51 protein-coding genes (2 of these 51 cut by a window edge) are annotated in these 56,656 nt (G+C 61.9%); 29 read left to right on the plus strand and 22 right to left on the minus strand.

Annotated features, from left to right (window positions below):
- Both AC07R0_RS05655 and AC07R0_RS05660 read right to left on the minus strand, forming a co-directional pair.
- A protein-coding gene (locus AC07R0_RS05655; RefSeq protein ID WP_495075906.1) for a LysE family translocator crosses the window boundary here: on the minus strand, positions 1-526 show its 5' portion. Its footprint begins 71 nt before the window's first position; only the first 526 of its 597 coding nucleotides appear in the window; the start codon lies at positions 524-526; its stop codon lies beyond the left edge, outside the window.
- A gap of 162 nt (positions 527-688) precedes the next feature.
- Positions 689-1,138 carry a CHRD domain-containing protein gene (locus tag AC07R0_RS05660; protein ID WP_495104120.1) on the minus strand — a complete coding sequence of 150 codons (450 nt, stop codon included), beginning with the start codon at positions 1,136-1,138 and terminating at the stop codon, positions 689-691.
- Between the two features lie 246 nt (positions 1,139-1,384).
- Here AC07R0_RS05660 and AC07R0_RS05665 point away from each other — a divergent pair, with 246 nt between their 5' ends.
- From AC07R0_RS05665 to AC07R0_RS05680, 4 genes are all read left to right on the plus strand, one after another.
- Positions 1,385-2,719: a S1 family peptidase gene (locus tag AC07R0_RS05665; protein ID WP_495104121.1), complete on the plus strand. Its 1,335-nt coding sequence runs from the start codon at positions 1,385-1,387 to the stop codon at positions 2,717-2,719.
- Complete coding sequence (locus tag AC07R0_RS05670; protein WP_495104122.1) at positions 2,716-3,762, plus strand: FHA domain-containing protein; 1,047 nt, start codon at positions 2,716-2,718, stop codon at positions 3,760-3,762. Before AC07R0_RS05665 ends, AC07R0_RS05670 begins: the two co-directional genes overlap by 4 nt.
- 166 nt (positions 3,763-3,928) lie before the next feature.
- Entirely contained in the window at positions 3,929-4,438 is a 510-nt protein-coding gene (locus AC07R0_RS05675; RefSeq protein WP_495104123.1) for a DUF1993 domain-containing protein, read from the plus strand.
- A gap of 151 nt (positions 4,439-4,589) precedes the next feature.
- Positions 4,590-5,561, plus strand: coding sequence for a tRNA dihydrouridine synthase (locus tag AC07R0_RS05680; RefSeq protein WP_495104124.1), 972 nt, complete (start codon positions 4,590-4,592; stop codon positions 5,559-5,561).
- 36 nt (positions 5,562-5,597) lie between these two features.
- On the opposite strand, the gene AC07R0_RS05685 is transcribed toward AC07R0_RS05680, so the two are convergent.
- Complete coding sequence (locus AC07R0_RS05685) at positions 5,598-8,465, minus strand: putative bifunctional diguanylate cyclase/phosphodiesterase (RefSeq protein ID WP_495104125.1); 2,868 nt, start codon at positions 8,463-8,465, stop codon at positions 5,598-5,600.
- Positions 8,466-8,563: 98 nt separating this feature from the next.
- Here AC07R0_RS05685 and AC07R0_RS05690 point away from each other — a divergent pair, with 98 nt between their 5' ends.
- The 9 genes from AC07R0_RS05690 to AC07R0_RS05730 all read left to right on the plus strand — a co-directional run bounded on the left by AC07R0_RS05690 (position 8,564) and on the right by AC07R0_RS05730 (position 18,719).
- Complete coding sequence (locus tag AC07R0_RS05690) at positions 8,564-8,821, plus strand: hypothetical protein (protein WP_495104126.1); 258 nt, start codon at positions 8,564-8,566, stop codon at positions 8,819-8,821.
- A 224-nt stretch (positions 8,822-9,045) separates the two neighbouring features.
- A complete protein-coding gene (locus AC07R0_RS05695) occupies positions 9,046-9,561 on the plus strand; it encodes a chemotaxis protein CheW (protein ID WP_495104127.1) in 516 nt (171 codons plus the stop codon).
- A 26-nt stretch (positions 9,562-9,587) separates the two neighbouring features.
- Entirely contained in the window at positions 9,588-11,126 is a 1,539-nt protein-coding gene (locus AC07R0_RS05700) for a methyl-accepting chemotaxis protein (protein ID WP_495104128.1), read from the plus strand.
- A 179-nt stretch (positions 11,127-11,305) separates the two neighbouring features.
- Positions 11,306-11,788: a Spy/CpxP family protein refolding chaperone gene (locus AC07R0_RS05705; RefSeq protein ID WP_495104129.1), complete on the plus strand. Its 483-nt coding sequence runs from the start codon at positions 11,306-11,308 to the stop codon at positions 11,786-11,788.
- Between the two features lie 146 nt (positions 11,789-11,934).
- The gene (locus tag AC07R0_RS05710) at positions 11,935-12,606 is read left to right on the plus strand and encodes a response regulator transcription factor (protein WP_495104130.1); all 672 of its coding nucleotides are present in this window, start codon (positions 11,935-11,937) and stop codon (positions 12,604-12,606) included.
- Positions 12,599-13,909, plus strand: coding sequence for an ATP-binding protein (locus tag AC07R0_RS05715; protein WP_495104131.1), 1,311 nt, complete (start codon positions 12,599-12,601; stop codon positions 13,907-13,909). Before AC07R0_RS05710 ends, AC07R0_RS05715 begins: the two co-directional genes overlap by 8 nt.
- 112 nt (positions 13,910-14,021) lie before the next feature.
- Positions 14,022-16,142: a putative bifunctional diguanylate cyclase/phosphodiesterase gene (locus tag AC07R0_RS05720; protein ID WP_495104132.1), complete on the plus strand. Its 2,121-nt coding sequence runs from the start codon at positions 14,022-14,024 to the stop codon at positions 16,140-16,142.
- Between the two features lie 41 nt (positions 16,143-16,183).
- Entirely contained in the window at positions 16,184-16,498 is a 315-nt protein-coding gene (locus AC07R0_RS05725) for a c-type cytochrome (protein ID WP_495104133.1), read from the plus strand.
- Between the two features lie 151 nt (positions 16,499-16,649).
- Positions 16,650-18,719: a laminin G domain-containing metallophosphoesterase family protein gene (locus tag AC07R0_RS05730; protein ID WP_495104134.1), complete on the plus strand. Its 2,070-nt coding sequence runs from the start codon at positions 16,650-16,652 to the stop codon at positions 18,717-18,719.
- A 21-nt stretch (positions 18,720-18,740) separates the two neighbouring features.
- Here AC07R0_RS05730 and pip read toward each other — a convergent pair whose 3' ends face one another.
- From pip to AC07R0_RS05755, 5 genes are all read right to left on the minus strand, one after another.
- Complete coding sequence (gene pip, locus AC07R0_RS05735) at positions 18,741-19,709, minus strand: prolyl aminopeptidase (protein WP_495104135.1); 969 nt, start codon at positions 19,707-19,709, stop codon at positions 18,741-18,743.
- 202 nt (positions 19,710-19,911) lie between these two features.
- On the minus strand, positions 19,912-20,463 hold the full coding sequence (locus AC07R0_RS05740) for a YbhB/YbcL family Raf kinase inhibitor-like protein (RefSeq protein WP_495097969.1): 552 nt from the start codon (positions 20,461-20,463) through the stop codon (positions 19,912-19,914).
- Positions 20,464-20,602: 139 nt separating this feature from the next.
- Positions 20,603-21,475: a helix-turn-helix transcriptional regulator gene (locus AC07R0_RS05745; RefSeq protein WP_495104136.1), complete on the minus strand. Its 873-nt coding sequence runs from the start codon at positions 21,473-21,475 to the stop codon at positions 20,603-20,605.
- Positions 21,476-21,601: 126 nt separating this feature from the next.
- Positions 21,602-22,105, minus strand: a complete 504-nt coding sequence (locus AC07R0_RS05750; RefSeq protein ID WP_495097971.1) for a hemerythrin domain-containing protein — start codon at positions 22,103-22,105, stop codon at positions 21,602-21,604.
- A 97-nt stretch (positions 22,106-22,202) separates the two neighbouring features.
- Entirely contained in the window at positions 22,203-23,123 is a 921-nt protein-coding gene (locus AC07R0_RS05755; protein ID WP_495075887.1) for a LysR family transcriptional regulator, read from the minus strand.
- A 170-nt stretch (positions 23,124-23,293) separates the two neighbouring features.
- On the opposite strand from AC07R0_RS05755, the gene AC07R0_RS05760 reads away from it, so the two are divergent.
- Positions 23,294-24,649: an MFS transporter gene (locus AC07R0_RS05760; RefSeq protein ID WP_495104137.1), complete on the plus strand. Its 1,356-nt coding sequence runs from the start codon at positions 23,294-23,296 to the stop codon at positions 24,647-24,649.
- Between the two features lie 26 nt (positions 24,650-24,675).
- A complete protein-coding gene (locus tag AC07R0_RS05765) occupies positions 24,676-25,968 on the plus strand; it encodes a gallate dioxygenase (RefSeq protein WP_495097973.1) in 1,293 nt (430 codons plus the stop codon).
- On the opposite strand, the gene AC07R0_RS05770 is transcribed toward AC07R0_RS05765, so the two are convergent.
- Genes AC07R0_RS05770 through AC07R0_RS05780 form a run of 3 tightly spaced genes read right to left on the minus strand, consistent with a single transcriptional unit; the run spans position 25,961 to position 28,822 of the window.
- Positions 25,961-27,547 carry an FAD-dependent oxidoreductase gene (locus AC07R0_RS05770; RefSeq protein ID WP_495104138.1) on the minus strand — a complete coding sequence of 529 codons (1,587 nt, stop codon included), beginning with the start codon at positions 27,545-27,547 and terminating at the stop codon, positions 25,961-25,963. The two genes, AC07R0_RS05765 and AC07R0_RS05770, sit on opposite strands and share 8 nt — an antisense overlap.
- 29 nt (positions 27,548-27,576) lie before the next feature.
- Positions 27,577-28,038: a tetratricopeptide repeat protein gene (locus AC07R0_RS05775; RefSeq protein WP_495097975.1), complete on the minus strand. Its 462-nt coding sequence runs from the start codon at positions 28,036-28,038 to the stop codon at positions 27,577-27,579.
- Between the two features lie 43 nt (positions 28,039-28,081).
- Complete coding sequence (locus AC07R0_RS05780) at positions 28,082-28,822, minus strand: FadR/GntR family transcriptional regulator (RefSeq protein WP_495104139.1); 741 nt, start codon at positions 28,820-28,822, stop codon at positions 28,082-28,084.
- Between the two features lie 76 nt (positions 28,823-28,898).
- Here AC07R0_RS05780 and AC07R0_RS05785 point away from each other — a divergent pair, with 76 nt between their 5' ends.
- Together AC07R0_RS05785 and AC07R0_RS05790 are read left to right on the plus strand one after the other, a co-directional pair.
- Positions 28,899-29,909, plus strand: coding sequence for a proline racemase family protein (locus tag AC07R0_RS05785; RefSeq protein WP_495104140.1), 1,011 nt, complete (start codon positions 28,899-28,901; stop codon positions 29,907-29,909).
- Positions 29,910-29,916: 7 nt separating this feature from the next.
- On the plus strand, positions 29,917-30,834 hold the full coding sequence (locus tag AC07R0_RS05790) for a delta(1)-pyrroline-2-carboxylate reductase family protein (RefSeq protein ID WP_495104141.1): 918 nt from the start codon (positions 29,917-29,919) through the stop codon (positions 30,832-30,834).
- On the opposite strand, the gene AC07R0_RS05795 is transcribed toward AC07R0_RS05790, so the two are convergent.
- Genes AC07R0_RS05795 through AC07R0_RS05825 form a run of 7 tightly spaced genes read right to left on the minus strand, consistent with a single transcriptional unit; the run spans position 30,831 to position 37,126 of the window.
- A complete protein-coding gene (locus AC07R0_RS05795; protein WP_495104142.1) occupies positions 30,831-32,384 on the minus strand; it encodes a polyamine aminopropyltransferase in 1,554 nt (517 codons plus the stop codon). The genes AC07R0_RS05790 and AC07R0_RS05795 overlap by 4 nt on opposite strands.
- A 2-nt stretch (positions 32,385-32,386) precedes the next feature.
- Positions 32,387-32,605 carry a DUF350 domain-containing protein gene (locus AC07R0_RS05800; protein ID WP_495075878.1) on the minus strand — a complete coding sequence of 73 codons (219 nt, stop codon included), beginning with the start codon at positions 32,603-32,605 and terminating at the stop codon, positions 32,387-32,389.
- Between the two features lie 18 nt (positions 32,606-32,623).
- The gene (locus AC07R0_RS05805) at positions 32,624-34,144 is read right to left on the minus strand and encodes a DUF4178 domain-containing protein (protein WP_495104143.1); all 1,521 of its coding nucleotides are present in this window, start codon (positions 34,142-34,144) and stop codon (positions 32,624-32,626) included.
- A gap of 15 nt (positions 34,145-34,159) precedes the next feature.
- Positions 34,160-35,179 (minus strand): SPFH domain-containing protein, encoded by a 1,020-nt coding sequence (locus AC07R0_RS05810; RefSeq protein WP_495104144.1) that lies wholly within the window; start codon positions 35,177-35,179, stop codon positions 34,160-34,162.
- A 45-nt stretch (positions 35,180-35,224) separates the two neighbouring features.
- Positions 35,225-36,049 carry a glycine-rich domain-containing protein gene (locus AC07R0_RS05815; RefSeq protein WP_495097983.1) on the minus strand — a complete coding sequence of 275 codons (825 nt, stop codon included), beginning with the start codon at positions 36,047-36,049 and terminating at the stop codon, positions 35,225-35,227.
- A gap of 4 nt (positions 36,050-36,053) precedes the next feature.
- Complete coding sequence (locus tag AC07R0_RS05820) at positions 36,054-36,443, minus strand: S-adenosylmethionine decarboxylase family protein (RefSeq protein ID WP_495075874.1); 390 nt, start codon at positions 36,441-36,443, stop codon at positions 36,054-36,056.
- Between the two features lie 44 nt (positions 36,444-36,487).
- Entirely contained in the window at positions 36,488-37,126 is a 639-nt protein-coding gene (locus AC07R0_RS05825) for a TetR family transcriptional regulator (protein ID WP_495097984.1), read from the minus strand.
- Between the two features lie 93 nt (positions 37,127-37,219).
- On the opposite strand from AC07R0_RS05825, the gene AC07R0_RS05830 reads away from it, so the two are divergent.
- The 4 genes from AC07R0_RS05830 (at position 37,220) to gshA (ending at position 45,069) form a co-directional block, all read left to right on the plus strand.
- The gene (locus AC07R0_RS05830; RefSeq protein ID WP_495104145.1) at positions 37,220-38,530 is read left to right on the plus strand and encodes an efflux RND transporter periplasmic adaptor subunit; all 1,311 of its coding nucleotides are present in this window, start codon (positions 37,220-37,222) and stop codon (positions 38,528-38,530) included.
- Between the two features lie 14 nt (positions 38,531-38,544).
- Entirely contained in the window at positions 38,545-41,694 is a 3,150-nt protein-coding gene (locus tag AC07R0_RS05835; protein WP_495075871.1) for an efflux RND transporter permease subunit, read from the plus strand.
- A complete protein-coding gene (locus AC07R0_RS05840; protein ID WP_495104146.1) occupies positions 41,687-43,141 on the plus strand; it encodes an efflux transporter outer membrane subunit in 1,455 nt (484 codons plus the stop codon). Before AC07R0_RS05835 ends, AC07R0_RS05840 begins: the two co-directional genes overlap by 8 nt.
- Positions 43,142-43,482: 341 nt before the next feature.
- Positions 43,483-45,069 (plus strand): glutamate--cysteine ligase, encoded by a 1,587-nt coding sequence (gshA, locus tag AC07R0_RS05845; protein WP_495104147.1) that lies wholly within the window; start codon positions 43,483-43,485, stop codon positions 45,067-45,069.
- Positions 45,070-45,147: 78 nt separating this feature from the next.
- On the opposite strand, the gene AC07R0_RS05850 is transcribed toward gshA, so the two are convergent.
- Positions 45,148-45,642: an META domain-containing protein gene (locus tag AC07R0_RS05850; protein WP_495104148.1), complete on the minus strand. Its 495-nt coding sequence runs from the start codon at positions 45,640-45,642 to the stop codon at positions 45,148-45,150.
- Positions 45,643-46,002: 360 nt separating this feature from the next.
- Between AC07R0_RS05850 and garD the strand changes: the two genes are divergently transcribed.
- Positions 46,003-47,565 (plus strand): galactarate dehydratase, encoded by a 1,563-nt coding sequence (garD, locus tag AC07R0_RS05855; protein WP_495075867.1) that lies wholly within the window; start codon positions 46,003-46,005, stop codon positions 47,563-47,565.
- Between the two features lie 73 nt (positions 47,566-47,638).
- Here the strand turns inward: garD and AC07R0_RS05860 are convergent, their stop codons facing one another.
- Positions 47,639-48,067 (minus strand): ComEA family DNA-binding protein, encoded by a 429-nt coding sequence (locus AC07R0_RS05860; RefSeq protein ID WP_495075866.1) that lies wholly within the window; start codon positions 48,065-48,067, stop codon positions 47,639-47,641.
- A gap of 183 nt (positions 48,068-48,250) precedes the next feature.
- Between AC07R0_RS05860 and AC07R0_RS05865 the strand changes: the two genes are divergently transcribed.
- Positions 48,251-49,258 (plus strand): NAD-dependent epimerase, encoded by a 1,008-nt coding sequence (locus tag AC07R0_RS05865; protein ID WP_495104149.1) that lies wholly within the window; start codon positions 48,251-48,253, stop codon positions 49,256-49,258.
- Positions 49,259-49,261: 3 nt separating this feature from the next.
- On the opposite strand, the gene AC07R0_RS05870 is transcribed toward AC07R0_RS05865, so the two are convergent.
- The gene (locus tag AC07R0_RS05870) at positions 49,262-49,804 is read right to left on the minus strand and encodes a low molecular weight protein-tyrosine-phosphatase (RefSeq protein WP_495104150.1); all 543 of its coding nucleotides are present in this window, start codon (positions 49,802-49,804) and stop codon (positions 49,262-49,264) included.
- 255 nt (positions 49,805-50,059) lie between these two features.
- Here AC07R0_RS05870 and AC07R0_RS05875 point away from each other — a divergent pair, with 255 nt between their 5' ends.
- The 5 genes from AC07R0_RS05875 to pepA all read left to right on the plus strand — a co-directional run bounded on the left by AC07R0_RS05875 (position 50,060) and on the right by pepA (position 55,312).
- Positions 50,060-50,785, plus strand: a complete 726-nt coding sequence (locus AC07R0_RS05875; RefSeq protein ID WP_495097992.1) for an ABC transporter ATP-binding protein — start codon at positions 50,060-50,062, stop codon at positions 50,783-50,785.
- Entirely contained in the window at positions 50,782-52,182 is a 1,401-nt protein-coding gene (locus tag AC07R0_RS05880; protein WP_495104151.1) for an ABC transporter permease, read from the plus strand. The genes AC07R0_RS05875 and AC07R0_RS05880 overlap by 4 nt, the downstream gene beginning before the upstream one ends.
- Positions 52,183-52,201: 19 nt before the next feature.
- Complete coding sequence (locus tag AC07R0_RS05885; RefSeq protein ID WP_495075861.1) at positions 52,202-52,972, plus strand: outer membrane lipoprotein-sorting protein; 771 nt, start codon at positions 52,202-52,204, stop codon at positions 52,970-52,972.
- 4 nt (positions 52,973-52,976) lie between these two features.
- A complete protein-coding gene (locus tag AC07R0_RS05890; protein WP_495104152.1) occupies positions 52,977-54,254 on the plus strand; it encodes a hypothetical protein in 1,278 nt (425 codons plus the stop codon).
- Between the two features lie 191 nt (positions 54,255-54,445).
- Positions 54,446-55,312: a flocculation-associated PEP-CTERM protein PepA gene (gene pepA, locus AC07R0_RS05895; protein ID WP_495075859.1), complete on the plus strand. Its 867-nt coding sequence runs from the start codon at positions 54,446-54,448 to the stop codon at positions 55,310-55,312.
- Positions 55,313-55,415: 103 nt separating this feature from the next.
- On the opposite strand, the gene AC07R0_RS05900 is transcribed toward pepA, so the two are convergent.
- Positions 55,416-56,522: a hypothetical protein gene (locus AC07R0_RS05900; protein ID WP_495104153.1), complete on the minus strand. Its 1,107-nt coding sequence runs from the start codon at positions 56,520-56,522 to the stop codon at positions 55,416-55,418.
- A gap of 27 nt (positions 56,523-56,549) precedes the next feature.
- On the opposite strand from AC07R0_RS05900, the gene AC07R0_RS05905 reads away from it, so the two are divergent.
- Positions 56,550-56,656, plus strand: the 5' portion of a protein-coding gene (locus AC07R0_RS05905; protein ID WP_495104154.1) for a ThiF family adenylyltransferase. Its footprint extends 760 nt past the window's final position; the window shows 107 of its 867 coding nt (coding positions 1-107); it begins with the start codon at positions 56,550-56,552; its stop codon lies beyond the right edge, outside the window.

Below are 56,656 nucleotides of genomic sequence, written 5' to 3' on the forward strand. Positions count from 1 at the left end.
GCGCGGGCGCCAGCCAGCGGCGCAGCACGGTGCCCAGTGCCGCCCATGCCGCCACCGAAACGCAGCACACGGCCCCTGATACGGCGCAGAAGATGTGCAGCAGCGTCGACGTGTCGGGCCCCGCGCTGACAAACAGGCCTACGCCTGCAAGCGCCACCAGCCAGGCCTTGGGGTTCAGGCTTTGCGACAGCACGCCTTGCAGCCAGGCGCTGTGGCGTGCGGCCGTGGGGGCTTCGGCACTGCTGGGGGCTGCACTGGCGATGCGGGCTGACAGGTACAGCAGGTAGGCCGCGCCCAGGTATTGCAGCCCTTGGGCCAGCGCCGGGTAGGCCTGTAGCACGCCGCCCAGGCCGCTGCCCACCAGCCAGACGATGGCCACATAGCTGAGGCTGGCGCCCAGCACATGCGGCAGGGCCCGCACAAAGCCCCGGTGCGCGCCCAGGTGGGCGGCGATCACATTCACCGGCCCGGGCGAGATGGCGCCGGCCAGGGAAAACAGAAACATGGGCAGCAGTATCGACAGCATGGCACTCCCGGGTGGAATAAGTGCGTGCAGTGTCTGCTGCGAGGCGCTGGCGGTATTGAACGATATTGCTGAATGCCAGGCCGCAAAAGAAAATAGCTCCTGGCGCAGGTACTGCCTGCGCCAGGAGCTATGGATTTTGTAGCGAACTAAGGCTGCGTCGGCTTACATCTTGGGCAGCATCTGGCCGCGGATTTCGCCGCCCTTGTTGGTGGCGGTGTGCACATTGGCGTACCACTTGCCGGCCAGCAGGTCGGCGGCCTGGGCGGGGGTCAGGGTGGCCTGGCCTTCCAGCGGGCTGGTGCTGCTGCTGAAGGGGATGACCACGCCGGCATTGGCACCCGCAGCAGCGGGGCCGTGGAAGTGGGCGGCGGTGGCCGGGCCGGTCAGGCCAGAGAAGCTGATCTTCCAGCTCAGCACATTGGTGCTTTTGTCCAGCCAGGCCTCGGCCTTGCCGGTGCCGGGCGAGGTGTTGGGTGGTACCTCGTTGGCGCTGGACATGTTGCCGGTCAGCGCGACCTTGGTAGAGGGTTGCATGGTGCTGCAACCTGCGATGCCCAGCACCAGGGCTGTGGCTACAAACAGAGTCTGAGAGAAGTAACGGCGTGAACCCATGGTGTTGGTCTCCTGTTGGAATAGCTGTGGGCGGCGGGGTAAAACCAGTCTAGCACCGCCCTGGACGCAGCGCGTGGTAAGACCCTCTGCTGCTGTAGGCCGGCGGGTGCCGCGAGACGGGAATTTACATAGTTTCAAAATTCAGGTCAAAACAGGCTGTAGCGCAGGTAAAACATGCGCTGGATGCTATGTATTCGGTAGCGTTGGCGCGGCAAGCCCGTGCGTACCGCCCCCTAGAATGAACCGATGACCTTCTTCCACCCCTTTCTCCGCCGACTGGCCCTGTGCTGCGCTGCGCTGGGCGGCCATGCGGCCTTTGCCCAGGCGCCAGCGGCCCCGCCAGTGCCCGCCCACCCGGATGCCGTGTCGCGCGATGCCCAGCGCGCCTACCAGAGCGCCCGTGAAAAGCTGGTGCAGATACGCACCCTGGTGCGCGATACGAACACCCAGTCCAGCGTGGGCTCGGGCTTTTTTGTGTCGGTCGACGGCCTGGTGATGACCAACTTCCACGTCGCCAGCCAGCTGGCGCTGGAGCCCGAGCGCTACCGCGGTGTGATGGTGTCGGTGGACGGCAAGCAGGCCGAGGTGGACCTGCTCGCCTTCGACGTGCTGCACGACCTGGCTCTGCTGCGCGTGCGCGACTCGGCGGGTGAGCGGCCGGCGCTGGACTTCCGCCCCGCCGACCGCCCGCTGGAGCGTGGCGAGCATCTGTATTCGCTGGGCAACCCGCTGGACATAGGCTTTGCGGTGACCGAAGGCACCTACAACGGCACGGTGCAGCGCAGCTTCTACCCGCGCATATTTTTCGGCGGCGCCATCAACCCCGGCATGAGCGGCGGCCCGGTGCTGGACGAGGCCGGCGAGGTGATAGGCGTGAACGTGTCTAAGCGGCTGGACGGCGAGCTGGTCAGCTTCCTGGTGCCGGCCGAGTTCGCCCAGGCGCTGGTGGCGCGCGCGGCCACGTTGCCGCCCATCACCAAGACGGCGCAGGCTGAAGTCACGCGCCAGCTGCTGCTGCACCAGGACGCGCTGGCCAAGCGCTTCATGGCCACGCCCTTCAAGGCGCAGACCTACCAGGGCTATAGCGTGCCGGTGCCCGACGACGCCATGGCCCGCTGCTGGGGCCGCGCCAGCGATGCCAGCCTCAAATCCTTTTCAGTGGAGGTGACCGACTGCCAGCTGGACAGCCAGCTGTTTGCCGGCCAGATCACCACCGGCTTCATCAAGGTGCACCACGAGGCGTATGACGCGCCCAAGCTGGGGCCGCTGCGCTTTGCCACCCTGTTTGGCGAGCGCATGGCCTCGGAGCGCTTCATGGCCCAGTCCAACGCGCAAAAGACGGCGGCCGAATGCTCCGAGCGCTACATCGACCGGGGCGGCATGGCGCTGCGCGCGGTGGTTTGTATGAATGCCTTCCGCAAGCTGCGCGGCCTGTACGACATGTCGGTGGTGGTGACCTCGGTGAACCAGCCCACCCAGGGCGTGCGCGCCCGCATGGATGCCTATGGCGTGGGCTTTGACAACGGCCTGGCCCTGGCGAGCTATTACGTGAACGCTTTCAAATGGGTGGGTGCGCAATGAGTACCGTAGAACAAGCCATGGCCGCAGGCGCCATGCCCGTGATGTCCGGGACAGCGGCCACGCACAGTGTGCTCGGCCTGCTGGAGGTGCTGGACCGCAGCGGCGACATTTTGCAGCGCCTGCCGGTGCTGCAATGGCCGGTCACGGTGGGGCGCGCCCTGCACACCGACCTGGTGCTGGACGACCTGCATGTGGCGCCCGAGCATGTGCGCATCGAGGCCACCGCGCCGGGCGCGCTGGCCGTGCACGTGCTGGACACCGTGAACGGCGTGCAGCAGGGCGGCAAGCACTACCCGCGCGGCACCCAGTTCAACTGGCTGCATGGCCAGGAGCTGGGCGTGGGCCGATTGCGCCTGCGCTTGCGCCTGGCCGAGCAGCCGGTGGCGCCGGAGGTGGCGCTGCCGCGCTTTGACTGGCACAACCTGGTCGCCACCCTGGTGCTGCTGGCCCTGGTGTTGGGCCTGACCTGGGCCGAGGTCTGGCTGGCCGTGCCCGAATCCGCGCAGTTCATGCAGAAGTTGGGCTTCTCGGTGGGCGTGCTGCTGGGGGTGACCGTGGTGTGGGCCGGCGTGTGGGCGCTGGCCACCAAGCTGTTCACCGGCTACCCGCAGTTCTGGCGCCATGTGCGCATCGTGCTGGGCAGCATGGTGTTGGTGGACGTGCTGATCTATCTCAGCACCTACCTGGGCTTTGCGTTTGGCTGGGATGTGTTCTCGCGCTACCACAGCCTGGCCTATGTGTTGGCCCTGGCCGGCGGCCTGTATCTGCAGCTGCGCATCGTGGCCGTGCACCGGCGCACCTCCATGGCGGTGCTGGTGCTGGCCCTGGGCCTGGCCTGCGGCGCCACCATGGTCTGGAAGGACCGCAACCAGAGCGCACCCTACCTGGCCGCGCTGTACCCGCCCAGCTGGCGCCTGGCCCACCCGGTGCCGGTGGCGCAGTGGATGCAGGAGGCCGGCGCGCTGCGTGAGCGTCTGGACGCGCGTTTACAGAACGACGAAGACGACGATACGCCCGGCACCGACGAGGACGCGGAAGAATAGATGCATCAAATTGGCCAGCAGCGCAGATAGAACCTGCGCTGCTAGCTATGATTTCCGTAGCGCCGCAGAATACCGGCGGCCTGCGGGTGATTGGCACAGGCCGGCCAGCAAACTAGTGGGGAAGGCCGTAGACTCTCGCCTCTTTCACCCTCACTGGATATTTGCTATGTCTCTCTCCCTCTACCAAGCCTCCGTTCCCCTGTTCGTCCAGATCCTGGGTGGTCTGAGCAGCGTGCTGCGCAAGGCCGAAGCCCACGCCACCGAAAAGAAGATTGACCCCAACGCCCTGCTGCAGGCGCGCCTGTTCCCCGATATGTTCGCGCTGACCCGTCAGGTGCAGATCGCCGCCGACTTCGCCAAGGGCGCCGCCGCCCGCCTGGCCGGTGTGGACGTACCAGCCTACGAAGATACCGAAACCAGCTTTGCCGACCTGCAAGCCCGCATCGCCAAGACCTTGGCGTTCATCCAGAGCGTGCCTGCCGCCGACATCGACGCCGGTAGCGAGCGCACCATCGTGCTGCGCCCCGGCACGCCCAACGAGAAGACCCTGCAAGGCAACGCCTACCTGCTGCACTACACCTTGCCGCACTTCTTCTTCCACACCACCACGGCCTACGACATCCTGCGCCACAACGGCGTGGAAATCGGCAAGAAGGACTTTGTGGGCAGTTTCTAAGCACACCCCCAGGCTACACGCTGCGCGTTTTCGCCAACCCCCTTGCAGGGGGCGATACCAGCGGCCCGGCAAAGCCGGTTCCGCGGTATCCCTGGACGGGGTAGCCGATGCGCGTGGTGGTGCCTTGTGAACTCATGTTGAATTGCCACTGATGCAGCTCCTCCTTGCGCCTATGGAGGGGCTTTTGGACTGTGTGCTGCGCGACATCCTGACCCGGGTGGGCGGGGTGGATCGCTGCGTGTCTGAGTTCATCCGCATCACCAGCACGCTGCTGCCCGAGCGGGTGTTTGTGCGCTATGTGCCCGAGCTGCAGAACGGTGGGCGCACGCTGGCCGGCGTGCCGGTGCGCCCGCAGCTGCTGGGTTCTGACCCGGTCTGCCTGGCCGAGAACGCGGCGCGCCTGGCCGGCATGGGGACGATGGGGATCGACCTGAACTTTGGCTGCCCGGCCAAGGTGGTGAACCGCCACGGCGGCGGTGCGGCCCTGCTGGACGAGCCCGAGCTGGTGGCGCGCATCGTGGCCGCCGTGCGGCGCGCCGTGCCTGCCGAGCAGCCGGTATCGGCCAAGATGCGCCTGGGCTTCAACGACGACAGCCGGGCCGTGGAATGCGCCCTGGCGATTGCGGATGCCGGGGCCGACGAGCTGGTGGTACATGCGCGCACCAAGGCCGATGGCTACCGCCCGCCGGCCTACTGGCACCGCATCCAGGACATCCGCGCTGCGGTGCGCATCCCGGTGGTGGCGAATGGCGAGATCTGGACCGTGGAGGACGCCCGGCGCTGCCGCACCGAATCCGGCTGCGACACGCTGATGCTGGGCCGTGGCATGGTGGCCGACCCGGGCCTGGGCTGGGCCATCCGTGCGAATTTGGGTGCGGATTCGGGCGCTGGTTCTGACAGCCAGCTGCCGCATGTGCCCTGGAGTGAAATACGGCCGCAGATCATGGCTTTCTGGCTGCTGGTGTGCAGCCAGCTGGAGCCGCGCCAGCGCGCCGGCCGGCTCAAGCAATGGCTGAACTTTTTGCGCCGCCGCTACCCTGAGGCCGAGGAGGCCTTCATGGCACTGCGCACCCTGACCGATCAGGCCCAAGTCAGTGCTTGGCTGCAAGCGAATGTGAGTTAAATCAGGCTCTGGCGCTGGCATCTTCTGCGCAGGCAGCTATGAAAAGAGTAGCGGTTTTGCTGGCCGGTGGCCGGCGGTTTCGGCGCAGGCCGACAGCAGCGCGTCCAGCTGGTCGGCGAAGCTGGCCTGCAGCTGCTGCAGCCGGGGCAGCTGGGCCTTGGCCTCGGCGCTGGCACCGGTGATCTGCAGGCGCAGCACTTCCAGCCCGGCGCTGCGCAGCGACTGCAGCTGCGTACCCACGGCGGCAAACGCGCTCTGGTGGCCGTATTCCGTCTGGCCGCGTTGCAGATACCAGTTGCTGAAGCGCTCCGGGTAGCTAGCGGTTTGTTCGCTGTGGCCTTCTGTCGACGCGATGTCGGCGATCTGTTGCACCCAGGCCTGGTGGTCGTGCGCGGCCAGCAGCAGGGGAAAGTCGGCCGGAGCCCAGGGCATCACGCCCCAGACGCGCCAGGCCTCGGGGGATGTGAAGCGGCTGGCCCAGCCGGCCACGGCCTCGGCCGGCATGGGGCGGGCAATGCCATAGCCCTGGGCCCAGTCGCAGCCCAGTTGCAGCAGCAGCAGGCCGTGGGCGATGGTTTCCACGCCCTCGGCGATCACACCCCGGTCAAAGGCCTTGGCCAGGCCGACGATGGCGTCCACCAGGGTCAGGTCGTCCGGGTCGTCCAGCATGTCGCGCACAAAGGACTGGTCGATCTTCAAGGTATTGGCGGGCAGGCGCTTCAGGTAGGCCAGTGAGGAGTAGCCGGTGCCGAAGTCGTCCAGCGCGAACTGCACGCCCAGCTTCTGGCAAGAGGCCATCACATTGCGCATGTGTTGCACGTCCTCCAGGGCGGCGGATTCCAGAATTTCAAGCTCCAGCATCTGCGGCGAGACCTCGGGCACGCGCGCCAGGATGTTGGCCAGCCGCTCCACAAAGTCGGGCTGCTGGAAATGCCGGGCCGCGATGTTCACGCTGACCACCCAGCGCTGGCCAAGGGCTGCCCAGCGCTGCATTTGCTGCAGGGCGTGCAGCAGCACCCATTCGCCGATGTCGATGATGACGTCGGTGTCCTCCACCAGGGGCAGGAAGTGGTAGGGGCCGAGCAGGCCGTCTTCCGGGTGCTGCCAGCGCAGCAGGGCCTCCATGCCAAAGACCTGGCCGCTGCGCATGTTCACCTTGGGCTGGTAGTGCAGGCGCAGTTCGTCGTCCATCATGGCCTGGCGCACGCGGGTGCGCTGCTGGTGGTGGGTGTGGACTTCCTGGTCATGCTGGGCGTCAAACACGTGGAAGCGGTTGCGTCCGGTCTGCTTGGCCTGCACCATGGCCTGGTCGGCGTGGCGCAGCAGGATGTCGAGGTTGGTGTCCAGCGGGGCTTCGTCCTGCGGGTAGATGGCGATGCCGATGCTGGAGGTGAGGTTGATGGTGTGGCCGTCCAGCATGTAGGGGGCGGCCAGCAGGGCCTGCACCTTGGCGACCTGTTCCAGCACCTCGGCCTGGTCGTTCTGGTCTTTCAGCAACAGCACGAACTCGTCACCGCCCAGGCGGGCCAGGCCGTGGTCGTCGCCAGCGTACTGGGTCAGGCGGCTGGCCACGGCCTGCAGCAGGCGGTCGCCGTAGTTGCTGCCGTAGCGCTCGTTGATGGGCTGGAAGTGGTCCAGATCCAGCAGGCAGATGGCCAGCTGTTTGCGGTGGTGGCGGGCCTGCAGAATGGCCAGGCTGAACAGCTCCTGCATGGCCGGCCGGTTGTGCAGGCCGGTCAGCACGTCGTGGCCGATCTGCCAGGAGATTTCCTGGATCAACTGGCTTTTTTCGCTGACGTCGCGGAACACCAGCACGCAGCCCACCACGCCGCCGTCGGCCTGGCGGATGGGGGCGGCCGTGTACTCGATGGCGCAGCGTTCGCCCGAGGGGTGCAGCAGGATCTGGTTGGTGGCGTGCACCACGGTTTCGGTCAGGTACAGGGGCGGGGCGGCCTCGAAGGCGCTGGTTTCCATGGCGTCGTTCAGCAGCTCGAACACCAGGCCCAGGCTGTTGCCATGGGCCTGTTCGAAGCTCCAGCCCGTGAGTTGCTGCGCCAGGGCGTTGAGGGTTTCGATGCGGCCCTCCATGTCGGTGGTAATGACCGCGTCGCCGATGGATGCCAGTGTTACCTCGGCGCGCTCTTTCTCGTTCATCAGCGCGGTCTGGGCTTGGGTCAGTGAGGCAACCAGGGACTGCACTTCGTTGGCCATATTGTTGAAGGTCAGCGCCAGTGCGCGTGACTCGAACGGGCCGGTGACTTCCATGCGCGCGTTGTGGTCGCCACGTTTGAATCGGTTGGTGGCGCTGACCAAGCGGCGCACCATGCGGTTGTTGGCGCCGGCCACCCAGCCCATCAGCAGCAGTATGGACAGCACGGTCAGGCCGGCGGCCCAGAGTTGGGCGCGCAGCTTGGACCAGGCGCTGTTGAGCGAGGGCACGGGACTGATCTGTACCGTCAGTACGCCGGCGCTGGAAGCGCTCTCCGACGGACCCGGCACCTCGAAGTGCGCGGTATACGGCTGGACGGGTACCAGGTGGGTGAACCAGGACGGATAGTTGGCCTGCATGGCGGCCGTGCTGCGCAGCGTAATAGATGGGGCCGGGCTGGCCGGTTGCCAGACCAGACTATCCCAGTCGGGGTTGGCCTGCGACTGGGCGCTGAGCAGGCTTTCCAGCCGGCCCGGCGTGGGGTGGGTGAGCGCATCGGCCAGCGCCGGCACCAGCAGCAGCGGCACCTGGCGCAACGCCAGCTGAAACCGCTCCTGGGCGGCCACGGTTTCGTTCTTGACCAGCAACTGGTAGCGCACCGAACCCGCGATCGCGAACAGCACCAGTATCGGAACAAACATCCGTGTGGTGGTGTTCAACGTCAGCCAGGGACGTATGACTTTGATCTTGGGCATGTGCTGGTGGAGACAAATAATCGGCGTTTGGCTGACTTAGTACGTTGCTCGATCTATGGATGTTACTTTATGTAATTTGCAACAGAAGGGGTGCACTCTTGGACACCATGCGTGGTCCGCATCTTGCCAAAAGCCATCGCGTTTTTGATCAGAAATTTGTAAAGCATGCCAAGCTCAAAAATTGGGCTGCTACTTGTCCATACTGCACTCGCAGCTATGGATTAAATAGCCTGCCTAGTCAATTTCAGGTATTGCTCAGCGCCGATTTGCCCATGGGGGGGAGCCATGGAGACCTCAAGAAGCGGTATTTTTATGGTTTACAAAATGCATTTACACCGGCCCCAAAAGAGCCTTAGGCTGCGGTGCTGAGCCACAAGTTTCATTCGAAGCGTTTGAGGCTTGAAGTTATCATATTTGCGTTTTCTTCGCGTTGTTGTGGCGCCTCAAATCCATGAATTTTTTGTGCAGCGTGATTAATTGGCAATTATTTGATTAAAAAAACTGATTTTTAAATCATTTATATTAAATTTTGCATTTTTAACTAAAATCAGGTCACCAGTTTTCATTCTCGGGTACTGCTATGACCGCTACGAGTTCGCCATCCGTTTCCAATGCCGCCGTGCCAGCCAGTCCCACGCTGGAATACCTGTCGTTTCGGCTGGGTACGGTGGAGTACGGCATCGACATTCTGAAGGTGCAGGAAATACGCGGCTACGAGCCGCCCACCCGCATCGCCAGCACGCCGGCCCATATCCGGGGTGTGCTGAATTTGCGTGGCGTGATCGTGCCCATCGTGGATCTGCGGTTGCGCCTGGGCCAGGCGGAGGCAGGGTTTGACCGGCTGACTGTCACCATCGTGCTGCACCTGGCGCAGGGCTTGGTTGGCGCTGTGGTGGATGCGGTCAGTGATGTGACCTTGCTCACACCGGAGCAGATCCGGCCGGCGCCGCAATTCGACACCTCTGTGGATGCCGACTACATCACCGGCATTGGTACGCTGGGCGAGGCGGATCGCCCACGTATGCTGGTCTTGCTGGACATTGAGAAACTAATGGCAAACGCTGTTGCGGGAGGTGCTGCCCAAGCGCTAGAGTAACCCTACACAAAACAAGGGATATTGCCATGAAGAACGTCAAGATTTCTACGCGTCTGGCAGCTGCTTTTTCCCTGATGGTGGGCCTGTTGTTGTTGGTTTCCGCCGCAGGCTTGCTGCAGATGGCCACCATGTGGCGCGGCACCGATGACATCATTACCAACTGGCTGCCCAGTGTCGGGGTGCTGGGGCGGATGAATACCGCCACTTCCGACTTTCGCATCACCGAGTTCCAGCATGTGCTCAATACCGAGGATGCTGCGATGCAGGGTATTGAAAAAAACATGGCCAGGGTACTGGCGGGTTTTGAGCAGAACCGCCAGGCTTATACGAAGATGATCAGCAGCGACGAAGAGCGCAAGCTATATGACAGCTTTTCCGCCGACTGGAAGCGTTACCTGGAGATCCATGAGCAGGTGCTGGCCGCCTCGCGCAAGAATGACAACGATGCCGCCCGCAAGCTGCTGGAGGGCGATTCACAGAAGTACTTTGACAGCTCCAGTGCCGAGCTGGACAAGTTGGTCGAACTGAACTCCAAGGGTGCCACAGACGCCGGTGTGCTGGCCCAGAATGCCTATGGCTCGGCGCGCACCTCCTTGATCGGCGTGGCCCTGCTGGGTCTGGTGATCGCCATCGCCGCTGCCATGTGGCTGATACGCTCCATCACCCGGCCGTTGACCGTGGCTGTAGACGCCATCCAGCGCGTGGCCGGTGGCGACCTGAGCCGGCGCATCGAATCCCATTCCACCGACGAAACCGGGCTGCTGTTGAGTGCGCTGCAGGGCATGCAGGAAAGCCTGGTGACGGTGGTGTCCCATGTGCGCCAGGGCTCGGACAGCGTGGCCACCGCCAGCGCCGAAATCGCCCAGGGCAATAGCGACTTGTCCGGCCGTACCGAGCAACAGGCCAGCGCACTGGAAGAAACCGCGGCCTCGATGGAGGAGCTGTCCAGCACCGTCAAACACAATGCCGACAACGCGCGCCAGGCCAACCAGCTGGCGGTGAGTGCCTCCAGCGTGGCGGTGCAGGGCGGCGAGGTGGTCAGCCAGGTGGTGGACACCATGAAGGGCATCAACGACAGCTCGAAGAAGATCAGCGACATCATCAGCGTGATCGACGGCATCGCCTTTCAAACGAACATCCTGGCGCTGAACGCCGCCGTGGAGGCCGCCCGTGCCGGCGAACAAGGGCGCGGTTTTGCCGTGGTGGCCAGCGAGGTGCGTAGCCTGGCCCAGCGCAGCGCGACTGCCGCGAAGGAGATCAAGATACTGATCGACAACAGCGTGAGCCAGGTAGACCAGGGCACAAGCTTGGTCGCCAAGGCCGGCAGCACCATGACCGAAGTGGTCAATGCCATCCGTCGCGTAACGGACATCATTGGCGAAGTCAGCTCGGCCAGCGGCGAGCAAAGCCAGGGCGTGGCCCAGGTGGGTGAGGCCATCACCCAGATGGACCAGGTCACGCAGCAGAACGCCGCCCTGGTGGAGGAAAGCGCCGCTGCCGCCAGCAGCCTGAATTCCCAGGCCCAGCTGCTGTTGCAGAGCGTGGCGGCCTTCAAGCTGGCTTAGTGGGTAAATAGGCCGCTGGCGCAGGTGGAGCATGCGCTAGGTGCTCTTTAAAATATAGCGGAACCTATGGATTGCTTGTTGCTGGCGACATAAAACGACACAAACCGATACGGCGCCGAGAAGACCCGCCGGCTACCGCACTGCACCATGGAGGCCTTGATTAACCACGGGGTCACACCATGAAATTTCGCTTCCATAGAAACCTGAAACGCAGCTTGTTTGGCCTGATGGGCGCCGGCCTCCTGGCCGGTAGCCTCAGCGCCTGCATGGGCCACCGAGAGCACGGCTTCGGCGGTCCGATGACCGAAGAGCGCAGCGCCGAGATGCGCGGCAAGATGATCGAGAAAGTCGGCAAGAAGCTGGAGCTGAACGATGCGCAGAAGCAGCTGCTGGGCGTGCTCGGCGACAAGCTGCAGGAGCAGCGCAAGGCCTTGATGGCCGGCGGTGATCCGCGTGCCGACATGCTGGACCTGGTCAACGGCGCCAAGTTCAACCGCAGCCGCGCCCAGGCCATGGTGGAGGAAAAGACCAGCGCCCTGCGCAGCAAGAGCCCTGAGGTGATTGCCGCCGCGGCCGACTTTTATGACGCGCTCAACCCGGCACAGCAGCAGCAGGTGCGAGACTTTTTGCAGCGCCGGGGCGGCATGTGGCGCCACGGATGAGCCTGTTGTTCCCCCTTAGGCTGCAGCGCTACGCGTCTTTCGCCAACCCCCCCTGAGGTGGGGCAACACCAGCAGCCTGGCAAAGCCAGCTCTGCGGTGTTTCTGGGGGGGCGCGTGTTAACTGACGCCTGGGTAGAGAATCCAGCATGCCGAAAATCCTCCTGATCGATGACGACGCCGAACTGGGCGGGCCGCTAGCCCAGTACTTCCAGCGCTTTGGCCTGGAGCTGGTCTGCGCACTTACGCCCAGCGCCGGGCTGGCACTGCTGCGCCAGGGCGGGCTGGATGCCGCCATCCTGGACGTGATGCTGCCCGAGATGGATGGCTTCGCGCTGTGCCGCACCATCCGCAAGGACAGCGACATCCCCATCATCATGCTGACCGCGCGCGGCGAGGTGATGGACCGGGTGGTCGGCCTGGAGCTGGGCGCCGACGACTACCTGCCCAAGCCCTTTGAGCCGCGCGAGCTGGTGGCCCGGCTGTTGACCGTGCTGCGCCGCCAGCGCCAGCCCGATGCGCTGCAGCAGTTGCTATTCGACGGCCTGGCGATCGACCTGGACACCCGCAGCGTGCGGCGCCACGGCGAGGCGGTGGAGCTGACCAGTACCGAATTCGAGTTGCTGGGCCTGCTGGCGCGCGAGCCGGGCAAGGTCTTCAGCCGCGATGACATCCTGAACCGCCTGCGCGGCCATGAGGCCGAGCTGCAGACCCGCGCGGTAGACCTGCTGGTCAGCCGCCTGCGCAAGAAGCTGGAGCCGCTGGACTGCATCAAAACCTGGCGTAACGCCGGTTACTCATTGGCGGTGGCTCGTGCGTAGGCGGCCTGCCCGCTGGCGCAGGGCGCGCCATGCTTTCAAACACTCGCTGCGCTGGCGCTTGGTGGGCTTGTTCCTGGCACTGGCGTTGGCCATGTCGGTCGCCTTTGTGGGCGGCATGCAGCAGGCTTTTTCGGTCGGTTGGCGCGCCGCTGCGCGGCCGCTGCTGGCCGACTATGTGGACCATCTGGTGGCCGACCTGGGCAGTCCGCCCAGCATAGAGCGGGCCCAGGCACTGGTGCAGCGCTTGCCTTTGTCGGTGCGTCTGGACGGCCCGCAAGTGCATTGGGATTCGCATCCCGGCAAGTCCGAACGTAGCAGGGGTCGCAGGCATGGTGACGATGGCGAGCCCGGCCTGCTGTCGCGCACCACCGCCGACGGTACGCGCGTGGTGCTAGGCCTGGGCTTGAGCGGGACGGAGGAGGATTGGCCGCAGTCGCGCCACTTCATCGTATGGGGCACGCTGGGTGTCTTGCTGCTGCTCACCGCTGTGGCTTATGCGGTGGTACGCCGCCTGCTGCGCCCGCTGGACGATATACGTCTGGGTGCGCAGCGCTATGGCTCGGGCAATTTCAGCCAGCCGATACCGCTGCGCCGCCGGGACGAACTGGGCGACTTGGCCCAGCGCATCAATACTATGGCGCAAGATATCCACCAGATGCTGGAGGCCAAACGCGGCCTGCTGCTGGCCATCAGCCACGAGTTGCGTTCACCCCTGACTCGGGCGCGATTGAATACCGAACTGCTGCCCGAAACCGCCGAGCTGCAGCCTCTGCGGGAGCCCCTGCTGCGCGACTTGGCGCTGATGCGCGACCTGGTCAGCGATTTGCTGGAGAGCGAGCGCCTGGCCAGCCCGCATGCGGCCCTGTACCTGGAGCCCACCGATCTGGCCGCGCTGGTGCGGGAGGTGGTGACGGACCCGGCCGTACAGCTGCATTTGCAGCCCGGCTTGCCCGCCTGGCCGCTGGACCGCGCACGCTTGCGCCTGCTGCTGCGCAACCTGGTGCACAACGCCCAATTGCACGGCCAGGCTCCGGTGGAGGTGCATCTGGAGAGTGTGGGGCAGGGCGTGCAGTTGCGCGTGCGGGACCATGGACCCGGCGTGGCCGAGGCGCAGTGGGCCCAACTGGCCGAACCCTTTTACCGGGCCGATGCGGCGCGCCAGCGCGGCACCGGCGGCGTGGGGCTGGGTCTGTACCTGTGCCGGCTGGTGGCGCAGGCCCATGGCGGACAGCTCATTTTGCGACCCGCGCAGCCGGGCCTGGAGGCGGTGCTGGATCTGCCATTGCCGGGCGCCGCGCCTTGACCCACAGTGCCTCCGCATAGGTAGTACGGAGCGCACAAGGGCATTTGCTATCTCCGATAATTCTGGGCCGCATGCGCGCTTTGGCGCACCTCATTTATCCACTAGGGCCGCCATGGATACCCCGTTTATTGACGTCAGCTATGCCCCTTGGGTGGTGGTGGTGTCCTATTTGATCGCCAGTTTTGCGTCCTATGTGGCGCTGGACCTGGCCAAACGTGTACGTGTGCAGGACCGCTTGCTGAGCATAGGCTGGTGGGCTGGTGGTTCGCTGGCCCTGGGCACAGGTATCTGGTCCATGCACTTCGTGGGCATGTTGGCCATGAGCTTGCCGTTTGCCGTGGGCTATGGCTATGTGGTGACGGCGTTGTCCTGGGTGGCGGCGGTGGTGGTATCGGCGATCGCCCTGTATGTGGCCAGCCGCAATCGACTGACCATGGCGCGCCTGCTGGGCGGCTCTATCACCATGGGCGCTGGCATTTGCGCCATGCACTACACCGGTATGGCGGCCATGGACATGGTGCCCGGCATCCGCTGGTCCACGCCCTGGGTGCTGGCTTCGGTGGCCGTGGCAGTGGGGGCTTCGGCCGTGGCCTTGTTGATCTTTTTCTGGCTGCGCGGCCTGAAGGGTTGGGCCGCCCGGCGCTGGGAACTGGTGGCTGCACTGGTGCTGGGAGCGGGTATCAGCGGCATGCATTACACCGGCATGGCGGCGGCGTCGTTCCCCCTGGGTTCGCTGTGCCGGAGCGCGAACGAGCTGGGCGGTGACGGCCTGGGCCTGCTGGTGTCGGTGGCCACCGTGGTGTTGCTGACCATGACCATGCTGACCTCCGTTATCGACGCGCGCATGCAAAGCAAGACCGAGGTGCTGGCCACCTCCCTGCAAAAAGCCAATACCGAGCTGCAGCAACTGGCCTTCCGTGATGCCCTGACCGGCCTGCCGAACCGGCTGCTGTTCGACGACCGGGTAGCCTTGGCGGTGGAGCGTAGCGTGCGCGACGGCACCTTGCTGGCCGTCCTGTTTGTGGACCTGGATGGCTTCAAACCCGTCAACGATTCCTTCGGCCATGGCTTTGGCGACATGGTGTTGCGCGAAATGGCCCAGCGCCTGGCCCGCGTGGCCCGCACCACGGACACCGTGGCACGCGTAGGTGGCGACGAGTTCGTGCTGCTGCTGGAGGGCGGGCTGGACACCACCGCCACGGCACAGATCGCCCAGCGCATCATCGACGAGCTGACCCAGCCGGTGACGGGCGGTGAGCACGAGGTGCGCCTGTCCTGCTCGATCGGTATCGCCATGTACCCCTCAGACGGCACGCGCAACCAGCTGATGGCCCATGCCGACGCGGCCATGTACGCTGCCAAGCGCGGCGGTGGCACGGCGTATGCGTTTTTCGAGCCACACATGAATGCCGGCATACGCGAGCAGATCGAGCTGCAGCACGACCTGCGCCGGGCTATGGAGAACGGTGGTGAGCTGGCCCTGCATTACCAGCCCAAGGTGGGCGCGGGCGGCAGTCTCATCACTGGGGTAGAGGCCCTGTTGCGTTGGAACCACCCGATGCGCGGCATGGTCAGTCCGGCCGTGTTCATTCCCGTGGCAGAGCGTTTTGGCCTGATCAACCGACTGGGCAACTGGGTCATAGAAGAAGGCTGCCAGCAGATGCGCGCGTGGATGGCGCAGGGCCTGCGCATACGCGTGGCCATCAATTTGTCGGTGCACCAGCTGCGACAGGACGATCTGGTGCAGCGCGTGGAGCTTGCCTTGCAACGCTACGCGGTAGACCCGGCGCTGCTGATTTTCGAGATCACCGAGTCCGTGGCCATGGAGGATGCGGAAGGCACGTTCAAGGCTTTTGAAAACCTGGGCCGGATCGGCGTCAAGCTGTCCATCGACGACTTCGGCACCGGCTATTCCAGCCTGTCCTATCTGCGCCGCCTGCATGTTAGCCAGCTGAAGATTGACCAGTCTTTTGTACAGGATCTGGAGAGCAGCTCCGACGCCCGTGCCATTGTTGCGGCCGTGGTGCAGCTGGCCCACGCGCTGGGCCTGAGTGTGGTGGCCGAGGGTGTGGAAACCGCCGCCCAGCGTGATGTGCTGACGGCGCTGAATTGCGACGAGCTGCAGGGCTACCTGTTTGCCAAGGCCATGCCGGCCAGCATGATGGCCGACTGGGCCGTGAATATTGGCCGGCCTGCCGATCTGACGTTCAAAGAGTCGGCGTATCTGAGCTGAACTGGACCGGCTGTTTCAGTATTTTCAAAAAGGGGATCAAGATGGAGTTGCGTAAACAGTGGCTGCTGGCCGTGGGCATGCTGTTAGGCCCGGTGCTGGCTGTCGCGGCCGATGAGCTGGCGCTGGCCCAGGCAAAGAACTGCCTGGACTGCCATGCGGTCAACCAGGCTGTCGTGGGGCCGGCATTCAAAGACATCGCGGTGCAGTACGCAGGCCAGCCGGGCATGGTGGAAAAGCTGGCCCATACCATCGTCCATGGCGGGCCCACCGACCAAATGGACTCCATGCCAGCCAACCCCCAAGTGTCCGAGGCCGAAGCCCGGCAACTGGCGGCTTGGATCTTGGGCTTGAAATAGCGCGCGCAGTCCGGAGCGGCCTGGCTTGCGTGGGCCGCTTCCATCTTTACTTGCGCATTGGCGGGTAAATCGTCTTGTGTACGGGTTTGTAATATTTTTTTAATTTTCTGTAAATATATTGGGCGCATACAAACCACTGGGTATGCGTTCCATGAAAAGTTTTTTGCCGAAACCTCTTGCACAGCGTGTGTCGGACGCGAGCGGTGCGCTGCAGCGCCGCAATGTGTTGAAGCTGGGTCTGGCGTCCGCCTCGACCCTGGCTGCGGGTGTGTCGCTCAGCGCCTGCGGCGGTGGTGACGGTGATTCGGTCGCCCCGATCTCCAGCTTCGCACTGGCTGTGTTGCCCGACACCCAGTTCTATTCGCGCTACGCGACTTCCTCTGAAAGCAGCCAGTACGAGCGGCATTACGGCAGCGAGCCATATTTCGCACAAACGAAATGGGTGGCGGACAACGCAAAAAAGCTGAATATCCCGTTTCTGATCCACCTCGGCGACGTGGTGGACCAAGTGGGCAAGCCCGAGCAATGGAAGGTGGCCGATACCGCCATGCAGGTACTGGAGGTGGCCAAGATCCCGTATTCGATCCTGGCGGGTAACCACGATGTGCTGAACGATGTGGACTTTGATGCCAGCCCAACCACCGGCACGGACACCCAGCGTGTACTGGCCAACGAGCCGTATCTGCAGTGGTTTGGTGCCAAGCGCGCCAAGCGCCAAAGTACCTTTGGCGAGCGTGACAGCACCGGCTTCCACGAGTACCACATCTTCACGGCGCAGGAGCAGCAGTTCCTGGTGCTGTCCTTGTCCTGGCGCATTTCTGATGCCGGAATTGCGTGGGCGCGGGGCGTGATTGCGGCCCACCCCAGCTTGCCCGTCATTTTGGTGAACCACCAGTTGTTGAATATTGCACCCGACGCCGTGAGCCCCTTGGAGACCGGCTACGGCAAGATGCTGTGGGAGAAATTGATACGCGACAACGACCAGATTTTCATGACCCTCAACGGCCACCACCACGGGGGCGCGCATTTGACCAAGGTGAACGATTTTGGCAACGCGGTCGAAGAAATGGTGGTGGACTACCAGATGGCCTACCAGGGCGGCAATGGCCTGATGCGCTTGTATGAGTTTGACCTGACCCACAAGCTGATCAAGGTGTTGTCGTTCTCCCCCTGGGTCCCCATGAAGCCAGCGGACACCTTGAATGCATTCGACCAGGCGGTGTTGACCGCCAGCAACCACAGCTTCGAAATCCCTATGGATTTTGCCAAGCGCTTCTCCCGGTTCAATCCCAACTTTGGGCTTGGCAAGGCCACCGTGGCATCGTCTTTGGTGGACCAGGCGAAAGCCCTGGTGTTGCAGGGTTTTACCGAGCCAGCTGTTGTGCAGCCGGTGGCACCCCGCGATACGGACGATTACCCCAAGGTCGCTTCCACCGTGGCGCACTGGCGTTTTTTTGGCGGCACCGAAGGCATGGCCGTTGCGCCGGGAACGCAGATCGCCGATGTCACCGGTGCCAACCCGCTCACGCGTGACCAGCTCAATGCCAGCGTGATTGTGGGCGCGGAAGTGGGTGATGTGGTGTGGAGCAGTGACCACCACCATTTGTCTGCAGCTCCCGGGTCGGTGGCGTTTATCAACACCAATAAAAACACGCCACGCATGAGCTATTTCCTGACCGACGCCACGGCCGCCATCAATGCGCAAACATTCACCAGCTCGGGCTATACGGTGGAGGCCTTCATCAAGATCGACAAGGCTTGGGACAAGGCCAAGCATGCCTGGATGAACATCATGACCCGCGATGGCAAGCGTGGCGATTTGTCTGGCTTCGACGGTGGCGATCCAGAGTCGCCCCCCATGCTCTTCGCCATCTCCAGTCTGCGTGAGGTTCAGTGGGAGGTGGTGCCCGACACCAGCGGGTCGCGCGAGGGCATGGCCAGCTGGTCGGGCGAGATCATTGCGGATACCTGGGTGCATATCGCCATCGTCAACGACCCCGCCACGCATGACACGGTGATGTATGTGGAAGGCGCCCCCGTACTGCGCAACACCAGCAATGTGCCGGGGCTGGCCACTTTGTCCGCCACCTCTCCCTGGGTGGTGGGGGCGGGCTCCTGGGACGGCGATCGCGCGGATGGATTCTTCGGCAACATCGGCGAAGTGCGCGTGGTGGCCGAAGCCCTGCCGCCTACCCAGTGGCTTACGGCGCGCCGTAGCTGAACGGTGGTGGGCGCTGCAGCCCTATAGCGAGCCGGTCAGCTTGAAGCGATCGGTGGCCGCGACAAGTGCGCTGGCGATGCCGGGCTCAAACGCCGCATGGCCTGCGTCTTCCACCATCGTGAAGCTGGCTTCGGGCCAGGCTGCGTGCAGCGCCTTGGCTGAGCGCGGCGGGCAGACCACGTCGTAGCGGCCCTGGATGATGGTGGCCGGCAGGTGGCGGATGCGGCTCACGTCGCGCACCAGCTGGTTCTCGTCCAGAAAGGCCGCGTTGCGCATGTAGTGCGCCTCCAGCCGGCCCACGCCCAGGGCGACCGTGTCGGAGCCAAAGGTATCGGCCACCTCCGGGTGCGGCAGTAGGTGCAGGCAACTGCCTTCATAGCGGCTCCAGGTGCGGGCGGCGGCCAGGCTTTCAGCCGGGTCATCGCTGAACAGGCGCTGCACATAGGCCTTGAGTAAATCTCCGCGTTCGGCCTCGGGGATATGGCCGGCAAACTGCGCATGCGCCTCGGGGAAGAACCAGCGTATGCCGTTCAGAAACCAGTCCACCTCGGCCCGGGTGCAAAGGAAGATACCGCGCAGCACAAAGCCGCTGCAGCGCTCGGGGTGGGTTTCGCCATAGGCCAAGGCCAGGGTGGAGCCCCAGGAGCCGCCGAACACCAGCCACTTGCCAATGCCCAGCATCTCGCGCAACTGCTCGATGTCCTGCACCAGCAGCTGGGTGGTGTTGTTGCGGACCTCGCCCAGCGGCGTGGACTGGCCCGCGCCGCGCTGGTCGAACAGCACGATGCGGTAGTACGCAGGGTCGAAGAATTGCCGGTGCTTGGGCGATATGCCCGAGCCCGGCCCGCCGTGCAGAAACAGCACAGGCACGCCGTCCGGGTTGCCACATTCTTCCCAGTACAGGGTATGGATATCGTCCACCGCCAGCGTGCCGCTGCGGTAGGGTTCTAGAGGAGGGTAAACCGGAACGGCGATGTGCGCGTCTGCCATGGTGCTGCCTTTGCGGGGGTGTCAAGCGATGACACCATTGTGCAGGCACCGGCGGCGTTCCGCGTAGCCTCAGATCGGCGGGTTGCCCGTCGGCGACTGCTGCAATCAAAGATCGAGGTTTGGCTGCAGGCCCAAAACGCCCTGCAGCAAACCGTCGATTGGAATTCAATCGGCAGAACGCAGGGAATGATCCAGGGTGTCCCTAGCGGCCAAACCTTGCCGTGATACTGGCGGTAGCCAGCTTGTTTGCATTCAACATATAGCCAATCAAGGCCGCTGATGCGTCTGCGGGTAGTTCCAGTTTGTCCACCTTCAGTGCAAACACGGTAAAGATGTAGCGATGCGGCTTGTCCCCTTGGGGTGGGCAAGCGCCGCCAAAGTCGTTGCTGCCGAAGTCATTGCGCCCTTGCTTGGCGCCACCAGGCAAGGCACCTGGTTTGCCTGCACCTGCTGGCAAACTGCGCAGGCTCGCGGGCAGATCGTATGCGCTCCAATGCCACCAGCCGCTGCCCGTGGGGGCATCTGGGTCGTAGGCGGTGATGGCGAAGCTTTTGGTGCCTGCAGGCACATCGCTCCAGTTCAGGGCGGGCGATACATTGCCGCCGCTGCATCCAAAGCCTTGGTACACCTGGGCACTGTCCAGTGTTTTTTCGTTGGCGATGTCTGTACTGTTCAGCTCCAGAGCATGTACGCTTAAAGACACGCCTGCGCTCAAACCCAACGCGCAGAGCAAGGGGATAAAAGATTTCTTCATGAAGAGTTCCTGGTAGAAAAACCGAGATCTGAATCGCCGATCTCGCAAGCCGACACCGGCAACAGTGATATGCCGTGTGTTGGGGTTGATGTTCCAGGAGTTCGCCAACGCCAGGCGCTCAAAGAAATGCGTGAAACGCTCAGGTATTGGATACCGCGCTGGGTTCGACTCCAAACTGGGCCATGAAACTGCGGCTAAAACTAGCCACCGACAGATAGCCGCAAGCCAAAGCGACGGACTTGAGCGGGCGACGGCTGGACTGCAACAAAGCCAGGCCGTGCAGCAAACGGGTTTCTCGCAAAATGTGCCGCAACGAGGTCGCTTCTTGCGCCAAGCGTCTGCGCAAGGTGGCGCCACTCATATGCAAGGCAAGCTCAAAGTCGCCCGAGGTCCAGTTGCGCTCTGGCGCCGCAGCCACCAGCAAGCGAATGCGCGCCACCACCGATGGGTCTTGGGCATACAAAAACGGGTCATGGCCTGCTCGAACCAAAGCCAGCAGCAAGCCAAGCAAGGCATGGTCACGTTGCGCGGCGTCGGGCGCCCAACCCGCAGGAGACATGGCGGTCAAATAGGCCCGTACGCCAGGCAATAAAGCTGTCAAATCCCCGCAACTGAAGGGTTTGGCCAGCGCCGCCGCCGGCGCAGTGGCACTGTGCGCGCCCACCAAGGTACGCGCCAGTGTTACCACTCTCCATGGGAACGGCACTGCCCAAGCCCGGTAGGCATCCGTGGTACCCGGCGGGGGTATGTTTTCAACCCCCATGCTGCAAGCATGGTGCAGCATGACAAACTCACCGCACGCCACCTCGGCCTGCTTGCCATCGACCTCCAAGCGTTTCAGTCCGGCCAAGGGCACCATTAGCAGGGGGGTGTCGACTTGAACGGCGTGTAATCGGTAAGCCCGCTGGGCCAGGATGGTGACGTGCTCCGCGCCCGATTGCAATCCGGCCTCCAACCAGGCGGGCAGGGTGGGTGGCGGGGGTAAAGCCGCGCTGGTGATTGGCGCAACCAAGCGACCGTTTTGCTGAAGCGAAGTATCTTTTGCGCGCGGAGAATCCGTGATCGTCTGCGGTTCCGACATAGTTAGGTTACCGAGGGTGGGTGTTCACCTCGAACCATAACATGATGGGCATGGTTACTAGGCTGCGCTGGTCTCGGCCTGGCGCGTCATGTCCGAGCAGCTGGCTCCGCCGCAGCCGTGGATCGGGGCCTCGGGCAGGGCCTGTGGCATGGCGACCTGGCCGGTGGACGGGTCGTAGCCTATGCCGCGCAAATGCAGGGCCAGCGCCGCGTCCATCGACTGGGCGTGGGCAGGGAACCAGGCGGCCAGCTCGCGGGCCATGTCGCGCACCACGTCCAGCTTGCCGTCATGCCCGTTGCGCAGGCCTTCGCGCATCACCTGCAACACCACTTTGTGCTGCAGGCTGTGGCAGTTGGAAGATGAAAACCCGGTGTCACGCATCCACGCGTCCTCCTGGCCGAAATGCGCTTCGGTGTGCGTGATCAACTCGGCCCAGTGCCGGACCACGCTGTCGTTCGGCGCGGTTTCCACCAGTGCTAAGAGGTCTACAAATTCGTGGTGGGTGTGGTCCATTTCCGCCAGGTCCAAGACCAGTGCGTCGCTCCATTCCAGCTGTGCCATGTTCAGAATCCTTTCAAGCTGCCGCAGCTTAGGTGGATTGGCGGAGCTTGTATTTGATCCAGGTCATGGGGGCGGGCTGCCTGCAGCCGATTCAGCCCTAAGGCAGCAGAGTGCCCGCACTTTGGCGTGACAACTGGTGCGCCGCTCTGTGCAGGTGGGCAATGCAGTGGCGTATGGCGGGCGACAGCACCGAGTCGCTACGCACAATGGCGCCCACGGTGAGCGGAAAACCGCCCTCTGCCAGCGGCACCAGGCTCAGGAATGGTGCGGCCATGGGGTGGGTGGCGATCTGCTGCGGCATCAGTCCCACGAAGTCGCCGGTGGCCACCAGCGACAACAGGGCCAGAGTGGAGTTCACGATGGCGCCTACCGGCGGTGCGGGCAGGCCATTGCTTTCAAACAGCAGCTTGGCGTAACCGGTGTCGTTGGAGGCGCCGGTGTACACCCATTTGGCACCCATCAGCTGCTGCAGCGAGGTCGCGCTCGCCAGGGGGCTGCCCTTGCGCACCACCACCACCATGCTGGTTTGCAGCAGGGGTTCCACCACGAATTCACCCGATGACAACCCGGTGGGAATGCCGCCCACGGCGATGTCCACATGGCCGTTACGTAGGCGCTGCATCTGCGCCTGGTACAGCTCTTCGCTGACGCGCAGCTGGATCTCGGGGAACTCGCGGCCAAAGGTGCGCAGGGTTTCAGGAATCAGCAGCATCACCGCCAGTGGCACTGCGCCTATATGCAGCGAACCAACCATCTTGCCGCCCAGCTGGTTGATTTCATCCACCGCCGTGCCCAGCTCCTTGCAGACCGCCAGAGCCCGCTGGTACAGCACCGTGCCCTGGGCCGTGGGCAGCACGCCTTTGGAGGTGCGCACCAGCAGCGTGGTGGCCAGCTCTAGCTCCAGCTCGCGGACCATCTTGGTCAGGGCGGGTTGCGATATCTGCATGCGTCTGGCGCCGCTGCGCAGGCTGCCTTCTTCGATGGTGGCGATCAGGGCCCGTAGCGTCGTGAGTTTCATGGCCCGGATGGTAACGACTCGCGGCCTATTGGCAAAACGCGATAGCCAGCGGTTATCGCGGTGTGTTTTGTGGCATCTGTGCGGAAGTCAGCGGCCTGCCCAGAATGCGGTCCTTGCAAATCTGGCTCCAGCGCCAGCTCTCAAAAATTACAACGGAGACTTTTTTCGCCATGCAGCTTGCCCCTACCCTGAACGTCCGGGAATTCATCAACAGCAGACCCCTCTCACGCAACCAGTGGTGGCTGGTGGTGCTGTGCTTTTTGATCGTCGCCGTGGATGGCATGGACGTGGCCATCATGGGCTTCATCGCCCCGTCCATCCTGGCCGAATGGCATATCTCGCGCCCCGCTTTCGGCATCGTGATGGGGGCGGCCCCCATCGGCTTGGCGCTGGGCGCCCTGTTCGCCGGTTCGTCTTCAGACTGGTTTGGCCGCCGCAAGGTGCTGCTGTTGTCGGTGCTGGGCTTTGGCCTGTGCACCTTGTTTACCGCATTCGCACGCAACCCCACCGAAATGGCCTTGCTGCGCCTGCTGACCGGCCTGGGCCTGGGCGCGGCCATGCCCAATGCCACTACGCTGCTGTCTGAATACGTGCCAGAGCGCCGGCGTGCCTTTCTGGTGGCCATCATGTTCACCGGCTTCAACCTGGGTTCGGCCATGGTGGGCTTTGCGGCCGCGGCGCTGATACCGGCGTTTGGCTGGCAGTCTGTGCTGGTGATGGGCGGCGCCTTGCCCTTGCTGCTGCTGCCCATGCTGTTCTTCTTCCTGCCTGAGTCGGCGCGCTTCATGGTGACGCGCGGCTACACCGCGGGCCAGATCAGCAAAGTGCTGGCCAAGGTCAGCCAAAGCGCCTTGCACGGCGTGCAGGAATTCATCTCCGGCGAAGCCGCCGTGGGCGCGCGCCAACCCCTGGCCGTGCTGTTCCACCAGGGCTTTCGCCTGCGCACCATCACCCTGTGGGTGACCTATTTCATGGGCTTGCTGGTGATCTACCTGACCACCAGCTGGTTGCCCACCATGATGAAAGACGCCGGCATGTCGGTGGACCGCGCCGCCAATGTGACGGCCATGTTCCAGCTGGGCGGCACCGTGGGCGCGCTGCTGGTCGGCTGGCTGATGGACCGCATGAATCCGAATAAGGTTATCGCCGGTGCCTACATTCTGGGAGCTGTGGCCCTGGTCGTGATGGGCCTGAACGGTCTGATGTCCGCCTCCATCGTCGCTTTGGTGGTGGCTGTGGGCTTCTGCCTGAGCGGTGCGCAGACCGGGCTGAACGGTTTTGCCCCTGGTTGCTACCCCACCATGGCCCGCGCCACCGGCGTGAGCTGGATGCTGGGCGTGGGCCGCCTGGGCAGCATCATGGGCTCATCCATTGGCGGCCTGTTGCTCAGCCTGGGTTGGGGCTTTGAAGGTATCTTCACCGTGCTGGCCGTACCTGCGGTGCTGGCCGGTCTGGCGATTTTGCTGAACCGCCGCGGTATTGCGAACACCCCGACGATTCCCTACGCATCACAGAGAGCGCACTGAGCGCTTCGCTTATTAGAAAGAAAACCATGGCCACCATCATTGGCGGTATTGCCGCATCCCACACGCCAACGATTGGCTTCGCTTTCGACCGCAACAAGCAGGATGACCCGGTCTGGGCGCCCATCTTCGAGGCCTTTGCCCCGGTGCAGGCCTGGCTGCAGGACAAAAAGCCCGACGTGCTGCTGTTCATCTACAACGACCACATCACCTCCTTCTTCTTCGACCACTACTCGGCCTTTGCCTTGGGCGTGGGACCCGAGTGGAAGGTGGCCGACGAGGGCGGCGGCGCGCGCGACCTGCCCACGGTGCCAGGCCATCCGGCGCTGGCCGCGCACATCGGCCAGTCGCTGGTGGCGGATGAGTTCGATATGTCATTCTTCCAGGACAAGCCGCTGGACCACGGCTGCTTTTCGCCCCTGTCCATGCTGTGCCCGCACGAGCCCGCCTGGCCGGTGCAGGTGGTGCCCTTGCAGATGGGCGTGCTGCAGTTCCCCGTACCCAGCGCACGCCGCTGCTACAAGCTGGGCCAGGCGCTGCGCCGCGCCATCGAGAGCTACCCCGAAGACCTGCGCGTGGCCATCGTGGCTACCGGTGGCCTGTCGCACCAGGTGCACGGTGAGCGCGCCGGTTTCAACAACCCGGCCTGGGACGCCCGCTTTCTGGAGATGTTTGAAAACGACCCGCAGCGCCTGACGGAGATGACCCAGGCCGAATACGCCGAGCTGGGTGGGCTGGAGGGCGCCGAGGTCATCATGTGGCTGACCATGCGCGGCGCCCTGTCCAGCCAGGTGCGCAAGCTGCACCAGAGCTACTACCTGCCGTCCATGACCGGCATCGCCACCGCCATCTATGAAAACCTGGCCGCACCCGCCCAGGCCGGCGAGATTGCCCGCCACCAGGCGCATATGGCGCGCCAACTGGACGGTGCCCAGTCGCTCAGGGGCACGTACCCTTTCGACTTGAAGCGCAGCGCACAGGCCTACCGCTTGAACCGCTATCTGCACGCCATGGTGCAGCCCGCGCACCGCACCGCCTTCCTAGTCGACCCCGAGGCCAGCTTTGCCGCCGCCGACTTATCCGAGCAGGAGTGCAGCCTGCTGCGCGCCCGCGACTGGCGCGGCCTGCTGCACTACGGCGCGATCTTCTTCGTGCTGGAAAAGCTGGGCGCGGTGCTGGGCGTGTCGAACCTGCACATCTACGCTGCCATGCGCGGCGAAACGCTGGAGCAGTTCCAACAGACCCGCAATGCACCCGGTGCGCTGTACTCGGTGGCGGGCGGCAGCGGTGCCACCCATTTCGACCCCAAGAAGCCTAGCTGAGCGCGCCTGCCAGCCCCGCCAGATGGCCCTGGGTGAAGGCTTCTTCGAACACCGAGTAACCCGCCCAGTCGCTGTGCGCGAAGGTAATATGCTCTGTTTTTTGTAGCTGCTCGCGCAGGTTAAACGTGCGCTGCAGGCCGATTTGGCTTGAAAGTGCGGGTGTGGGTATGGCCATGGCGTGGCCGTAGCGGGTGATGTCGATGCGCTTGGTTTTGCCGCGGATGTCCGGGTGGGCTGCAGCCAGCTCGGCCAGGATCTCGTCGCGCCACTGTGCCCAGGGTTTTTCCAGCAGCATGCGCCGGCCGTCCGGCACATCGCCCAGTGCGCGGTAGTAGCTCAGTACCGTGGCGCCGGGCACCGGCTGCAGGCTTTGGTGCATGGCGTCCACATAGCCCAGGCCGGGAGCCTGGTACAGCACGTTGTCCCAGCTGGGCGCCGGGCCGGGGCGGTCGTACAGCGGCGCCTCAATGTGGATGTTCGCCACCAGCCAGGGCGCGTAGGTGGTAGCAGCGACGGCTTGGCGCAGGAAGTCCGGCGGGTTCTGCAGCACGCGTGCGGCAATGAACACCGGCAGCGCCACGATGGCGCGGCGTGCTTGCCAGCGCTCCAGTGCGTGGGTGGCTGTGTTGTAGGCATCCACCTCCACACCCTGCTTGGTCGCAGCTATGCGCACCACCACCTGGCCGGTGTGCAAGCGCTCACCTAAAGGCGCGGCCAGGCGGCGCGTCAGCCAGGCATTGCCTTCGGGCCAGGTCAGTACGCTGTCACGTTCACCGGTATCTGCGCCCGGCGCGTGGAAGCCGTGGCGGCTGGCGAAGTAGTGGATGCCGGCCCAGGCCGAAACGGTAGCGGCACCCGCGCCAAAGTCGTCGCGGCAGCAGTAGTCCAGGTACCAACGCAGATAGCTGTCGTTCAGGCCGTTCTGCTCCAGCCATGCTGCGAAAGTGATAGCTGCCAGCGCACGTTGTACCTGCGCCAGCGGCCGATTTGACATGGGAATGGTCCAGTGTGTCTGTGCACGCAACTGTTCCACCAGCGTGGCCATCTTCTGGTACTGGGACAGCGTGTCGGCACCCACACCGGCCACCGGCAGCAGGCCGTCCTGCCAGGCGCCGTGCAGGTATAGCCGCTCCTGCGGGCTGTGGCACAGATGGCGTTCCTCGTATTCCCAGCGACCCGCCACGCGCTTGCGCAGGCCCAGCTCTTCCAGCAGGTCCTGCACATCGGGTGCATCGTCGCCGGGCACGGGCAGGTAGTGCGCGCCCAGCGGGCAGGCGATACCGTCTACCGCGCCGCCCCGGCTGTTGCCGCCGGCGCTGTCCTCCAGCTCCAGCAGGGCGAAGTCTTCAACACCTTTCAAGCGCAAGGCCCGCGCCGCCGCCAGGCCGGCCACGCCGCCGCCGGCGATCAGCACATCGGTGCGGCGGGTGACGCTGGGCGCAGGGTAGCTGCTGGTGTCGCGCAGCAGGTGGCCGCGCTCGAAGTTGATACCCGTGAAGCCGCCCGTGATCTCGGATGGGCTTTGGCAAGCCAGCAGGGGCAGGGTGCTGGCGGTGGCGAGAAACTGGCGGCGGTGCATGGGCGGGGCGTTGGCTCCTGAGGATGTATTTACGGGTGGCTGGCCTGGTAGTCCGAGATCGCTTTGGCCAGGTCTTCGTATTCTTCGCAACTGCGGTTGCCGCATATTTGCTCCAGTGCGGCCAGGTGCTTTTGGGCTTCGGCGGGTTGTTGGTTCATCAGATAGGCCTCGCCAATGTACTCGTGCGCGCCGCGGTGCTTGGGGTTCAGTTGCAGCGCGATCTTGTAGTGCTCAAAGGCCTTGGCCAGGTTCGGCGTGGGGCTTTTGCGGGCGGTGTAGCCCATCAGGTTGTGGATGTCGGCGTTGCGCGGGTCGGCACGCACTGCCGTGTCCAGCTCGGTCTGCGCCAGGCCCCAATTGCGCGCCTGGATGGCGGCCTGCGCGGCTTTCAGGTGGTCGTCCGAGTTGGTTTCGGACATGGTGCCCTTGGCCTGCGCGGCCCCGCAGGTGAGCAGACTGGCGGTGAGCAATGTGTAAATGAAGCGGCGCATAACGGACTCCTGTGGGCTGTCTAAACCCTAGTTATAGATGGTTTCAGGTCGCCAGCATGTCCTTTTGCACCCGCTCCAGGTGCTGCCGTACGTAGAAGCCGGCCGCGTCCTGGTTGCCGGTGGCAATCGCCTCGTAGATCAGCCGGTGCTCGTACACATACAGCCGGGCACGGGCCGGGTCGTGGATGCCGTAGTCGCGCAGTTGGCGCCATAGCGGCTCGTCCACCGCTGCGGCCACCACCTGGGCGATGGCCTGCATCACCGGGTTGCCGGTCATCAGGGCGATGCGGTGGTGGAACTGGCGGTCGGCCTCGTTCCAGTCGCGGCGCTGGGCCGGGTCGCCCAGGTCGCTGGTGCGCTCCATCAGGTCCAGCAGGCGTTCTATTTCCTCGTCGCGGCGGCCCACGGCGGCGGCAAACTGGGCAATCAGCGGCTCTATGGCCAGCCGGGCGGCCAGGGTGGATAGGGGGCTGGTGTCGGGCTGGGTGGGGGCTGCCTTCATGCTGCGCATCACTTCCAGCGCGTTGTCGCGCACAAAGGAGCCGGAGTTGGGCTTGGTCTGCACCACGCCCTGGTTGACCAGTTCGCCCATGGCTTCGCGTACCGTGGCGCGGCCCACGCCCAGGGTGGTGGCCAGGTCGCGCTCGGCCGGCAGGCGCGAGCTGGGCGGGTAGCTACCGTCTAGTATGGATTTCTTTAAACGCTCGGCGACCAGTTCGTAGAGCTGTGGCACGCGCAGCGGTGACGGGCTGGGTTCAGTGGTGGAGAGGGCAGTGTGTTTCATGAATTGGCATAATTTTAAAACCAGTTTGGTTAAAATAAAACCAGATGCCTTGCCCAATTTCTGCTGAAAGTCCACCATGTTGAATCTAGTCCGTAGCGTCCAGACCGTGGATGCCCATACCGGCGGCGAGCCGCTGCGTATCCTGGTGTCCGGCATGCCGGCCGTGCCGGGCAACGGTATTCTGGAGAAGCGCGCCTGGCTCAAGACCCACCGCGACGACCTGCGCCAGTTCCTGATGAACGAGCCGCGCGGCCACGCCGACATGTACGGTGCCTACCTGCTGCCGCCCACCACGCCGGGTGCGGACTTCGGCGTGATTTTCATCCACAACGAGGGCTATAGCGATATGTGCGGCCACGGCATCATCGCCCTGGGTAAGGTGTTGGTGGAGCTGGGTTACGTGGAGCGCACCATCCCGCTGACGCGCATAGGCTTTGACGCACCCGCAGGCTTTATCGAAGCCTTTGTGGAGTGGGACGGCCAGCGTGCCGGCAAGGTCACTTTCAAGAACGTGCCGGCCTTCATCTACCTGCGCGACCTGGAGGTACAGACCTCCAGCTTTGGCACGGTGCGCGGCGACATTGTGTTTGGCGGCGCGTTCTATTACTACCTGAATGCCGAACAGGCCGGGCTGACGGTGAAGCCGGAACTGGTCCGTCAACTGATCCAGCTGGGTGAGGAAACCAAGGCCGCAGTCATGGCCAAAGTAAAAATCCAGCACCCGCTGGAGCCGGGGCTGGACCAGTTGTACGGCAGCATCATCGACAGCGCACCCAACTGTGCGGGCGTGGACCAGTCCAACGTCTGCGTGTTTGCCGACCGCGAGGTGGACCGCTCGCCTACGGGTACCGGCACCTCGGGCCGGGCGGCCCAGCTATTTCTGCGCGGCCAGTTGGCCCTGGGCGCCAACTACGTGAACGGCAGCATCGTCGGCAGCAAGTTCGAGGTGAAGGTCACACAGGCGGTAAAGGTCGGCGACTTCGACGGCGCGCTCACCGAGGTCACCGGCAGCGCCCACATCATGGGCCACCACCAGTGGGTGCTGGAAGAGCTGGACCCGTTCCCCACCGGCTTCTTTTTACGCTGAGGTCGCCATGCAGATACTGAACGCCGCACAGACTGCCCGAGCCTTGCCCTATGCGCAGCTGGTGCCCGCCGTGGCCCAGGCCGCGCGCGAGCTGGCGCAGCAACAGATCCAGGCGCCCGAGCGTCTGGTCGTGCCCATGGCCGAAGGCGGCGTGCTGCTGGCCATGCCCGCCGTGGGCCATGACCTGAGCGTGACCAAGCTGGTCACCGTGCACCCGCGCAATGCCGCCCAGGGTTTGCCTGTTATCCAGGGCGAAGTGGTGGTGATGGACACCGCCACCGGTCGCCGCCTGGCCTTGCTGGACGGTCCCACCGTCACCGCGCGCCGCACCGCTGCTGTCACCCTGCTGGGCATCCAGATGCTGGCGCCGCATACACCGAAGACGGCGCTACTGATCGGCACGGGCGCCCAGGCTGCCGCCCATGCGGACGCGCTGGTCGAGCATCTGGGCCTGGTGCAGTTCTGGATTGCGGGGCGCAGCCTGGAGGCCGCCCAGTCGTTCTGTATCGCCCTGCAGGCCAGGCATCCGCAGGCCCGTGCCACTGCCATGGCTGTGAGCGAAATGGACAATGCTTTGCCCGCCACCGATCTGGTGCTGGCCCTGACGACATCGCGCACGCCGGTTATTCCCGCCCACATCGGCACGCAGACCTTGGCCATAGGCGTGGGCGCGTTCAAGCCGGACATGGCGGAATTTCCTGCGGCACTGCTGCACAGTCGGCAGATCGTGGTGGACGATCTGGGCGGCGCCCGGCATGAGGCCGGCGATCTGCTGCAGGCTGGCGTGGACTGGGGGCAGGTGCGGGATTTGGCCTTCGCGCTGGACACTTTACTCGCCCCAGGAGCTGCCGTGCCCGTTTTTAAAACCGTGGGCCAAGCGGCCTGGGACTTGGCAGCAGCACGGGTGGCGATGGCCAGCCTCTAGCGCGCCACCACCTTGCCCCATTCCTCTTCATAGGTCGTCACCAGCACCTGGTTCGACAGCCGGTTTACCTCGGTGGGCACGCGGGCCATGTCCAGCGGGAAGTCGAACAGCGCGGGCAGGCTGGGCGGGCTGAGGAAGCGCAGACCGGGTGGCAGCGTGGTGGGGATGCGGTAGGGCCGGCGGCTGGCGATGATGTAGCCCCATTCGCCGAAGCTGGGCACGTGGGCGTGGTAGGGCGTGGTGTGCAGGCCTACGGATTCGATGGTGGTGGCGACGGTCCAGAAGCTCTTGCGCGCCACCAGGGGCGATGTGGTCTGGACCACGGCATAGCCGCTGGCCGACAGGCGCTGGTCCAGCAGGCTGTAGAACGAGTTGGTGTAGAGCTTGCCGATGGCGAAATTGGTCGGGTCGGGGAAGTCCACGATGACCACGTCGAAGGTCTCGGTGTTGGTCTGCAGCCAGTTGAACGCGTCGGTGTTGACGATGTGCAACTTGGGTGAGAGCAGGGCGCCGCCGTTGAGCTGCACCAGCGCTGGCTGGGTGGAGAACAGCGTGGTCATGGCCGGGTCCAGCTCGACCAGGGTGATGCTTTCCACGCCGGGGTACTTCAGGATTTCACGCACCGCCATGCCGTCGCCACCGCCCAGCACGGCCACCTTTTTCGGCGCCGCGCCGCTGGCCGAGAAGGCAGACATCACAGGGTGCACCAGAGCCTCGTGGTAGCGGTACTCGTCACGCTGGGCAAACTGCAGATTGCCGTTCAAGAACAGGCGGTAGCCGGCCTTGCCTTCGCCCGCGCTGTGCGTCACCACGATGCGCTGGTAGGGTGTGGTCTGAGCAATGACCACGCGGTCCTGGTAGAGCTTGTCTTCGGCCCAGGTGGTAATCAGGTCCGCAGCCGCCATGGCGGCGGCCAGCGCGGCCAGCGTCGCCACGCAGGCCAGCGCGTGCGCCTTGAATTGGCGCAGGTCGTGCCGGAACAGCCACAGCGCCCACAGCGCCACCGTGGCGTTCATCAGGCCGAACAGCAGGCCGGTGCGTATGAGTCCCAGATGGGGCACCAGCACCAAGGGGAAGGCCAGCGACACAGCCAAAGCGCCCAGGTAGTCGAAGGTCAGCACCTGCGACACCAGGTCGCGCAGCGCCACATTGCGCTTGAGGATGCGCATGACCAGCGGAATCTCCAGCCCCACCAGCGTGCCGACCAGGATCACCAGGCTGTAGAGCAGCGGGCGAAAGGCATTGGGCAGATATGCGTTTGCTATAAAAAGAAGAGCTGGAAGCGCACCACCTACCAGCGCTACCAGCAGTTCTATGCGTAAGAAGTGGGCGGGCAGCTGGCGCTCGAAAAAGCGCGACAGGTAGGAGCCGACGCCCATGGCGAACAGGTAGCTGCCGATCACCGTGGAAAACTGCAGCACCGAGTCGCCCAGCAGGTACGAGGCCAGCGCGCCCGCCGCCAGCTCGTACACCAGGCCGCAGGCCGACACGATGAAGACCGAGGCGAGCAGCGCCACCTCGACCGGGCGCGGCCCGGGTTTGTCCGCCAAGTTCAATGGATCGCTGCCGCCACGATGATGCAGATGCCGAGAGACATGGCGGCCACAACGAGCGCCAGCGCCAGGTTTTGCTTCTCGATGATTTCTTCCCACAGCTTGTAGGGTGTGAGCTTGTCCATCACCACAAAGCACAGGCCAAAGATCACCACGCCGATCAGCGCGTACACGATGGAGCCGAAGACGACCCCGGCTTTCAACCATTCAATATCCATGGAGATCTCCTTCAAAAATTACTTGTGGCCGCCGCCCGATGAGAAGCCGCCGAAAGAGCCACCCGAGGTGCGGGTGCCGCCGCTGGACGAGGAACTGCAGTTCTGCACATTCGGGTCGCAGTCGGAGCAGCGCGTCACCATGAATAACACCAGCAGCAGGATCACGAACACCCATATCGCCGTGCCCATGCTGATGTTGATGTTGTTGCCGTTCAGGCTCAGGGGCATGGCATCGCTGCGTTTGAGCAGGTCTTTCTTGGCCTCCAGCTTGAAGGCGCTGGCCACCAGGCTGCTGTCGATCTTGCTGCCCACCGACCACGTCACTTCACCCGGCGACTGCTCGCGCGACAGCAGGCCCTTGCCGCTGCTGAAGTCCTGGTTGGATGTGACCTGGCCGCGCCGCACCTGCCAGTAGAACTCGCCCGCCACATAGGTGGTTTCGGCGCGGTAGGTGCTCTGCAGCCGGTATTGGGTGCCCAGGTAGCTGGCGCTCTGGCCATTTTTGGCCAGCGTGGGTGCGCCGGTGGCGGGCTTGACCACGCTCCAGCCGTCGGTCGCATCCACCAGAAACAGGAAGCCGCGCTTGCGGTGGTACAGCAGGTATTCTTCCCAGCCGAATTGCTCGTCTTCCTCGCCGGGCTCGGTGCCCATGCGGTGCTGGAAGCCCACCACTTGCCAGTCGGCGCCCTGCAGCTTGCCGACCGTGCCCAGGGGGATCAGCGGCTGCATGGGCTCGTCTTGCACCGCATGCCGCAGCTCGCCACCCACGCCAGCCGTCAAGTCGATCAGGCTGTGGCAAGAGCCGCAGGCCAGGCTTTTGCTGCTGGCCAGCAGTGGGGTAATCGAGGCGCCGCATTGCGGGCAGTTGAACTGGCGGCCTTGCTCGTCTTTGACCGATTCCTCGCGCAGGCCCACCAGCTGCAGCTCTTCCAGCTGTACGGATGTGCCTATGGACAGGCTGGGTGGCTGGCTGCCGTAGTCCACGCTCAGCACCTCGCCCTCGGGGCTGCGCAGATCCACCATGGCAAAGGGCTGGCCCAGTGCGGGCAGGCGCGGCAGTTCGCCTTGGGCTGACATCAGCGCCACGGTTTGCTGGGAGGCGACGCTGCAGCTTTTGCCGTTGATGGCGGTGGTCGCGCCGACACGCAGGTGTTCGGCATCCGGCAGCTCACGCTCGGCGCGCAGCGGCGTGCTGAAGACGTAGGCACCGTTATCTTCGCTCAGAAAAGCGCTGCTGCCATCGTCCAGCAGGGCGATCCATTCGGTCCAGCGGCCTTCGCCGTATTTGTACTGCAGGCGACCGACCAGGGTGAAGCCCTGGTTTTTCCAGCGGCCGCTGGCTTGCAGCTGCAGCGGGCTGTGGTCGTCGAACAGCTCGGCCATCTTGCCGATGCGCTGCAGCACTTCGCCATTGCGCACCACCATGCTCTGGCAGTAGGCGCAGATGGCGTGGGTGGACTGCGCGCTCAGGAAGTCAACCGGCGCGCCGCAGCCAGGGCAGGGCGCGCGGTAGGCGCGCTGGAGGTTGGGTGTCGCCACGAAGCTAAGTTGCGGCTAGACCAATTTTTTCAGCAGTTCAGTCTTTTTGGCGTCGAACTCTTCTTGCGTAAGGATGCCCTTGGATTTGAGCTCACCCAGCTTTTCCAGTGTGGCCATGACTTCCTCAGGCTTCACGCCTGCGGCGGCGGCCGCACCGCCTTGCAGGCCAGTCTGCAGGTTTTGCGCCAGCACCTGGCCCAGGGCCACGCCAGCGCCCAGGCCCATGGCGTCGCCTGCCACACCGCCGCCCGAGCCCGCGCCCTCGGCGAATTTGGGGATGGCTTGCGCTGTCTGGTACTGCATGAACTTGCCCATGTCGTTGCCGACCATTCCCATGCCAATTTTCTGGTCCAGTATCTTTTGCAGGTCTTCGGGCAGGGACAGGTTTTGCACCGTCATGCCGTCTAGCTGCAGGCCGATCTTGGCGAATTCCGGCGCCAGCTGGGTGCTCAGCGCCTGGGCAAAGACCTGCTGGTTCGCCGCCAGGTCCAGGAAGGGGATGCCGCTGCTGGCAATCGCGTTGCTGATGTTCTGCAACACCAGGCCGCGCAGCTGGCCGTCCAGGTCGGCCGTGCCATAGCTGTCGCGGGTGCCGGAGATTTCGGTGTGAAAGAGTTTGGGGTCGGCCACGCGGAAGCTGTAGTTGCCGAAGGCGCGCAGCCGCACCGCGCCGAAGTCCTTGTCGCGAATGGTGATGGGCTGGGGCGTACCCCATTTCTGGTCGATCTGCTGGCGCGTGCTGAAGAAGTAGACATCGCTCTTGAAGGGCGACTCGAACAGCTTGTCCCAGTTTTTCAGGTAGGTGAGTACCGGCAGGGTCTGCGTGGTCAGCTTGTGGGTGCCGGGGCCAAACACATCGGCCACCTGGCCTTCGTTGACGAAGACCGCCACCTGGGAGGCGCGCACCACCAGCGCGGCGCCGTTCTGGATTTCCATGTCGGCCATGGGGAAGCGCCAGGCCAGTGTGCCGTCGCTGTCCTCGGTCCATTGGATGATGTCAATGAACTGTTTGCGGATGAAGTCCATCAAGGCCATGGTGTGCTCCGTTAGCTTGTGTTGAAAGGGAATGATACCCGGCGCCTAGTCGCCTCCGCCGCCGCATCCACCGCCACAGCCGCCTCCATCGGAGCTGCCGCCGTCGCTGCTACTGGAACTACTGTCGGAGCTGCTGTCGGAGCCGCCGAAATCGCCGCCACCACAGCCGCCACCATCGCTGCTGTTGCCGCCAAAGTCGGTGCCGCAATAGCCGCCGGCATCGCTTTGCGCACCTACGGCGTGGCAGTCTGGCGTGTAGCGGTAGCCGCCTTCGATGCCGAACTTGGAGTCCAGTGCAAACAGCAGTGGCAGGCGCGCGGGTTTGCGCGGGTTGATGCTTTCTTCCTTGCAGGCCCAGTACCAGGTGCGCCGCAGGCCGTTGTTGCGCCGGGCATTGCTGCCCATGGCCTCTGCGGGGGTGTGGTGCAGCATGTGGCCGAATGCGCGTTCACACCACAGCGCATAGCCCTGGGTGTGCAGGATGTAGGCGTGCCAGGCGCTGTCCACCACCTTGGAGGGCATGCCTACGAACTGCCGGCCGCTGCGCAGATAGGCCATGAAGAACTGGCGTAGGCCACGTAGCACCAGCTCGGCATCGCGCGGCTGCAGGCCGGGGTGGGCTTCCAGAACTTTGGCGGCCAGAAAGCGTGGAAATTCCGCGTCGCGTATGAATTGGCGGCGCAGGCTTTGCTCCCAGGCGCGCAGGGCTGTCCACAGCATGGCGCCCATGGGCAGGACCAGCGCCGGCCACCACTGGTGGCGGGCCAGGCCCCAGACGCAGATCGGCAAAACCAGCAGGGCGCTGACACGGCGCAGCCACACCAGTGCGTAAATGCGTTGGTAGGGGCGTAGGTGGGGCAGGGCCGGCATGGCGTCAGCCCGGCTGCGGGGCCAGTGTGCCGCGCTGCAGGCGGTGGTGCTCGGTGCGGCCGGGCATGAATAGTGCGATCAGGCTGTCCAGCAGCAGCTGGGCTTTGGCCGAGTGGTCGGCGCCGAAATTGCACACGTACACATCCAGCGTCACGGCCGACTGCTCGGGCCAGGTGTGCACGCACAAGTGTGATTCTGCTAGCAAAATGGTAGCGGTAACCCCGCCTGGCCCCTGCGCTGTAGCCGGAAAACTATGGAATAGTTCGCCCACGGCCTGCAGGCCAGCGGCCTGAACGGCATCGCGGCAGGCCACGCCCAGCAGCTGTGCATCCAGCAGCCAGGCGCTGGCGCAGCGGCAGTGGTGGAGATCGGCGGTGAGGTGCAGGCCTTGCATGGGGCCAGACTGTAGCGGCCTTTTGCGAGGTACTTCGCGCTGTGTTAGTTGCTTGGGGTGCGCGGCGGATTGGTTTGCAGGCCGGCCATCACCATATCCACCATCGATGGCGCAGCTTTCTCCAGCGAGAAGCTGTCAGGCGACAGCAGCCATTCGCGCATGGTGCCGGCGATAAAGAAATTGATGGTTTGCTGAGCCAGGAATACATCGGTGTCGGCTGGCAGTTGGCCGTTGCCCACTGCGCGTACCAAAATACCCTGGATCTGGGTGAAGCATTCATCGCGCCGTGCCAGCTTGTTCTCCATTACGGTGACGACTTCGCCGATGTTTTCGCACTTGAAAAACATGATGCTGAACACCCGCTGCTGCCGGGGCGAGCCGGCCAGCGTTGTCAGTGCCCGTACGCACATCTGGCGCAGCGCGGCCAGCGGATTGGCGTCGGCGCATATATCAAGTTCGACAAGCATGGCCTCCATCGGTAACATGGCCTGTGCAATCAGCGCTTGCAGTACGTCGGCCTTGTCCTTGAAGTGCCAGTAAATAGCGCCCCGCGTCATTCCTGCCGCGGCGGCGATGTCATTCAGCGTGGTGTGGGCAACACCTTTGTCAAAGAACATCTGCTCCGCGGCTTCCAGTAACGCGGCATAGGTTTGCTCAGCGTCCTCTTTGGTTTTTCTAGCCATGGTCGTGTCTCTTGCTGCTGTAATAGTTAGTAACGTAGTTGAAACAAACATACGTGAATGTATGTGATACTACACCATCCAATTAAACCATCTATGTCTATGTCCATCGCATCTCCTCGCGCTTCATCGACCGACAACCGCAACGCCCGCTTTGCGCGCCGGCGTTGGATATCCCCATTTTTGTTGGCGGCCCTGCCTTTGGCGCTGGTGGCTTGCGGCAAGTCCACCGGTGCGGCGGGCGGTCCGGGTGGCGCGATGCCGCCGCCCGAGGTGTCCGTGGTCACGGTGCAGGCCCAGGCCCATTCGGTTGAGCTGGAATATGTGGGCCAGACCGCCGGTTCGCGTGAAACCGAGGTGCGTGCGCGTGTGGCCGGTATTCTGGAAAAGCGTTTGTACGAAGAAGGTTCGCTGGTCAAGGCCGGCACGCCCTTGTTCCAGATCGATCCTGGTACCTTCCAGACCCAGGTTGCTTCGGCAGAGGCCAATGTGGCTGTAGCCCAGGCCAAGGTCAACCAGGCCCGCCGTGACCAGGCCCGCCTGGCCCCGTTGGCGGCTGAAAAAGCCATCAGCCAAAAAGAATTTGATGACAGCAAGTCCACCCTGGAATCCGCTGAAGCCTCGCTGAAGCAGGCCCAGGCCCAGGCCAACGAAGCCCGCCTGAACCTGGGTTACACCAAGGTGGTGGCCCCCATCAGCGGCACCACCGGCACGGCATCCAAGTCGGATGGCGCCCTGGTGTCGGCCAGCGACAGCCTGCTGACCACGATCGTGCAAACCAACCCGATGTATGTGAACTTCAGCGTATCGGAAAGCGATTTGCTGCGCATGACCAAGCAAGTGAGTACGGGCCAGCTTAGCGTGCCCGGCCAGCGGTCGGCCAACGGCAGCCTGGGCTTTACCGTCAATGTGAAGCAGGCCGATGGCAGCATCTTCCCACGCGCCGGCAAGCTCAATTTCGCCAGCGAAAAGGTGAATCCGCAAACCGGCAGCTTTGACGCCCGTGCCGAGATCCCTAACCCCGATGGCAGCTTGCGCCCCGGCCAGTTCGTGCGCGTGCTGCTCAGCGGCGCCAGCCGTCCGAACTCCATCACCGTGCCACAGCGCGCGGTGATCGACAGCCCCATGGGCAAGATGGTGTTCACCGTGTCGCCGGACGACAAGCTGGTACCCCACCCGGTGGAGCTGGACGGCTGGAGCAAGGGCGAATGGATCGTCACCAAGGGCTTGCAAAGCGGCGACCGCGTGCTGGTCGAAGGCTTCATCAAAGCCCATGAGCCCGGCATGACTGTGAAGCCTGTGCCCTATGTGGCCAAGGCCGCCAACGGTCAGCCCGCTGCCGCGCCTGCTTCCGCAGAAAAACCACCTGCAGCGCCCGCCAGTGCTGCGCAAGCTGCTTCGAAATAAGGAGCAACTGACCCATGTTTTCCAAGTTTTTTATTGACCGTCCGATCTTCGCGACGGTGCTATCGCTGTTCCTGGTGCTTGCCGGGTTGGCAGCCATGCGTGTGCTGCCGATCTCGCGCTACCCGGAAATCTCGCCACCGGTGGTGAGCGTTAGTGCGGTCTACCCCGGTGCTTCGGCCGAAGTGCTGGAAACCACCGTGGCTGCACCTATCGAGCAGGCCATCAACGGCGTCGAGAAGATGCTCTACATGAGCTCTACCTCGTCCGGTGACGGCGCGGTGTCCATCAGCATCACTTTTGACGTCGGTACCGACCTGGACATCGCCGCGGTGAACGTGAACAACCGCGTGAACCAGGTGCTGAGCAAGCTGCCGCAAGAGGTGCAGCGCCAGGGCGTGACCGTGGCCAAGAGCTCGGCCAGTTTCATGACGGTGGCGGCGATCTACTCGCCCGACGACCGCTATGACGCGCTGTACATCTCCAACTACGTGACGCAAAACGTGCTGGACGCCATCAAGCGCGTGCCCGGTACCACCAATGTGCAGATCTTCGGTGCCAAGGACTACGCCATGCGTATCTGGCTGCGCCCGGACCGCATGGCCCAGCTGGGCATCACGGTGGGTGATATTTCTGGCGCCATCACCGAGCAGAACGCGCAGTACGCGGCAGGCAAGATCGGCGCGCCGCCGAACAATACCGAAGAGCTGACGCTCACGGTCACCGCCAAGGGCCGCTTGCTGGAGCCGGAGGACTTTGCCAACATCGTGGTGCGTAGCGGCGCCAATGGTGCCATTGTTCGCGTCAAGGACGTGGCACGTGTTGAGCTGGGTGCCAAGGACTACAACTTCTACGGCCGCGTGAACGGCCACCCCACGGTGCCTGTCGGTATCTTCTTGCAGACCGGCGCGAATGCGCTGGAAACCCGTGAAGCGGTGGAAAAAACCCTGCAGGAGCTCAAGGCCAAGTTTCCTGAAGGCCTGACCTACTCCACCCCCTACGACACCACGCCTTTCGTGACGGAGTCCATCCACGAAGTGCTGAAGACCCTGGCGGAAGCCATGGTGCTGGTGTTCATCGTGGTGTATGTGTTCCTGCAAAGCTGGCGCGCCACCATCATCCCGACGCTGGCCGTGCCGGTGTCGCTGATCGGCACCATGGCGGGTCTGCATCTGCTGGGCTACAGCATCAACACGCTGACCCTGTTCGGCATGGTGCTGGCCATCGGTATCGTGGTGGATGACGCCATCGTGGTGCTGGAAAACGTCGAGCGCCTGATGCATGAAGAGGGTATGACGCCGCGCGAAGCCGCGATTGAAGCCATGCGTGAAGTGACCGGCCCGGTGGTCGCCATCGTGCTGGTGCTGTGCGCGGCCTTCATTCCAGTAGCCTTCCTGGGCGGCTTGGCGGGCGAGTTGTACCGCCAGTTCTCGGTGACCATCACCATCGCCGTTTGCCTGTCTGGCATCGTGGCGTTGACCTTGACGCCGGCACTTTGCGCCGTGTTGCTCAAGCCGGGTGCGGAGCGCAAGAACAAGGTATTTACCTGGTTCAACAAGAGCTTCAGCAACCTGACCCACCGCTATACCAAGGGTGTGGCCTTCTTCCTGAAGCGTGGCGTGCTGGGTCTGGTGTTGTTCGTTGCCATGGGCGCGCTGACCGGCGTGCTGTTCAAGCTCGTGCCCAGCAGCCTGGTGCCGGACGAAGACCAGGGCTACTACATTGCCGCGGTCATCCTGCCGGAAGGCTCGTCGCTGGACCGTACCAACCAGGTGGTCAAGCAGGTCGAAGCCGCTGTGGGCGGTAACAAGAACATCGACACCACGTTCAGCTTGGTGGGCTTGAACTTCCTGGGTGGCGGCGGCTTGAAGTCGTCGGCGGCCACCATGTTCTTCCCGCTGAAGCCTTGGGCCGAGCGTGACCAGTCCGCCCAACAGTTGGTGGGCGAGTACTACATGAAGACGGGCGGCATCAAGGAAGGTTTGCCGCTGGCCTTCGGCCCGCCGGCGATCCAGGGCCTGGGCCAGACCGGTGGCTTCGAGTTCTACATGCAGAACAAGGGTGACGGCGGTGTGCGCCGCCTGGCCCAGTTGCTGCCAGCCCTGCTGGAAGAAGCCAACAAGCAGCCCGAGCTGCAAGGCGTGAAGACGCTGTGGCAAGCCAACTCGCCCCAGCTGTTTGTGAGCGTGGATACCGAAAAGGCGCGCTCCATGGGCATCGCCGTGGCCGACATCTACAACACGCTGGCGGCCACGCTGGGCAGCTACTACGTGAACGACTTCAACAAGAGCGGCCGTATCTACCAGGTGCTGATGCAGGCCGAAGGCCAGTTCCGTTCCAAGCCAGACGACATTGGCGCGCTGTATGTGCGTTCCAACGCCGGCAAGATGATCCAGCTGCGCTCGGTGGCGGACGTGAAGTTCGTGGCCGGTCCTGAGTCCGTGCAGCATTTCAACGCGCTGCCGTCCATCCAGATCCTGGGCGATCCCAAGCCAGGTTTCAGCTCGGGCCAGGCGATTGCCGCCATGGAACGCGCTGCCAACAAGGTGCTGCCTTCTGACGTGGGTTTCGACTGGGGCGGTACCGCGTTCCAGCAAAAGCGTAGCAGCGGCGCGGCGGGCCTGGCCATTGGCGCGGGCTTTGTGATGATCTTCTTGATCCTGGCCGCGCAGTATGAAAAGTGGTCGCTGCCGTTCTCGGTGCTGTTGGCTCTGCCCTTCGGTATCTTCGGTGCCTTGGTGGCGGTGTACTTGCGCAACCATGCGAACGACGTGTACTTCCAGATTGGTCTGGTCACGCTGCTGGGGCTATCGGCGAAGAACGCGATTCTGATTGTGGAGTTCGCGATGATGAAGGTGCACGACGGCATGACGCCAGTGGCTGCGGCCCTGGAAGCCGCACGCCTGCGCTTCCGGCCCATCATCATGACCTCGCTGGCCTTTATTCTGGGCGTGGTGCCCTTGGCCATCTCCACCGGCGCTGGCGCGGCAGCGCGCCAGTCCATTGGTACGGGCGTGGTCGGCGGCATGATTGCGGCGACCTTCCTGGCGGTGTTCCTGGTGCCGCTGTTCTTTAAATTGGTGAACGACTGGAACTTCCGCAGCAATCCGGAAGACTTCGACAGCGTGAACAAACCCGCCCACGGCGAAGGAGCGGCCCATGTTTAAGCGCATGCCTAAATTTGCTATAACGCTGATAGCGGCTGGCGTACTGTCTGCCTGCGGTATTGCACCTGTTGGCCCTGACTACAAACGGCCTGAGCTGGATGTGCCCGCCACGCTGTCGGTGAACGGCACAGCCACCAATGTGGACTGGCTGAGTTGGTGGAAGGGCTTCCAGGACCCGGTGCTGGACAGCTTGCTGCAGGAAGCCTCCAGCAACAGCCAGGACCTGGCCCTGGCCACGGCCCGTATCGCCGAAGCCCGTGCCACTGTGGACCAGAACTTGTCCAACTTCTACCCGACGGTGGACCTGAATGCCAGCGCCACGCGTCGGCGTGCCAGCGAGAATTCAGCCAGCTTTTCCACCCCCGGTGCAGACCCGCATTCGAATGACCGCCAGCTGGGCCTGACCGCCAGCTACGAGATTGACTTCTGGGGCCGGTACGCACGTGCCGACGAGGCCGCGCGGGCCCGCCTGCTCAGCCAGGCCGCCAGCCGCGGAACGGTGCTGACCTCGCTGTACGCCAACGTGGCGCAAAGCTACTTTGCACTGCGCGGACTGGATGCGCAAACAACGCTGGCCGAACAAACCCTGGCCACCCGGCAAGAGAACCTGCGCTTGCAAAAGCGCCGCTTCGACGCCGGTGTGATCGGCGAGCTGGATATGCGCCAGGCCGAGTCCGAAGCCGCCAGCATCGAAGCCACGCTGCAACAGACTCGCCAAAGCCGCAGCAATGCCGAGTCGGCCCTGGCCGTGTTGCTGGGCCGCAAGCCCAGCGACATCGTGCATCCGGTGCTGGCACGCGGTGCGGAACTGGGCAAGCTGTACGCCGCCCAACCGATTCCTGCGGACCTGCCGTCCGACGTGCTGACACGCCGGCCCGACGTGGTCAGCGCCGAGCAAAGCCTGATTGCGGCCAATGCCGACATCGGCCAGGCCCGCGCTGCCTACTTCCCCAAGTTCAGCTTGACGGCAAGCTTGGGCCAGCAGTCGAAAGACATGTCGACCCTGTTCGATCCGGCATCTTTGTTCTGGAGCCTGGTGGGCAATTTGACCCAGCCCATTTTCCGTGGCGGTGCGCTGAAAGCTGTGGAAGCAGCCGCCAATGCGCGCCAGCAGCAGGCCGTGGCAACGTACACGCAGACGGTGCAAAACGCCTTCCGTGATGTCCATGACGCCTTGAACAATGTGTCTACCGGCAACGAGATCACCGCCACCACGGCCAAGCGCATCGCGGCATTGCGCGATACCTTGCGCCTGGCGGACCTGCGCTACAAGGGCGGCTATTCCAGCTATCTGGATGTGCTGAATGCGCAGCGCGATCTGATGCAGGCCGAGTCCGGCCTGATCGACGCGCAACGCACCCAGCTGAACGCGGTGGTCAGCCTGTACAAGGCACTCGGCGGCGGCTGGGATGCCGGCAGCCTGGTGGCCCAAGGCACCCAGCCCTGAGCACCCGCTGGGCGGCCTGTTTGCCTACGGGCAGCAGCTTGTCTTGAAGCATCAAAATAGCACCCAGCGCAGACAATATCTGCGCTGGGTGCTATTTTGTTTGTAGCAATGCGGAGGTGCTGGTGTGCTTGCTGCATCCATGCACAGAGATGGCTTAGGCGTTCAGCCTGCCGTCCATAGGCCGCTGGGGCCGAGGTTGTCTCTGGTGGCCATGCAGGCTGCAGCCGCCTGTGATACCTTCCGTGCCCAGTTCAGAATAGATTTACGCTTGATTGACGTAGCAGCCGAGGCCGCAGGCCGCCACCGGGTGCTGCGTGAGTCCTCTTACGGATACCCACGACATGCCCAGTTTGCCCACACCGTCCCACGCCGCCTTGCTGGAGCGCCTGCAGGCACTCGCGCCCGAACGGCTTCAGGGCATACGCCGTGGGCTGGAGAAGGAAAGCCTGCGCGCCCAACCCGGCGGCAGCCTGGCGTTGACGCCGCATCCTGCTGCGCTGGGCTCGGCGCTCACGCATCCGCACATCACCACCGACTTCAGCGAGTCGCAGGTTGAGCTGATCACCGGCGTGCATGCCGGTGTGGAGGCCTGCCTGGACGAACTCACCGAGGTGCACCAGTTCACCTACCGCGCCATGCAGGCCGTGGGCGACGAGATGCTGTGGGTGTCCAGCATGCCCTGCGGTCTGCCCACCGACGAGACCATTCCCATTGGCCGCTACGGCAGCTCGAATGTGGGCCGCGCCAAGAGCGTATACCGCATGGGCCTGGGCCACCGCTACGGCCGGCGCATGCAGACCATCTCTGGCATCCACTACAACTGGTCGTTGCCGGGCGTGTCCAGCGAGGAGTATTTCGGGCTGATCCGCAACTTCCGCCGCCATGCCTTTCTGCTGCTGTACCTGTTCGGCGCCTCGCCTGCCGTGTGCTCCAGCTTTGTGGCCGGCCGCCAGCACGAGTTGCAGCAGCTCAATGAGCGCACCATGTACATGCCGCACGGCACTTCGTTGCGCATGGGCCGCCTGGGTTACCAGAGCGATGCCCAGGCTTCGCTGGCTGTTAGTTACAACAGCCTGGAAGGTTATGGCGCGTCCCTGCAAGAAGCGCTGACCCGCCCGTACCCTGCCTACAAGGCGGTGGGCGTACGCGGCACCGGTGGCGATTACAACCAGCTGGCCACCAGCCTGCTGCAGATCGAGAACGAGTTTTACGGCACCATCCGCCCCAAGCGCGTCATTCACCCCGGCGAGCGTCCGCTGCACGCGCTGCGTGAGCGCGGCGTGGAGTATGTGGAAGTGCGCCTGCTGGACCTGGACCCGTTCGTGCCCGTGGGCATCACCGCGCAGACCATGCGTTTCATCGATGTATTCCTGCTGCACTGCCTGCTGTCCGACAGCCCGCCCGACAGCCCGCAGGAAATTACCGAGCTGGCCCACAACCAGCACCGCGTGGCGGCCCGTGGCCGTGAACCTGGCTTGACCCTGGAGCGCGCTGGCGCAGAAGTGTCGTTGACCGCCTGGGGCCAGGATCTGGTGGCCGCCTGTCGCCCGATTGCTGCCGCGCTGGACGCCACCCATGGCGGCCGCCTGTACACCGAGGCGCTGGATGCTGCCGACGCGGCCCTGGTTGATCCCAGCCTGCTGTCGTCTGCACGCGTGCTGGCCGCCATGCAAAGCGGTCACGGAGGCGCTTTTGTTCCGTTCATCGCCGAGCAGTCGCAACGCACCCGCAAGACGCTGCTGGATTTGCCGTTCAGCGCCGAGCAGCAAGCCCGTTTTGAGGCCATGGCCGTGCAGTCCGTCCAGGCCCAGAAAGATATAGAAGCGGCCGACACCATGCCCTTCGACGTCTATTTGCCGCAGTACCTTTCCGCCGAGCGGCTGGAAGTGAAACACCGCCGTACGCCCGCAGCCGTGCAGTCTGCCTGACTCTTGGTGTTTGATGAAATAGGCCGCTAGCGCAGAATTTGACTGCGCTAGTAGCTATCAAATATGTAGCATTTCGAGTCAGGGCTTGGGTGTGCCAGTCCATACCAGGGTCTGGCCCTGGCTGGATACCAGCCGCAGGACCGGCGGGCTGCCTGCTGCCAGCAGCAACTGCAAAGGTTGGGCGAGCAGGGCGCTGATGGCTTTGTCTGCTTCCATCAGCGGCGCTTCGCAGCCCTTGCGCGTGCCCATCAGCGGGCCCACCTCCAGCATGCCTGCATCCAGGGTCCGGTAGTTGCCGCCCAGGCCATTGCAGCCACCGCTTACCGCCATGCGGTCGGCCATGAATTCCATGACAAAGCGGCGGTCAGCGCGCGGGAACAGTACCGCCATGGCCTGGCCTTGTCCGTCGCTGGCCGAGTCCAGCGTCCATCGAAAAGCCTGCAGCTGGCTGGCGGTGGGCGGGCTGGCGTGGGGCATGGCCGGGGCGTTGGCCTTGGTCGCGCAGGCTGTCAGCGCGCCACCGAATACCAGGAAACAGGCGATGGCCAGCAGGCCGGCAGAACGGTTCAGCATATAAAAATTTCTCCTGCGTATTTTGAAATGGCAGCTTGCCATGGTAGGCCTTTTGCCTGACTTGCAGCTTGGGCAATCGTTTTCCCTGGGCTGCTTAAATTTTAGGCGTTGCAAGCTTTGTCTTTATAAAACAAACACTTAGCTGCCCCATACAGCGGATTTCCAAACTTATCCACAAGTTTGTCCAGTGCCGGCGGGTAAAACTTTGTGGGCGGTTCTGGCGTGCCGCTGCGCGTTTCTCCAGCTTGACGCCGCGGCGGGCTTGGGGCATCATTCCTGGGTGTTGTCTGACAACTGATGACATTCCAGATTCCAATGTTCCCACGCGCCCGCACCGCCTCACTATAAGGACACGCCCGTATGACTTCCTCCACCCCGCTGACCATTTCCATGCATCCGCGGGATAACGTGGCCATCGTGGCGAACGACGGTGGCCTGCCCGCGGGTACCGTGCTGCCCAGCGGCCTGGTGCTGCGCGACAAGGTGCCGCAGGGCCACAAGGTCAACCTGGTAGACCTGGCCGCCGACGCGCCCGTGTTGCGTTACAACGTGGTCATTGGCTATGCGGAGCGCGATATCCCGGCCGGCAGCTGGGTCCATGAGCGCCTGCTGAAAATGCCTGCAGCCCGCGAGCTGGAAGGCCTGCCCATGCCCGGCGACGCCGGGGTGGTGCCGCCACCCGTGCTGCCGCCGCTGGAGGGCTATACCTTTGAGGGCTACCGCAACGCCGATGGTTCGGTGGGTAGCCGTAACATCCTGGCCATTACCACCACGGTGCAGTGCGTGGCCGGTGTGCTGGACTTTGCCGTCAAACGCATCAAGTCCGACCTGTTGCCACGCTATCCGCATGTGGACGACGTGGTGGGGCTGGAACACACCTACGGCTGCGGCGTCGCCATCGATGCGCCCGATGCCATCATCCCCATCCGTACCCTACGCAACATCAGCCTGAACCCGAATTTTGGCGGTGAGGTCATGGTCCTGAGCCTGGGCTGCGAGAAGCTGCAGCCCGAGCGTCTGCTACCGCCGGGCGTGATCCCGATCGAAGACCAGCGCGACGCTGCATTGGACGTGGTCTGCCTGCAGGCTGAGGAAAACGTGGGTTTCATGTCCATGATCGACGCCATCCTGCGCCAGGCCGAGGTGCATCTGAAGCGGCTGAACCTGCGCCGCCGCGAGGTCGTGCCTGCGTCCGAGCTGGTGGTGGGCGTGCAGTGCGGCGGCAGCGACGCTTTCTCGGGCGTGACGGCCAACCCGGCCGTGGGCTTTGCCACCGATCTGTTGGTGCGTGCGGGCGCCACCGTGATGTTTTCCGAAACCACCGAAGTGCGTGACGGCATTGCCCAGCTGACCTCACGCGCCAGCAGCACCGAGGTGGCTGATGCCATGGTGCGCGAGATGGCTTGGTACGACAACTACCTGCAAAAAGGCCGGGTGGACCGTAGCGCCAACACCACGCCGGGCAATAAGCTGGGCGGTTTGTCGAATATCGTTGAGAAGGCCATGGGCTCCATCGTCAAGTCCGGCAGCGCGCCGATCTCGGGTGTGCTGTCGCCCGGTGAGAAGCTGAAGCAAAAAGGCCTGGTCTATGCCGCGACCCCGGCCAGTGACTTCATCTGCGGCACGCTGCAACTGGCTGCCGGTATGAACGTACATATTTTCACCACCGGCCGAGGAACGCCCTACGGTTTGGCCGAGGTGCCGGTCATCAAGGTGGCCACACGCACGGATCTGGCACGCCGCTGGCATGACCTGATGGACGTTAACGCCGGCCGTATTGCCGACGGATCGGCCACCATCGAGGACGTGGGCTGGGAGCTGTTCCACCTGATGCTGGCGGTGGCCAGCGGCAAGAAAACCTGGGCGGAGCAGTGGGGGCTGCAAAATTCGCTGGTGTTGTTCAACCCGGCGCCAGTGACCTGAGCTGGGGCTAGCCCAGCGCGGGGGCCATGAAAAAACCCGCCGAAGCGGGTTTGGGAGGAGGGAGCTGGGTTGCCTATTTCTTGGCGGCGCTGGCAGCTGCTGCGGGTTTGTCGGCGGCGGCGTCAGCCTTGGCTTTTTTCGCATCGGCCTTGGCCTTCTTGGCATCGGCTTTTGCATCCGATGCTGCTGGCGCGGCGGCTGCGGCTGGTGCTGCCTTGGCGGCGGGAGCAGCTGCACCATTGAATGTGCTGCCATTGACGGTCAGGCCGCCGGCAGAAAACTTGGCGGCGTTTTTGTCGCCTATGCCTTTGACGCGCTCGATCAAGTCGTTCCAGTCCTTGAACTCGCCTTTTTTGCGTTCATCCAGGATCTTGCTGGAAATGCCCGGGCCTATGCCTTTGACACCGTCGAGATCGGCCACGCTTGCCTTGTTTACGTCCACCGCGGCGAAAGCCAGGGCTGCAGTCAGCATGGCCAGAATGGCCAGAATCTTCTTCAACATAGGTTTTTCCTTTAAGTTCATGAGCGCCGCATGCCAACGCGGCAGAAGCGTTCAATGGCCAGCATACAACGGCAGGCAGAGGTTTGGGGTTGACGTGCCGTACTCACCGGTGCTGCTGGTCGAACGCAGCAGTAACACAGGCTAAGATAGCCCCTCACAAGCATAGAGCAGAAGGATTGGGTCATGAAAATATTGGTCACGGGGGCGGCAGGTTTCATTGGTATGACTGCGTCGCTGAAGCTGTTGGCGCGCGGAGATGAGGTCGTCGGCCTGGACAATCTGAATGACTATTACGACGTCAATCTGAAGCACAACCGCCTGAAGCGCCTGACGCCGCAGAGCAACTTCCGCTTTGTGCAGATGGACGTTGCCGACCGTGCAGGCATAGCCGATTTGTTCACCCGCGAGAAGTTTGACCGCGTCATCCACCTTGCTGCCCAGGCGGGTGTGCGTTATTCCCTGCAGAACCCGCTGGCCTATGTAGACAGCAACTTGGTGGGTTTCATCAATATTCTGGAAGGATGCCGTCATAGCAAGGTCCAGCATCTGGTGTATGCGTCCAGCTCCAGTGTGTACGGTGGCAACACCAAGATGCCATTTTCCGAGCATGACAGCGTGGACCACCCTGTCAGCCTGTACGCCGCAACCAAGAAGGCCAATGAGCTGATGGCGCATACCTATAGCCATCTGTACGGCTTGCCTACCACGGGCCTGCGGTTTTTCACGGTCTATGGTCCGTGGGGCCGGCCCGACATGGCTTTGTTTCTGTTTACCAAGGCGATCATGGAAGGGCGCCCGATCGATGTCTTCAACCATGGCAACATGCAGCGGGACTTCACCTATGTAGACGATATCGTCGAAGGTGTGGTGCGTGTGTTGGACCGTGTGGCTGCTCCCAATTCGGATTACGACGCTGTATTGGCCGACCCCGCCACAAGTAACGCACCTTACCGCGTGTTCAATATCGGCAATAACAATCCTGTCCGTTTGCTGGACTTCATCGGCTGCATTGAAGACGCGCTGGGTAAGAAGGCCGAGAAGCGTCTATTGCCGCTGCAAGATGGTGACGTACCAGAAACCTATGCAAATACCGACGCACTGCAGGACTGGGTGGGGTTTGTGCCGGGTACCAGCGTGCAGACTGGTATCGGCAACTTCGTCGCCTGGTACCGCGATTACTATAAAGTTTGAAACTTATCGGATGAGGCTTTGGCAGTGCGCAACCACGCCGCGCGCGCCAGCCTCGCAGAGATCCAGCACTCGTTCGAAACCTTGGGCATTGCCAAAATACGGGTCTGGTACTTCATCTGTATCCGTCTTGCGTGCATACACCATAAAGCACTGAACCTTGTGCGTCAGATGGCCGGGGCATATCTGTCGCAAATCAGCTAGATTGGACTGGTCCATCGCCAGTATCAACTCATAGGTATTGAAGTCACTTTCCGTGACTTTGCGTGAACGGTCCTTGCCGGCCGCATAGCCGCGGGCAGACAGCGCATTTTTGGCACGTCCGTCCATTTTTTCGCTGATGCGGCCTGCGTGGGTGCCTGCCGAGTCCACCCGCAACTTGCGTTTGAGTCCCGCATCTTCGGCAAATTTGAGCAAGACGCTTTGCGCCATGGGCGAACGGCAGATATTGGCCTTGCAGACTATCAATATTTTGAGCATCGGACGATACTGTAACGGTGCAATTTCGATGGGGCTGAAAATGGGATGAAACCTACCGTGGTGCGCCACCAGAGGCCCTGGCGCGATGGACTGTGCGCACTGCATGTTACCCATTATCTGAGCGGCGATTCCATCCTTCCAGGCCGCTTGTGTGCTAACGCCATATCTTGGTCAACGCGGCGTCCAACAGGTAGTACTTCGATGTCTGCATATGGTGGGTTATCTTGACCTTGATTGTGGGTACGACGTACTCTGGCGTGGTGATAATGGGCGCCCGTAGCCAAGCGTGGATGAGTGGCCTGCAACCGTAGGAACGAGGGATACATGACAGAAGAAACCTTGAGTCAGCAGCCAGTGGCAATGCTTACGCAAGTCGAGAAAACCTACAGGCTCGATTCGGTGAGCGTCCCCGTCATCAAAGGTATCGATGTGATGGTGCGATCGGCATGTTTTACGGTGCTGATGGGGCCATCCGGGAGCGGGAAGACCACTTTGCTCAACATGATCGGTTGCATCGATAGACCGGACAAGGGCGAAATTGTCGTGTCGGACTGCAAGGTGGGTGAGCTGAGCGACGATGCTTTGTCTGACTTTCGCGCCAAGAACATCGGCTTCATTTTCCAGAACTTCAATCTGCTTCCGGTGTTGAGTGCCTACGAGAATATCGAATATCCGTTGCTACTGGCGGGGGTGTCTGCCAAAACGCGCGGTACCCGTGTACCCAAGTTGTTAGAGGCGGTGGGTTTGGAAGATCGGGCCAAGAACCTGCCAGGCCAGTTGTCTGGGGGCCAGCGGCAGCGCGTGGCCATCGCCCGGGCTTTGGCCCGCAAACCCAAATTGGTCATTGCTGATGAGCCTACGGCAAATCTGGACAGCCAGACGGGGGCTGCCATTTTGTCTTTGATGCGCCGTATGGTGGACCGCTACCAGATCTCTTTTATTTTTTCGTCCCACGATCCAGAAGTTATCAAAGCGGCGGATGACACGATTTTTCTGCACGATGGTGTGATCCGTGACGTTCAGCGCAAGAACATGGGTACGCCAAAATGAGAAGAACCCTGAATCTGGCTCTGCGCAATTTGCTGCGCAACCGGCGTCGCTCTCTTGCTACTTTGGTCGCGATGTCGATTGGCTGTGCTGCCATATTGTTGTTTGGTGGCTTCAGCGGCAACATCAATTACGAGATGCACACCCGCATCGTGCAGCGGGGCGGGCACTTGCAGATCCAGCACCGCGACTTTTATCTTTATGGCAGCGGGAACCCCACCGACTACGGCATCAGTGACTACGCCAAAATTTTGACTGATATTCAGCAGGATGAAGTGCTACGCAAAATGGTACTGGTCGCCACGCCAACCTTGCAGTTCGGCGGCATTGCCGGCAACTATGCAGCCAGTGTTTCTCGTACTGTGATTGGAACAGGGTTTGTCGCCGAAGATATCAACCGCATGCGGCAATGGAATGATTTTGGCCTGCGTTCCAAGGCTCCAATTTCGACCCTGGAGGGGACGGCGTTGGACTCTGCTGTGGTGGGGGTCGGGGTTGCAAGAGTGTTGCAATTATGTGATGCCTTGAAGGTTGAGCACTGCCCCAAGCCGGATAAGAAGCGATCAGGGGACGGCGAGGCCGTGCCGGACGATATCGCTCAGCTCAGCATGCAGGAGTCAAAAGCTGCCTCCAGCGCTAGCAATTCCAGCCCGCGCAGGGTTGAAGTGCTCTTGGTGAATTCTAGAGGTGCGCCCAATGTGACTTCTCTGGAGGTGGTTCGGGCCGAAGACCAGGGTGTCAAGGAGCTGGATGAAATCGCTCTCATCATGCACCTGGCAAAAATTCAGCAATTGGTATACGGCAAATCTTCTCCCAAAGTGACTTCCATCATTCTTCAGTTAAGACACTCCGATCTGATACCCGCAGCCGTAGCGCGCCTGGAGCCCATATTGGCAAAGTATTCCAGCAGCCAACCATTGGCGGTGCTCGACTTCCGCATGTTGAATCCGTTCTATGTGCAAACGGTGCAAATGTTTGACACCATATTTGGCTTTGTTTTTTTGCTGATTGGTGCGATTGTTTTATTTACTGTCAGTAACACCATGAATACCGCTGTGGTTGAGCGCACGGTAGAAATTGGGACCTTGCGCGCAATTGGTTTGCGACGTGCTGGCATCCGGGGGCTGTTTGTCACAGAAGGGGCTTTGCTTGGTGTGTGTGGTGCAGTTTTGGGTGTTGTACTGGCTTTGGTGATTTCGGCAATCATTAATCGGCTGGATATTCCTTGGGTTCCACCTAGTACGGTAGAGCCGGTACCGCTGACCATTTTGGTAGCTGGAGAGCTGAAAATGATCGTTGGCACGACTTTGGGCCTGATTGGCATCGCCATACTATCTGCTTGGTGGCCTGCTTACCGAGCAGCACAACTCAAGATCGTAGAAGCATTGCGCCACGTTTGAATTCATCAAGGCAGTCATCATGAAGTCACTACGCATATTCCTATACTTTTGTGTGCTGTGCACTACTTCGGCTTGGGCCGCACCATCGGCGGAGGAGATACTTGTCGCCAGTGATGCGATCCGCAATCCTGGCCGTGCATTCAGTGTCACTGTTACGCTGACGGAGTTTCAGGGCGGTAAGCAAGCAGACAGCAGCACCTTGACCAGTTACTCGTTGAACCAGCATCAGGGGGGGCAATTCTCTAGCCTGATACGCTTTGTTTTACCTGCTCGTGATGCTGGTAAGTTGATGCTTAAAAGCGGCAACGATATGTGGTTTTATGACCCTAGCAGTAAAGCCAGTGTTCGCCTGTCTCCTCAGCAGCGGTTATTGGGACAGGCATCCAATGGTGATGTAGCTACCGTTAATTTGGCCAAAGATTACAAGGCAACGCTTGCTGGCGAAGAGGAAGTTCAGGATGGGGAAAAGCATATGCGCAAGGCGTATAAATTGGCTTTGACTGCAGCAACTCCCGAAGTGACATATGCCAGCATAGAAATGTGGGTGGATAAGGAAAATAACCGACCTATCAAGGGGCGGTTCTATGCTGAATCCTCTCGGCTGCTTAAAACGGTTTATTACCGGAGGTTCCAACCGCAGCTAGGTGCCGAGCGACCAACGGAGAGTGTGATTATTGACGGGCTAGATCCTCAATCCGTGACGCTCATGCGTTTTTCTGATTACAAAGCCCGTAACATCCCTGAAAGTTGGATGCAAAGAGATTTTCTGCCCCGTTTTCAACCTGATTAATCCGATGACTATCGTTTCTCGTTCCATTTTTTTGTCGGCTGTCACGCTGTTAATGATGCAGCCCCTGCCATCTTTGAGTGCAAGTGGCGCCGAGGTAGATGCACTTAATCTCGAAAGCGATATGAGTGCCGCAGCCGAGGGCACTCGGGACACCAAGCTTTTTGTTGAGGGCGCAGTTGGCAATGCTAGCCAGCGGTATAAGTCGAGCAGTGTGAACACATCTCGCGCGTCTATCGACTTTACCCATACGGAGCGTCTTGCCCCAGGCTGGCGGGGTGTGATCTCGGACCGGTTCGATCAAATTCATCCCAGGGATGCGGGTCTTGATGAGAGCGTCAACAGCTTGCGTGAGGCTTATATAAGCTGGCAGTCGGATGACGGAGGGGTAATCGCAGAAGCTGGGCGCATTAATTTGCGCTATGGACCTAGCTATGGCTACAACCCAACAGATTTTTTCCGCGATGGTAGCTTGCGTGCGGTAACCACTGCCGATCCTTTTGCCCTGCGAGAGAATCGGTTGGGCACTGTCATGCTGAGGGCGCAAAGCCTATGGGCTGGCGGTTCTTTGTCTGTTGCATTTGCTCCCAAGATGGCAGACAACCCTAGTCAGGATACCTGGAGCCTAGACCTTGGGTCTACCAATAATCGGGATAGGGCTTTAGTGGTGCTCGGGAGTCAATTTTCTCAGCGGGTAAGTAGTCAATTCTTCGTCTATAAGCAAGATGGCCTTTCGTCTGCTCTGGGGGCTAATTTGACAGCTTTGTTGTCGGACGCTGCCGTGGCGCATTTGGAGTGGTCGCGCAGTAAGGAGTCTGATTTATTGAGCCGTGTTGCGGGTCTGCCAACCAATACTTCAACACGTAACCGATTTGTGGGTGGGGCAACTTACACCACGTTGAGTAAGTTGTCCGTAACTGCCGAATATCAATATAACGGCTTCGCACCGGACAAGCCTGACTGGTCTGCACCAGGAATGGGGGGAGCTTTGGCTCAACAAGCCTATCTAAGCGAATCTTTGCGATTGCAAGAACTTGCTTCTCGTCAAGCCTACTTGGTTTATGTAACGCAAAAGGGCCTTTTTCTCAAGGACTTGGATTTGACAGCTTACCTGCGGGTCAACATGGGCGATAGCAGCCGGCTTGCTTGGCTGGAATTGCGACACCATTGGGCTAAGTTTGATTTGACGTTTCAATTGCAGCAGAACATGGGGCGTACAGGTAGTGACTTCGGAAGTCTGCCGGACCGTCGAGCCATGCAGGTCTTGGGCACCTACTTTTTCTAACTTCTGCGGCTTGAGCTTATGAGACGTTCTGTCGGAAAATCTTACACATTGATGTTTAAAATCTGCATTTTGTTTTATAAGCCATTGATTTTTATGGATTTTTTGTGATTGGCATACTGCGTGCTTTAAGTAATTAACGGTCGATTCCGCAGTGGACCAGACTGTTTAACTTTCACTCTAAGGGGTACATCATGAAATTTTCAATGCCAAAAGTCTCCGCTGCAGCAATGGCGGCTGGTGTTGTGCTCGCATTGAGCGCAGGTTCTGCGTCTGCGGTCCCAACATTCACTATCGATAGCAGCGCGATCATTGGCGGTGCAACTGCGTTGAAAACTGGCGACAAGTTTTCTGGCACGTCGTCGGAACTTCTGCACACCACCGCAACTGGTCACACCGGTTCCGGTTGGCTGCAAGTTAGCACGCTGGATTTGCTGGGTTCGCCAGTAAAAGGTTTTGGTAGCGTGCTCGGCTCCTACGGTTTGTATGTGACTTTTGATCTGGTTGATACTTATGTGGGTGGCGGCAGTGGTGTAAATACTCCGAACAGCGTTAACCAGTTGACCCTGCTGAATTTCAAGGTATGGGCTGATCCATCGAACAACAACTCGTTCACTGCAGCAAGCGCCGCTGGAACTGGTACTGAAGCAAGCGTTTCCGGTACTGGTGACGACATCCTGTTGGGCTATGGTTCTTTATTGAACGGCGTGACCGGTTTTAACAGCTTGGGTGGTGCATATGTCAATGCTGTTAATACCTTTGCTCTGTGCACGGGTGCTGGCACCGCAGAAATTGGCGCAACCGCGATACCTTCTGCAGATTGCACCAGCGGAACTGGCAAGAGTTTCTTTGTTGATCCTGATCCGTTTTACACATTTGCTTTCACGGAGATGAATAACACGACTCAGGGCCTTACAAGTAATGGCAATTTGGTTGCTATTACTCAAGCTACAGGTGCTGTTGACTTCAACAGCGTGCCTGAGCCAGGCTCCCTGGCATTGTTTGGTGTCGGCTTGGCTGGTTTGGCTGCATCCGCAAGCCGCCGCAAGTCTGCCAAGTAAGGTAAATGTCTTCTATTCAAATTTGAATCAAGTTTGAACTAAATTAAAAGCGAGGTTTTACCTCGCTTTTTTTTGCCTACTATATAGGGAAATACATATATTTCTAAGTTGGCGTAGAGAGGGGGGATTTTATTAAATCTCTTCTGATGTATTGAGTGAGAGGTAATCTTGATGTTCTGATGCTAGGCGCACTGGCCCGTCCCATGCGAAACACCATGATTGGTAAACTTTCAGGAGCGATTTCTCTCCAACCAGAAACCAGTGTTGATCTAAGCTTATCGGATGCGCCTTGGCCAGAGTTATTAGGAAGTGCCAACATGGCTGAGGCAGCCAATGGTTGCATGGCCATTCCCAATTGTGTTGCTTTTAACCATATACGTTCCAAGGCTGCACCTGCGGAGATGGCACCTTTTTCTATTCCTATCGTTGTAGTCAGCAGACCCAGCGCAGGGGCTTGCCAGCAAGGTAAGAGGCCGGCCCTTAATCCGATAATGTGATGCGCGCCAAAGAAACTTAATGACCGCATTAAATTCCAGCTTCGTAGAGCCTTAAAAATTGGTCGCATGGGACTTTCAATACTTAGTGCGCCTGGCGGGAGTAAATTTTCTGCTGTTTCGCTCCACTTTAGGTCAAAGCGAATAGATGAAAAAAGATCCTCATGCAATGATTTTTGCAAAAATCTTTCGCTCTCAGCACGCCAAATAAGCTGAAGCGCTTTTTTTCGTTGCATGCCTGTCAACCATATTAGCTGTACTCCATCAATGCTGGCGGCTGCATCATTTAAAGAATTGACTTGATGGTCATTAAGCTTTGAACCTCGATACATTCGCCGATTGGTATGCCTATGGGGAATTGCGTCTGCAAGTTCGTCGATAATAGGTTCGGTAATGTTATGAAATTGTAATTCTGCAAATGGGTTTGAGCTGTTGTGCTTATAGAGCCAGGTGATGTCGCTGCTCAGGCCAAGTGCAAGAGCTTGTATTCGCATGTTTTCTATTACGGCGCCAATAGATACAAGGCCCAGCGTCAAACGAATGGGCTCAACTGTTGCAGCAAACGCAAGTGAGGGCCACAATCGGATAGCGGAGTCTAAGATTTCCATCTGAAATACATGTTGATTGTCTGCAGATGGTGCAAGCACGCCGCTGCGTGCAATTTTTAAAATATTCTCTCTCATCTGTGCGCTCCATTTCTTTTGCTTTAGTGACATTCGGTCAAGCTTATTTAAGGTGTAGATATGATATTTAATTACGAAAAAGCATTCTCACGAAATATAGGATGGCTTACTTCGGATGAACAATTGAAATTGAAAAATTCTAAGGTCGCAATTGCTGGCTTGGGTGG

It is taken from the genome of Rhodoferax sp. GW821-FHT07F03, from assembly GCF_059418745.1.

What these genes read in the sequence shown, in the direction of transcription:
- AC07R0_RS05790 (WP_495104141.1), top strand. Translation starts at nt 29,917, where the DNA reads ATGCAGATACTGAACGCCGCACAGACTGCCCGAGCCTTGCCCTATGCG.
- AC07R0_RS05750 (WP_495097971.1), bottom strand. Translation starts at nt 22,105, where the DNA reads ATGGCACAGCTGGAATGGAGCGACGCACTGGTCTTGGACCTGGCGGAA.
- AC07R0_RS05875 (WP_495097992.1), top strand. Translation starts at nt 50,060, where the DNA reads ATGACAGAAGAAACCTTGAGTCAGCAGCCAGTGGCAATGCTTACGCAA.
- garD (WP_495075867.1), top strand. Translation starts at nt 46,003, where the DNA reads ATGACTTCCTCCACCCCGCTGACCATTTCCATGCATCCGCGGGATAAC.
- AC07R0_RS05725 (WP_495104133.1), top strand. Translation starts at nt 16,184, where the DNA reads ATGGAGTTGCGTAAACAGTGGCTGCTGGCCGTGGGCATGCTGTTAGGC.
- AC07R0_RS05665 (WP_495104121.1), top strand. Translation starts at nt 1,385, where the DNA reads ATGACCTTCTTCCACCCCTTTCTCCGCCGACTGGCCCTGTGCTGCGCT.
- AC07R0_RS05700 (WP_495104128.1), top strand. Translation starts at nt 9,588, where the DNA reads ATGAAGAACGTCAAGATTTCTACGCGTCTGGCAGCTGCTTTTTCCCTG.
- AC07R0_RS05830 (WP_495104145.1), top strand. Translation starts at nt 37,220, where the DNA reads ATGTCTATGTCCATCGCATCTCCTCGCGCTTCATCGACCGACAACCGC.
- pip (WP_495104135.1), bottom strand. Translation starts at nt 19,709, where the DNA reads ATGGCAGACGCGCACATCGCCGTTCCGGTTTACCCTCCTCTAGAACCC.
- AC07R0_RS05765 (WP_495097973.1), top strand. Translation starts at nt 24,676, where the DNA reads ATGGCCACCATCATTGGCGGTATTGCCGCATCCCACACGCCAACGATT.
- AC07R0_RS05675 (WP_495104123.1), top strand. Translation starts at nt 3,929, where the DNA reads ATGTCTCTCTCCCTCTACCAAGCCTCCGTTCCCCTGTTCGTCCAGATC.
- AC07R0_RS05710 (WP_495104130.1), top strand. Translation starts at nt 11,935, where the DNA reads ATGCCGAAAATCCTCCTGATCGATGACGACGCCGAACTGGGCGGGCCG.
- AC07R0_RS05760 (WP_495104137.1), top strand. Translation starts at nt 23,294, where the DNA reads ATGCAGCTTGCCCCTACCCTGAACGTCCGGGAATTCATCAACAGCAGA.
- AC07R0_RS05825 (WP_495097984.1), bottom strand. Translation starts at nt 37,126, where the DNA reads ATGGCTAGAAAAACCAAAGAGGACGCTGAGCAAACCTATGCCGCGTTA.
- pepA (WP_495075859.1), top strand. Translation starts at nt 54,446, where the DNA reads ATGAAATTTTCAATGCCAAAAGTCTCCGCTGCAGCAATGGCGGCTGGT.
- AC07R0_RS05885 (WP_495075861.1), top strand. Translation starts at nt 52,202, where the DNA reads ATGAAGTCACTACGCATATTCCTATACTTTTGTGTGCTGTGCACTACT.
- AC07R0_RS05755 (WP_495075887.1), bottom strand. Translation starts at nt 23,123, where the DNA reads ATGAAACTCACGACGCTACGGGCCCTGATCGCCACCATCGAAGAAGGC.
- AC07R0_RS05705 (WP_495104129.1), top strand. Translation starts at nt 11,306, where the DNA reads ATGAAATTTCGCTTCCATAGAAACCTGAAACGCAGCTTGTTTGGCCTG.
- AC07R0_RS05815 (WP_495097983.1), bottom strand. Translation starts at nt 36,049, where the DNA reads ATGCCGGCCCTGCCCCACCTACGCCCCTACCAACGCATTTACGCACTG.
- AC07R0_RS05890 (WP_495104152.1), top strand. Translation starts at nt 52,977, where the DNA reads ATGACTATCGTTTCTCGTTCCATTTTTTTGTCGGCTGTCACGCTGTTA.
- AC07R0_RS05670 (WP_495104122.1), top strand. Translation starts at nt 2,716, where the DNA reads ATGAGTACCGTAGAACAAGCCATGGCCGCAGGCGCCATGCCCGTGATG.
- AC07R0_RS05820 (WP_495075874.1), bottom strand. Translation starts at nt 36,443, where the DNA reads ATGCAAGGCCTGCACCTCACCGCCGATCTCCACCACTGCCGCTGCGCC.
- gshA (WP_495104147.1), top strand. Translation starts at nt 43,483, where the DNA reads ATGCCCAGTTTGCCCACACCGTCCCACGCCGCCTTGCTGGAGCGCCTG.
- AC07R0_RS05720 (WP_495104132.1), top strand. Translation starts at nt 14,022, where the DNA reads ATGGATACCCCGTTTATTGACGTCAGCTATGCCCCTTGGGTGGTGGTG.
- AC07R0_RS05865 (WP_495104149.1), top strand. Translation starts at nt 48,251, where the DNA reads ATGAAAATATTGGTCACGGGGGCGGCAGGTTTCATTGGTATGACTGCG.
- AC07R0_RS05785 (WP_495104140.1), top strand. Translation starts at nt 28,899, where the DNA reads ATGTTGAATCTAGTCCGTAGCGTCCAGACCGTGGATGCCCATACCGGC.
- AC07R0_RS05680 (WP_495104124.1), top strand. Translation starts at nt 4,590, where the DNA reads ATGCAGCTCCTCCTTGCGCCTATGGAGGGGCTTTTGGACTGTGTGCTG.
- AC07R0_RS05770 (WP_495104138.1), bottom strand. Translation starts at nt 27,547, where the DNA reads ATGCACCGCCGCCAGTTTCTCGCCACCGCCAGCACCCTGCCCCTGCTG.
- AC07R0_RS05810 (WP_495104144.1), bottom strand. Translation starts at nt 35,179, where the DNA reads ATGGCCTTGATGGACTTCATCCGCAAACAGTTCATTGACATCATCCAA.
- AC07R0_RS05850 (WP_495104148.1), bottom strand. Translation starts at nt 45,642, where the DNA reads ATGCTGAACCGTTCTGCCGGCCTGCTGGCCATCGCCTGTTTCCTGGTA.
- AC07R0_RS05860 (WP_495075866.1), bottom strand. Translation starts at nt 48,067, where the DNA reads ATGTTGAAGAAGATTCTGGCCATTCTGGCCATGCTGACTGCAGCCCTG.
- AC07R0_RS05660 (WP_495104120.1), bottom strand. Translation starts at nt 1,138, where the DNA reads ATGGGTTCACGCCGTTACTTCTCTCAGACTCTGTTTGTAGCCACAGCC.
- AC07R0_RS05835 (WP_495075871.1), top strand. Translation starts at nt 38,545, where the DNA reads ATGTTTTCCAAGTTTTTTATTGACCGTCCGATCTTCGCGACGGTGCTA.
- AC07R0_RS05880 (WP_495104151.1), top strand. Translation starts at nt 50,782, where the DNA reads ATGAGAAGAACCCTGAATCTGGCTCTGCGCAATTTGCTGCGCAACCGG.
- AC07R0_RS05740 (WP_495097969.1), bottom strand. Translation starts at nt 20,463, where the DNA reads ATGAAGAAATCTTTTATCCCCTTGCTCTGCGCGTTGGGTTTGAGCGCA.
- AC07R0_RS05780 (WP_495104139.1), bottom strand. Translation starts at nt 28,822, where the DNA reads ATGAAACACACTGCCCTCTCCACCACTGAACCCAGCCCGTCACCGCTG.
- AC07R0_RS05900 (WP_495104153.1), bottom strand. Translation starts at nt 56,522, where the DNA reads ATGTCACTAAAGCAAAAGAAATGGAGCGCACAGATGAGAGAGAATATT.
- AC07R0_RS05695 (WP_495104127.1), top strand. Translation starts at nt 9,046, where the DNA reads ATGACCGCTACGAGTTCGCCATCCGTTTCCAATGCCGCCGTGCCAGCC.
- AC07R0_RS05800 (WP_495075878.1), bottom strand. Translation starts at nt 32,605, where the DNA reads ATGGATATTGAATGGTTGAAAGCCGGGGTCGTCTTCGGCTCCATCGTG.
- AC07R0_RS05685 (WP_495104125.1), bottom strand. Translation starts at nt 8,465, where the DNA reads ATGCCCAAGATCAAAGTCATACGTCCCTGGCTGACGTTGAACACCACC.
- AC07R0_RS05840 (WP_495104146.1), top strand. Translation starts at nt 41,687, where the DNA reads ATGTTTAAGCGCATGCCTAAATTTGCTATAACGCTGATAGCGGCTGGC.
- AC07R0_RS05775 (WP_495097975.1), bottom strand. Translation starts at nt 28,038, where the DNA reads ATGCGCCGCTTCATTTACACATTGCTCACCGCCAGTCTGCTCACCTGC.
- AC07R0_RS05730 (WP_495104134.1), top strand. Translation starts at nt 16,650, where the DNA reads ATGAAAAGTTTTTTGCCGAAACCTCTTGCACAGCGTGTGTCGGACGCG.